Origin of the sequence: Acinetobacter sp. V91_7, from assembly GCF_031799075.1 — a bacterium.
GTDB lineage: Bacteria > Pseudomonadota > Gammaproteobacteria > Pseudomonadales > Moraxellaceae > Acinetobacter > Acinetobacter calcoaceticus.
In genome coordinates this window covers 57,672-115,342 of record NZ_JAVQNT010000032.1, presented here as the reverse complement: position 1 = coordinate 115,342, position 57,671 = coordinate 57,672, and the positions used below count along the sequence as shown (strand labels likewise).

The 57,671-nt window shown below is 39.0% G+C and carries 53 protein-coding genes (2 of these 53 cut by a window edge); 23 read left to right on the top strand and 30 right to left on the bottom strand.

From position 1 onward, the window contains the following. From RMB03_RS09230 to RMB03_RS09195, 8 genes are all read right to left on the bottom strand, one after another. Positions 1-258, bottom strand: partial view of a methionine ABC transporter ATP-binding protein gene (locus RMB03_RS09230; RefSeq protein WP_311075533.1) — the 5' portion only. 768 nt of this gene lie to the left of the window's left edge; the window shows 258 of its 1,026 coding nt (coding positions 1-258); it begins with the start codon at positions 256-258; its stop codon lies off the left edge, out of view. 75 nt (positions 259-333) lie between these two features. Then, positions 334-1,206, bottom strand: coding sequence for a MetQ/NlpA family ABC transporter substrate-binding protein (locus RMB03_RS09225; protein ID WP_231764932.1), 873 nt, complete (start codon positions 1,204-1,206; stop codon positions 334-336). Positions 1,207-1,696: 490 nt separating this feature from the next. Next, positions 1,697-2,980: a phosphoribosylamine--glycine ligase gene (gene purD, locus RMB03_RS09220; protein ID WP_080027411.1), complete on the bottom strand. Its 1,284-nt coding sequence runs from the start codon at positions 2,978-2,980 to the stop codon at positions 1,697-1,699. A 125-nt stretch (positions 2,981-3,105) separates the two neighbouring features. Next, entirely contained in the window at positions 3,106-4,680 is a 1,575-nt protein-coding gene (gene purH, locus RMB03_RS09215; protein WP_035361157.1) for a bifunctional phosphoribosylaminoimidazolecarboxamide formyltransferase/IMP cyclohydrolase, read from the bottom strand. An 85-nt stretch (positions 4,681-4,765) separates the two neighbouring features. After that, the gene (gene fis, locus RMB03_RS09210) at positions 4,766-5,035 is read right to left on the bottom strand and encodes a DNA-binding transcriptional regulator Fis (protein ID WP_001086304.1); all 270 of its coding nucleotides are present in this window, start codon (positions 5,033-5,035) and stop codon (positions 4,766-4,768) included. Between the two features lie 375 nt (positions 5,036-5,410). Next, a complete protein-coding gene (locus tag RMB03_RS09205; RefSeq protein WP_311075527.1) occupies positions 5,411-6,256 on the bottom strand; it encodes a zinc-ribbon and DUF3426 domain-containing protein in 846 nt (281 codons plus the stop codon). A 13-nt stretch (positions 6,257-6,269) separates the two neighbouring features. Next, a complete protein-coding gene (gene prmA, locus RMB03_RS09200) occupies positions 6,270-7,175 on the bottom strand; it encodes a 50S ribosomal protein L11 methyltransferase (protein ID WP_005039579.1) in 906 nt (301 codons plus the stop codon). 154 nt (positions 7,176-7,329) lie between these two features. Then, positions 7,330-7,560, bottom strand: a complete 231-nt coding sequence (locus RMB03_RS09195; protein WP_003652499.1) for a hypothetical protein — start codon at positions 7,558-7,560, stop codon at positions 7,330-7,332. A gap of 232 nt (positions 7,561-7,792) precedes the next feature. Here RMB03_RS09195 and mnmG point away from each other — a divergent pair, with 232 nt between their 5' ends. Then, positions 7,793-9,673 (top strand): tRNA uridine-5-carboxymethylaminomethyl(34) synthesis enzyme MnmG, encoded by a 1,881-nt coding sequence (gene mnmG / locus RMB03_RS09190; RefSeq protein ID WP_311075523.1) that lies wholly within the window; start codon positions 7,793-7,795, stop codon positions 9,671-9,673. A 376-nt stretch (positions 9,674-10,049) separates the two neighbouring features. On the opposite strand, the gene RMB03_RS09185 is transcribed toward mnmG, so the two are convergent. Further along, positions 10,050-11,057 (bottom strand): YafY family protein, encoded by a 1,008-nt coding sequence (locus tag RMB03_RS09185; RefSeq protein ID WP_056481013.1) that lies wholly within the window; start codon positions 11,055-11,057, stop codon positions 10,050-10,052. 227 nt (positions 11,058-11,284) lie between these two features. On the opposite strand from RMB03_RS09185, the gene RMB03_RS09180 reads away from it, so the two are divergent. Genes RMB03_RS09180 through RMB03_RS09165 form a run of 4 tightly spaced genes read left to right on the top strand, consistent with a single transcriptional unit; the run spans position 11,285 to position 14,987 of the window. Next, positions 11,285-12,835 (top strand): circularly permuted type 2 ATP-grasp protein, encoded by a 1,551-nt coding sequence (locus RMB03_RS09180; protein WP_017392065.1) that lies wholly within the window; start codon positions 11,285-11,287, stop codon positions 12,833-12,835. A 22-nt stretch (positions 12,836-12,857) separates the two neighbouring features. Next, positions 12,858-13,454, top strand: a complete 597-nt coding sequence (locus RMB03_RS09175) for an alpha-E domain-containing protein (RefSeq protein ID WP_005039582.1) — start codon at positions 12,858-12,860, stop codon at positions 13,452-13,454. Between the two features lie 2 nt (positions 13,455-13,456). After that, a complete protein-coding gene (locus tag RMB03_RS09170) occupies positions 13,457-14,236 on the top strand; it encodes a transglutaminase family protein (protein WP_017392067.1) in 780 nt (259 codons plus the stop codon). Between the two features lie 16 nt (positions 14,237-14,252). After that, positions 14,253-14,987 carry a proteasome-type protease gene (locus tag RMB03_RS09165; RefSeq protein ID WP_005039584.1) on the top strand — a complete coding sequence of 245 codons (735 nt, stop codon included), beginning with the start codon at positions 14,253-14,255 and terminating at the stop codon, positions 14,985-14,987. A 60-nt stretch (positions 14,988-15,047) separates the two neighbouring features. On the opposite strand, the gene alr is transcribed toward RMB03_RS09165, so the two are convergent. The 12 genes from alr to ppsA all read right to left on the bottom strand — a co-directional run bounded on the left by alr (position 15,048) and on the right by ppsA (position 27,471). Beyond that, on the bottom strand, positions 15,048-16,118 hold the full coding sequence (gene alr / locus RMB03_RS09160; RefSeq protein ID WP_311075517.1) for an alanine racemase: 1,071 nt from the start codon (positions 16,116-16,118) through the stop codon (positions 15,048-15,050). A gap of 32 nt (positions 16,119-16,150) precedes the next feature. After that, positions 16,151-17,596: a replicative DNA helicase gene (gene dnaB / locus RMB03_RS09155; protein WP_005039587.1), complete on the bottom strand. Its 1,446-nt coding sequence runs from the start codon at positions 17,594-17,596 to the stop codon at positions 16,151-16,153. Between the two features lie 198 nt (positions 17,597-17,794). Next, on the bottom strand, positions 17,795-18,241 hold the full coding sequence (gene rplI, locus RMB03_RS09150; RefSeq protein ID WP_004700828.1) for a 50S ribosomal protein L9: 447 nt from the start codon (positions 18,239-18,241) through the stop codon (positions 17,795-17,797). An 8-nt stretch (positions 18,242-18,249) separates the two neighbouring features. Next, entirely contained in the window at positions 18,250-18,477 is a 228-nt protein-coding gene (gene rpsR, locus RMB03_RS09145; protein ID WP_004791454.1) for a 30S ribosomal protein S18, read from the bottom strand. 11 nt (positions 18,478-18,488) lie between these two features. Further along, on the bottom strand, positions 18,489-18,872 hold the full coding sequence (gene rpsF, locus RMB03_RS09140; RefSeq protein ID WP_003652481.1) for a 30S ribosomal protein S6: 384 nt from the start codon (positions 18,870-18,872) through the stop codon (positions 18,489-18,491). Positions 18,873-19,056: 184 nt separating this feature from the next. Further along, positions 19,057-19,935 (bottom strand): heme o synthase, encoded by an 879-nt coding sequence (gene cyoE / locus RMB03_RS09135; RefSeq protein WP_311075511.1) that lies wholly within the window; start codon positions 19,933-19,935, stop codon positions 19,057-19,059. Between the two features lie 10 nt (positions 19,936-19,945). Continuing rightward, positions 19,946-20,275, bottom strand: a complete 330-nt coding sequence (locus RMB03_RS09130; protein WP_005039594.1) for a cytochrome o ubiquinol oxidase subunit IV — start codon at positions 20,273-20,275, stop codon at positions 19,946-19,948. After that, entirely contained in the window at positions 20,275-20,895 is a 621-nt protein-coding gene (cyoC, locus tag RMB03_RS09125; RefSeq protein ID WP_004643324.1) for a cytochrome o ubiquinol oxidase subunit III, read from the bottom strand. Before cyoC ends, RMB03_RS09130 begins: the two co-directional genes overlap by 1 nt. A gap of 4 nt (positions 20,896-20,899) precedes the next feature. Further along, entirely contained in the window at positions 20,900-22,891 is a 1,992-nt protein-coding gene (gene cyoB, locus RMB03_RS09120) for a cytochrome o ubiquinol oxidase subunit I (protein ID WP_003652474.1), read from the bottom strand. A 3-nt stretch (positions 22,892-22,894) separates the two neighbouring features. Next, positions 22,895-23,947 carry a ubiquinol oxidase subunit II gene (gene cyoA, locus RMB03_RS09115; protein ID WP_005039597.1) on the bottom strand — a complete coding sequence of 351 codons (1,053 nt, stop codon included), beginning with the start codon at positions 23,945-23,947 and terminating at the stop codon, positions 22,895-22,897. A gap of 316 nt (positions 23,948-24,263) precedes the next feature. Beyond that, positions 24,264-25,019 (bottom strand): RDD family protein, encoded by a 756-nt coding sequence (locus RMB03_RS09110; RefSeq protein WP_017392069.1) that lies wholly within the window; start codon positions 25,017-25,019, stop codon positions 24,264-24,266. A gap of 64 nt (positions 25,020-25,083) precedes the next feature. After that, complete coding sequence (gene ppsA / locus RMB03_RS09105) at positions 25,084-27,471, bottom strand: phosphoenolpyruvate synthase (protein WP_171066174.1); 2,388 nt, start codon at positions 27,469-27,471, stop codon at positions 25,084-25,086. Between the two features lie 147 nt (positions 27,472-27,618). Between ppsA and RMB03_RS09100 the strand changes: the two genes are divergently transcribed. From RMB03_RS09100 to pgaD, 5 genes are all read left to right on the top strand, one after another. Next, the gene (locus tag RMB03_RS09100) at positions 27,619-28,455 is read left to right on the top strand and encodes a pyruvate, water dikinase regulatory protein (protein ID WP_003652470.1); all 837 of its coding nucleotides are present in this window, start codon (positions 27,619-27,621) and stop codon (positions 28,453-28,455) included. A 383-nt stretch (positions 28,456-28,838) separates the two neighbouring features. Continuing rightward, positions 28,839-31,280 carry a poly-beta-1,6 N-acetyl-D-glucosamine export porin PgaA gene (pgaA, locus tag RMB03_RS09095; protein ID WP_311075504.1) on the top strand — a complete coding sequence of 814 codons (2,442 nt, stop codon included), beginning with the start codon at positions 28,839-28,841 and terminating at the stop codon, positions 31,278-31,280. Beyond that, entirely contained in the window at positions 31,280-33,106 is a 1,827-nt protein-coding gene (gene pgaB / locus RMB03_RS09090; protein ID WP_311075502.1) for a poly-beta-1,6-N-acetyl-D-glucosamine N-deacetylase PgaB, read from the top strand. The genes pgaA and pgaB overlap by 1 nt, the downstream gene beginning before the upstream one ends. Beyond that, positions 33,106-34,353 carry a poly-beta-1,6-N-acetyl-D-glucosamine synthase gene (pgaC, locus tag RMB03_RS09085; protein ID WP_311075500.1) on the top strand — a complete coding sequence of 416 codons (1,248 nt, stop codon included), beginning with the start codon at positions 33,106-33,108 and terminating at the stop codon, positions 34,351-34,353. Before pgaB ends, pgaC begins: the two co-directional genes overlap by 1 nt. After that, positions 34,350-34,808 (top strand): poly-beta-1,6-N-acetyl-D-glucosamine biosynthesis protein PgaD, encoded by a 459-nt coding sequence (pgaD, locus tag RMB03_RS09080; RefSeq protein ID WP_311075499.1) that lies wholly within the window; start codon positions 34,350-34,352, stop codon positions 34,806-34,808. Before pgaC ends, pgaD begins: the two co-directional genes overlap by 4 nt. Positions 34,809-34,846: 38 nt before the next feature. Here pgaD and RMB03_RS09075 read toward each other — a convergent pair whose 3' ends face one another. From RMB03_RS09075 to RMB03_RS09055, 5 genes are all read right to left on the bottom strand, one after another. Continuing rightward, positions 34,847-35,410 carry a flavoprotein gene (locus RMB03_RS09075; RefSeq protein WP_311075498.1) on the bottom strand — a complete coding sequence of 188 codons (564 nt, stop codon included), beginning with the start codon at positions 35,408-35,410 and terminating at the stop codon, positions 34,847-34,849. A gap of 148 nt (positions 35,411-35,558) precedes the next feature. Continuing rightward, on the bottom strand, positions 35,559-36,563 hold the full coding sequence (locus tag RMB03_RS09070) for an LLM class flavin-dependent oxidoreductase (protein ID WP_311075496.1): 1,005 nt from the start codon (positions 36,561-36,563) through the stop codon (positions 35,559-35,561). Between the two features lie 133 nt (positions 36,564-36,696). Continuing rightward, positions 36,697-37,206 carry a hypothetical protein gene (locus RMB03_RS09065; RefSeq protein ID WP_005039624.1) on the bottom strand — a complete coding sequence of 170 codons (510 nt, stop codon included), beginning with the start codon at positions 37,204-37,206 and terminating at the stop codon, positions 36,697-36,699. A 236-nt stretch (positions 37,207-37,442) separates the two neighbouring features. Continuing rightward, a complete protein-coding gene (locus RMB03_RS09060) occupies positions 37,443-37,862 on the bottom strand; it encodes a glycine zipper domain-containing protein (protein ID WP_005039626.1) in 420 nt (139 codons plus the stop codon). Between the two features lie 196 nt (positions 37,863-38,058). Continuing rightward, entirely contained in the window at positions 38,059-38,961 is a 903-nt protein-coding gene (locus RMB03_RS09055) for a LysR family transcriptional regulator (RefSeq protein WP_311075491.1), read from the bottom strand. Positions 38,962-39,080: 119 nt separating this feature from the next. Between RMB03_RS09055 and RMB03_RS09050 the strand changes: the two genes are divergently transcribed. The 3 genes from RMB03_RS09050 (at position 39,081) to prmC (ending at position 42,114) form a co-directional block, all read left to right on the top strand. Continuing rightward, entirely contained in the window at positions 39,081-39,920 is an 840-nt protein-coding gene (locus RMB03_RS09050) for a type 1 glutamine amidotransferase domain-containing protein (protein ID WP_311075573.1), read from the top strand. 290 nt (positions 39,921-40,210) lie between these two features. After that, a complete protein-coding gene (gene prfA, locus RMB03_RS09045; protein ID WP_003652455.1) occupies positions 40,211-41,299 on the top strand; it encodes a peptide chain release factor 1 in 1,089 nt (362 codons plus the stop codon). Continuing rightward, the gene (gene prmC / locus RMB03_RS09040; RefSeq protein ID WP_311075489.1) at positions 41,299-42,114 is read left to right on the top strand and encodes a peptide chain release factor N(5)-glutamine methyltransferase; all 816 of its coding nucleotides are present in this window, start codon (positions 41,299-41,301) and stop codon (positions 42,112-42,114) included. Before prfA ends, prmC begins: the two co-directional genes overlap by 1 nt. A 2-nt stretch (positions 42,115-42,116) precedes the next feature. On the opposite strand, the gene RMB03_RS09035 is transcribed toward prmC, so the two are convergent. From RMB03_RS09035 to RMB03_RS09025, 3 genes are all read right to left on the bottom strand, one after another. Then, entirely contained in the window at positions 42,117-42,956 is an 840-nt protein-coding gene (locus tag RMB03_RS09035) for an ABC transporter permease (RefSeq protein WP_311075486.1), read from the bottom strand. Between the two features lie 3 nt (positions 42,957-42,959). Continuing rightward, on the bottom strand, positions 42,960-43,934 hold the full coding sequence (locus RMB03_RS09030) for an aliphatic sulfonate ABC transporter substrate-binding protein (protein WP_311075484.1): 975 nt from the start codon (positions 43,932-43,934) through the stop codon (positions 42,960-42,962). A 238-nt stretch (positions 43,935-44,172) separates the two neighbouring features. Next, complete coding sequence (locus RMB03_RS09025; protein ID WP_311075482.1) at positions 44,173-45,201, bottom strand: AraC family transcriptional regulator; 1,029 nt, start codon at positions 45,199-45,201, stop codon at positions 44,173-44,175. A gap of 169 nt (positions 45,202-45,370) precedes the next feature. Here RMB03_RS09025 and RMB03_RS09020 point away from each other — a divergent pair, with 169 nt between their 5' ends. Next, the gene (locus RMB03_RS09020; protein ID WP_311075480.1) at positions 45,371-46,141 is read left to right on the top strand and encodes a 3-hydroxyacyl-CoA dehydrogenase; all 771 of its coding nucleotides are present in this window, start codon (positions 45,371-45,373) and stop codon (positions 46,139-46,141) included. Positions 46,142-46,160: 19 nt separating this feature from the next. Then, positions 46,161-47,297, top strand: a complete 1,137-nt coding sequence (locus RMB03_RS09015; RefSeq protein ID WP_056480982.1) for an acyl-CoA dehydrogenase family protein — start codon at positions 46,161-46,163, stop codon at positions 47,295-47,297. 130 nt (positions 47,298-47,427) lie between these two features. On the opposite strand, the gene RMB03_RS09010 is transcribed toward RMB03_RS09015, so the two are convergent. Beyond that, complete coding sequence (locus tag RMB03_RS09010) at positions 47,428-48,006, bottom strand: flavin reductase family protein (RefSeq protein ID WP_311075479.1); 579 nt, start codon at positions 48,004-48,006, stop codon at positions 47,428-47,430. Between the two features lie 171 nt (positions 48,007-48,177). Here RMB03_RS09010 and RMB03_RS09005 point away from each other — a divergent pair, with 171 nt between their 5' ends. The 8 genes from RMB03_RS09005 to RMB03_RS08970 all read left to right on the top strand — a co-directional run. Then, positions 48,178-48,954 carry a HesA/MoeB/ThiF family protein gene (locus RMB03_RS09005; protein WP_311075477.1) on the top strand — a complete coding sequence of 259 codons (777 nt, stop codon included), beginning with the start codon at positions 48,178-48,180 and terminating at the stop codon, positions 48,952-48,954. Between the two features lie 58 nt (positions 48,955-49,012). Next, positions 49,013-50,311 (top strand): AarF/UbiB family protein, encoded by a 1,299-nt coding sequence (locus RMB03_RS09000; RefSeq protein WP_311075475.1) that lies wholly within the window; start codon positions 49,013-49,015, stop codon positions 50,309-50,311. A gap of 15 nt (positions 50,312-50,326) precedes the next feature. Next, entirely contained in the window at positions 50,327-50,707 is a 381-nt protein-coding gene (gene folB, locus RMB03_RS08995) for a dihydroneopterin aldolase (RefSeq protein ID WP_004643300.1), read from the top strand. Then, complete coding sequence (locus tag RMB03_RS08990) at positions 50,664-51,101, top strand: 2-amino-4-hydroxy-6-hydroxymethyldihydropteridine diphosphokinase (RefSeq protein ID WP_311075473.1); 438 nt, start codon at positions 50,664-50,666, stop codon at positions 51,099-51,101. The genes folB and RMB03_RS08990 overlap by 44 nt, the downstream gene beginning before the upstream one ends. Before the next feature lie 258 nt (positions 51,102-51,359). Then, complete coding sequence (kdpA, locus tag RMB03_RS08985) at positions 51,360-53,069, top strand: potassium-transporting ATPase subunit KdpA (RefSeq protein ID WP_311075471.1); 1,710 nt, start codon at positions 51,360-51,362, stop codon at positions 53,067-53,069. 8 nt (positions 53,070-53,077) lie between these two features. Further along, the gene (gene kdpB / locus RMB03_RS08980) at positions 53,078-55,117 is read left to right on the top strand and encodes a potassium-transporting ATPase subunit KdpB (RefSeq protein ID WP_311075469.1); all 2,040 of its coding nucleotides are present in this window, start codon (positions 53,078-53,080) and stop codon (positions 55,115-55,117) included. Between the two features lie 13 nt (positions 55,118-55,130). After that, on the top strand, positions 55,131-55,724 hold the full coding sequence (gene kdpC, locus RMB03_RS08975; protein WP_311075467.1) for a potassium-transporting ATPase subunit KdpC: 594 nt from the start codon (positions 55,131-55,133) through the stop codon (positions 55,722-55,724). A gap of 50 nt (positions 55,725-55,774) precedes the next feature. Further along, a protein-coding gene (locus RMB03_RS08970) for a sensor histidine kinase KdpD (protein ID WP_311075465.1) crosses the window boundary here: on the top strand, positions 55,775-57,671 show its 5' portion. Its footprint extends 758 nt past the window's final position; 1,897 of the gene's 2,655 nt are visible here — the first part of the coding sequence; it begins with the start codon at positions 55,775-55,777; its stop codon lies beyond the right edge, outside the window.

The window sequence follows — 57,671 nt, the reverse complement described above, 5'->3', positions numbered from 1 at the left end:
CATTCCAATGTTTGCACGTTCCTGACGTAATGAGCGTGCATCCAAAGCAGTGAAATCTTTCTGATTAATAATGATTTGACCTTCAGTTGGTCGCTCAAGAAGGTTGATCAGGCGGATTAAGGTACTTTTACCTGCACCACTATAGCCAATGATGCCAAAAATACTGCCCTCTGGAATCTCTAAATTGATTTGGTCGAGTGCGCGTATGGTTTGACTTTTGAGCTGATAGTGCTTTGAAATGTTTTTAAATTGAATCATATCGTCAGAAGCTATGCTGGAAAGAAAAAACAGGCAAAGAGAATTTGCCTGTTTCACGTTTCCGCTATTATATTACTATTTAGCTTCTGAGAGATAGCTGATTGGTTGATCTACGTCAACTTTTGTTCCACCAAAACGCTCTGTTACATACTTTTTAGCTGCTGCACTGTGATATAGCTGCCCAACTTTTTGCAAAACAGCATCATTTTTACGTGAATCAGCAGTTGCAAGAACGTTGACATTAAGTCGTGTGCTTTGATCAACAGGCTCATAGAAAATAGAATCTTTGAGTACGTTCAAACCACCTTCCATTGCTAAGGTGTTACCTAATACAACGGCATCAACTTCGTCTTTAATACGTAATGCAGTTGCCATTTGGATTGGTTTAATATCGATCTTTTTACTATTTTCGATGATATCGTTTGGACTGCCTTGAGCCGGGTTAAAATCAGCTTTAAGTTTGATTAAGCCAGCTGTTTGTAATAAAAGTAAAGCACGAGCTTCGTTGGCAGCATCATTTGGGATTGCAATAATTGCGCCCTCTGCGAACTCATCAATTTTTTTGTGTTTACTTGAATAGATACCCATTGGCTCAAGATATGTGGTAGAAACCGGTGCAATTTTATCTTGGTTTGATTTATTAAATGCAACAAGATAAGAATAAGATTGGAAAGCATTCAGATCTACTTCTTTGTTTGCAATGGCTGCATTCATAGAAACATAGTCTGTGAAGTTTTTCACTTCTAACTTTAAGCCAGCAGCTTGGGTTTCAGGCAAAGTTGCGATATAACGCCAAATATCAGCATCTGAACCTGTAGAGGCAATTACTACCGTTTGTAATTGGGAGCTATCATTGTTTTGGTTTGTTTGTGGAGCACTTTCTTGTTTACCACATGCTGCCAATAATACTACTGACATACTTAAAAAAAGACTGATCAGCTTTTTCATTTAAAAAAGTCCTGATTGAGGAGATATAGAAAAATAAGTATTGATCTATATCTATATGAAATGGGAGGAGTTGGAATTACAACTGGTTTAAACTCTGGTATCTTTTGGTGGGGTTTCATAATTTGCTTGCATATTTTGGTGGTAAGAGTGGGTAATTGTTTTATAAACAAAAACTGTTTCCCCAAACAGTTAATCCCCAAACAGTAACCAAACGAGTGTTCATAAATTTAGAACATTAAAAACTCTCTACAGCTATAATCTGTAGAGCAAGTCGCTATGAAAATTATTAAAACAGCAGTGTTTATTGACAGTTCCAACGTTATGCTAATCATATCAATAAAAGTGTGCTTGATATAGAGGGCCTCTTTTCTATTTGTTGATATCTTTAGAAATATAATAAAGATTTATACGATTTGCTTATATTGTGGCACATAATAGAAAAGCCTCTATATATAGAGGCTTTTCATTAGAGTTTAAACTTGTGGAATTTTTAAGCTTTTTCACGTGCAATTGCGCGGTAGCCAATGTCGCTACGATATTGCATACCCGTAAAGTTAACTTGTCCGCACACTTCTAGCGCGTTAATTTGTGCTTCCAAAACGCTGTCGCCTAATGCTGTTACACAAAGAACTCGACCACCAGAAGTCACGATGTGACCATCTTCACGAGTTGCAGTGCCTGCATGGAAAATTTTCGTATCTTCAGGTGATTGTCCGATACCTGAAATTACATCGCCATTGCGTACACTATCAGGATAGCCTTCTGCTGCGAGTACAATACCGATTGACTTGCGTTCATCCCATTCAGCTTCTTTTGGTAAGTTACCAGCAATACCGGCTTCTACCAATTCAACAAGAGATGACTTTAAACGCATCATGATCGGTTGGGTTTCAGGGTCACCAAAACGACAGTTAAATTCGATCACACGTGGTTGACCTTGCTCATCAATCATTAGGCCAGCATATAAGAAACCAGTGTAAACATGTCCGTCAGCAGCCATACCTTCTACGGTTGGGTGCATGATTTCAGACATAACGCGTTCAAAAATGTCAGAAGTTACAACTGGAGCAGGAGAGTATGCACCCATACCGCCAGTGTTAGGACCTTGATCGCCTTCAAAAATACGCTTGTGATCTTGTGAAGTTGCCATTGGTAAAATATTTTTACCATCAATCATACAAATGAAAGAAGCTTCTTCACCTGCAAGGAACTGTTCAATTACAACACGTGAACCAGCATCACCAAATTTGTTGCCTGCAAGCATGTCATCAATTGCTGCAAAAGCTTCTTCGTTGGTCATTGCAACGATTACACCTTTACCAGCAGCAAGGCCATCAGCTTTAATTACAATTGGTGCACCATTTTTTTCAACATAAGCTTTAGCTGCATCTACTTCAGTGAAAACGTCATAGAAAGCAGTCGGAATGTTGTGACGCTTTAAAAAGTGTTTGGCAAATGCTTTTGAGCCTTCAAGCTGTGCTGCATATTGAGTAGGTCCCCAAATTTTTAAACCTGCTTCACGTGCAGCATCTACCACACCATTAACTAATGGTGCTTCTGGACCAACAATAATAAGATCAACATTATTTTCTTTAGCAAAAGCAATAATTGCTGGGTTGTCTAAAATATCAAGTTGAACATTAAGACATTTGTCTTCTGTTGCAGTTCCAGCATTACCTGGTGCAACAAAAACCTGAGCAACATTGGTATCTTGCGCGATTTTCCATGCTAAAGCATGTTCACGACCACCACTACCTAAAACTAAAATATTCATTTTTAATTTGTTCCTTAACTTTAATCCTTTTTCATCCCCCTCTATCCCTCAAGGTGGAGAGTTAGCTCCATTATTGTGGAAAACCCTCCTGAATGAAAGGAGGGTTAGGGAGGACTAAATTTAAATTAGTGGCGGAAGTGGCGCATACCAGTGAAGACCATTGCAATACCAGCTTCATCAGCTGCCGCAATAACTTCCTCATCACGCATAGAGCCACCTGGTTGAATAATGCATTTAATGCCAGCTTTAGCCGCATTATCAATACCGTCACGGAACGGGAAGAATGCATCAGATGCCATTACAGCGCCTTCAACAACCAAACCAGCATGTTCAGCTTTAATGGCAGCAATACGAGCTGAGTTAACACGGCTCATTTGACCTGCACCTACACCAATAGTTTGGCGGTTTTTCGCATAAACAATTGCATTTGATTTTACATATTTCGCAACTTTCCAAGCAAAGATGAGGTCATCAATTTCTTGTTCAGTTGGTGCGCATTTGGTTACTACTTTAAGATCATCTTTAGTAATCATACCTAAGTCTTGATCTTGAACTAATAAACCGCCATTAACGCGTTTGTAGTCAAGTTGTGGTGCACGTGCGTCAATCGCAGGTAATTCGCCACAAACTAAAACACGTACATTTTTCTTAGCGCCAGTAACTTCAAGCACGCCATCAGCAATACTTGGAGCAATGATTACTTCAACGAATTGACGCTCTACAATTGCTTGAGCAGTTGCAACATCTAACTCACGGTTAAATGCAATAATGCCGCCGAAAGCAGATTCTGGGTCAGTCGCATAAGCTAAATCGTAAGCAGCTTTAATGCCGTCTAAAGAAACAGCAACACCACAAGGATTAGCATGTTTTACAATCACACAAGCAGGTTTTGCAAATGATTTCACACATTCAAGTGCAGCATCTGTATCTGCAATGTTGTTATAAGACAATTCTTTGCCTTGTAACTGTTTTGCCGTAGAAACTGACGCTTCTTTTGCATTTGCTTCAACGTAAAATGCAGCAGATTGATGTGGGTTTTCACCGTAACGTAAATCTTGTGCTTTGTTCAATTGAGTATTGAACGTACGAGGGAATAAATCAGCTTCGCCTTCGGTCTTACCAACGCGAGCGCCTAGGTAAGAAGCGATCATGCCGTCATATTGAGCTGTATGTTCAAATGCTTTAACAGCTAAATCGAAGCGTGTTTCATAAGAAAGTGAACCAGCAGCTTTTAATTCAGTAATAACTGTATCGTAATCTGAAGCATTTACAACAATACCGACAGAAGCGTGGTTTTTAGCAGCAGCACGAACCATTGTTGGACCGCCGATGTCGATATTTTCGATAGCATCAGCAAGTGAACAGTTAGGTTTTGCAACTGTTGCAGCGAATGGATAAAGGTTCACGACAACAAGATCAATCGGATCAATGTTGTGTTCTTCCATTACTGCTTCATCTAAACCGCGACGAGCGAGAATACCGCCATGAATTTTTGGATGTAATGTCTTAACACGACCATCCATCATTTCAGGGAAGCCAGTATGTTCAGATACTTCAACAACAGCGATATTATTATCTTTAAGCAACTTGTATGTGCCGCCTGTAGATAATAGTTCTACCCCTAAAGCTGCAAGGTTTTGAGCAAATTCGACAATTCCTGTCTTGTCAGATACAGAAATCAAAGCACGTTTAATAGTCATGATGTTTAATTCAACAATTTCAAGTCTACGGATTAAAACCAATAAGCATAAAAAAATGCCCACGACGTCGTGAGCATTTTATCATTTATTCACTCATCAAACCGTGAGCTTTTAACTTTTTGCGTAAAGTGCCACGGTTGAGTCCAAGAATCTCTGCAGCACGGGTCTGATTACCACGTGTATATTCAAGAACTACAGATAAAAGAGGTTTCTCCATTTCTGCTAGCACCATGTCATATACCTGAGATGGCTGCTCACCTTGCAATTGTGCAAAATAATGACGAACTGCGCGATCCACGTGGATGCGAAGAGCAACATCAGATTGTGCAGTAAAAATAGGAGATTTGCTATTCATGCGAGTTAATCCGAAAATCAAATACTAGCTTGGATAAAGTAGTATATAAATGTGGTCTAAAAATACGGAGTCCTGTTTTAGATCCTAAAACAGTGACTCTAAAACATAAGAACAATTAGCTTGCCATATTTCTTCGTATTGAATAAAAAATAAGCGTAACAATAGTTAAATATTTGTTACAGCTCCCTCAAAAACAAAAAAAGTTAGGCTATGTGCTTAATGTAGAAAAGCACACATGCTTAACAGTATTTTTTTGGATTGAGAGCGAGGAGTATATGAGTCAAAGCTTTCGTGGCGCGTATCATACCATTGTCTAGGAAAAAGTGAGCAAATTAACTGCATTTTTTTTTATTTTTTTTTCACTTTTTTTACATTTTAGGGGTGGACAATTTCTAATCGATAATTTAGTAGGCTTTTTTTGCTTCTGTTTAGCTCAAATTGGAATCGGAAAGGGGTATTCGAGGGAATGCGCTGAATACCTCGTAAGTTTTCAACAAGATACTGTTGAGGAGTCAATATAATTTCTTCTGTTTTGTTTGACTCTGTTGCGAAACTCAACTTTAAGTTAGGAAGTTCAATACTTTTATCATTCTGATTAAGCAATATGCCTGAAAATTGCGTATGACTTGTGTCAACTTTGCGGAGTTTTAACTTTTCTATATAAATAAGTTGATATTGTTCAGCTGACTTATTGCAGTGCAGTATTTCACATACATAATTAAATGCATGGCTGACGGTTGGGCTTGCATGCATGAGCTTAGGGTTAAACCAGAGAATTTGAAAAGTGAAGACTAAAATTAAAATAAGGTTGGCAGAACTCCAGAGCGTGTAGTACAGCCAACTATGCTTTTTATTATTGTCTTGTTCTTGTGAAGATGCTTGTTCAGCTAAATTAAGATTTGGTAGAGCGTTAATAGGTTCGTTGTGAAAATAATTTAAGTTGTTGAGATAGGTTAAAAGATCAATATTCGAATTCTCAACTTTTTGATCAAAGATATCTAACACGTGAGAATGTGTCATATATCTATTTTGCATTGAGCCGTTGACTAATGTAGATGAGTTAATCGTAACAGGCTGTTCAATATTAATTAGATGGGTGAGTGCATTAAAGCTCGAATCACATTTAGGGCAACAAACCATACCCTGAGCAACAGTCAATTGAGTAAGAGACACTTTATAGACGGTTAAGCACTTAGGGCAGCGGGTTTGTTTTTCATTCATGAGTTAAAAAATCTCAATTTATTGTTTTACGTTTTCCTGAAATGCGACACCAATTTTCTTCGCGTTTTTCGACATCTAATATATCAAAAAATTCAGAATAAACACGTGAAACATCAGCAACTTGCTCTTCAATTACACCTGCAAGTGCGAATTCACCGTCAGATTTAAGTAAATTTGCAAACTCAGGCGCAAGTGCCATTAATGGACCCGCTAAAATATTTGCAACTAAAACATCTGCCTGTTGAGGTTTAAACTCTTGATCGAATTCTTCAGGAAGGCCTACATATAGTCGATCTAATACGCCATTAAGTTCAGCATTTTGTTTTGTTGCTAAAACAGCCTGAGGGTCAATATCAGTGGCATATACTTTTTTAGCGCCTAATAATAAAGCTGCTACACCTAAAATGCCTGAACCACAACCATAATCAATGACGATCTTATCTTTAACGTCAGTTTTACCTAGCCATTGTAAGCATAAGAAAGTACTTGCGTGGTTACCTGTACCAAACGCAAGACCTGGGTCTAGCTTAATATTCGTTGCATCAGCTTCTGGTGGCTCTAGCCATTCAGGTACGATCCAGAACTTTTCCCCAATTTGAATTGGCTCGTAATAGTCCATCCAAGCGCGTTCCCACACTTGATCTTCAAGTTCTTCATGACGGATAGGAGCGTCTGGAAGTTGAGCTTTTAAGAAAGCTTCTAAAGTGTCGACATCAATAGGGTCTTGTTCGTCTTGTTGATAAATGCCTGTCACAATCACTTTATTCCATAAAGGTGTTTCACCTGGTAATGGTTCAAGTAAAGCCTGATCTTCAGCATCATCCAGAGTTACGCTTACCGCACCTAGAGACATTAAAAGTGTTTCTGTGAACTCAACTTGTGCTTGATCAACGGTAATGTGTATTTGTAACCACTTCACGAAAAGGACCTAAAAATTTTATTTAAAGGCGTATTGTAGCTGACTAGACAGTTTTAAAAAAGAAAGCGGCCCATCTTTAATGGACCGACTTTAAAAATACTGAGGAGGCTAGCGGCAAATAAATTGCTTCTTCTATACCTCATGTCGAAACAGATTAAGGAGCAGGGGCTTTAAATTGTAACTTACCATTTTCATTTGGCTGGCAAGTACCATTAAAGATTACGCCGTTATGGTTGTAAGCTACCCATTCACCTTGCTGTTTTTTTACACAGACTCGAATTTGTTTTTGCATTTCGGCTTTGCTCATATCAGCAGCATGTGTAAAAGTTACGCCTGAAAAACAAATTAGAGATGCAGTTAAGATTTTTAACATAGTCGTTTTCATTTTGTATTCCTTCTTGTCGCGTTAATTTTAAAGTCATAGAAGTGCTGTACATTTTTTATTCTAAGATGAATTTGTTTTAATAACATTCACTTTGTATTGAGTTCATGAAACAAAATGTCAAATCATGTGGCGTACCGTAAATTATGTGAAGATGATTTTGTAATTATGTACATCAATAAGCAGATAATTTTGCTATAATGTTCCGTCTTTTTTTTTCTGGTGTTTTGTACTCATGCACTACCCTAAAGTTTATGATGTTATCGTTATCGGTGGCGGTCACGCAGGTACGGAAGCGGCCCTTGCTGCTGCGCGTATGGGACGACAGACTTTGCTTTTGACCCATAACATTGAGACTTTGGGTCAAATGAGTTGTAACCCAGCAATTGGTGGTATTGGTAAGTCACATTTAGTACGTGAAATTGATGCGCTTGGCGGAGCAATGGCTTTAGCTGCCGATAAAGGTGGTATTCAGTTCCGTATTTTAAATTCACGTAAAGGTGCGGCAGTACGTGCAACACGTGCTCAAGCTGACCGCGTTCGCTATAAAGCTGCCATCCGCGATACTTTGGAAAATCAAACAAATCTTGATATTTTCCAGCAAGCGGCTGATGACCTGATTGTTGAAGGTGATACGGTTAAAGGTGTTGTTACCCAAATGGGTATTCGCTTTGACGCTAAAACTGTTGTGTTGACTACGGGTACATTCTTGGGTGGGGTAATCCACGTTGGTTTAGAAAAATCAAGCGGTGGGCGTGCAGGTGATCCTCCTTCAATTGCACTTGCTCAGCGTCTACGTGAATTAAAATTACCTGTGGGTCGTTTAAAAACGGGTACACCACCACGTATTGATGCACGTTCGGTTGATTTTTCAGTCATGATTCCACAGCCGGGTGATTTCCCATCTCCGGTTATGTCATTCATGGGTGATGCTTCTATGCACCCTGAACAAGTAAATTGTTATATCACGCATACCAATGAAAAAACCCATGACATTATTCGTGGTGGTTTAGATCGTTCACCAATGTATACCGGTGTTATTGAAGGTGTAGGGCCACGTTACTGCCCATCAATCGAAGATAAAATTCACCGTTTCGCAGATAAAGATTCTCATCAGGTATTCTTGGAACCAGAAGGTTTAGATACACACGAGCTTTATCCAAATGGTATTTCGACTTCGCTTCCATTTGATGTTCAGTTCGAGCTGGTTCGTTCTATTCGTGGTATGGAAAATGCCCATATTTTGCGTCCAGGCTATGCGATTGAATACGATTATTTCAATCCGCAAGCTTTGAAATTCACTCTCGAAACTAAAGCTATTAACGGGTTGTATTTTGCTGGCCAAATTAACGGTACAACAGGTTACGAAGAAGCAGGTGCTCAAGGTTTACTTGCTGGCTTAAACGCTGCGCGCCGTGCTTGGGAACAAGAAGAGTGGACACCTAAGCGTGACCAAGCTTACATGGGGGTATTGGTTGATGACCTCATTACTTTAGGTACTAAAGAACCATACCGTATGTTTACCTCACGTGCCGAATATCGTTTGATGTTGCGTGAAGACAATGCGGATCAACGTTTAACGACTGTTGGTCGTGAACTTGGTTTGGTTGATGATGTTCGTTGGGCTGCTTATTGTGAAAAAATGGAAGCGGTTGAGCGTGAAACTTCTCGTTTACAACATTTGTGGGCGGCACCAAATAACCCTATGGGTAAAAAATTCGTTGAGATGACGGGTGCTGATTTAAGTAAAGAATGTAGTGCGATTGATTTGCTTAAACGCCCTAATATTAACTTTGGTCAAATTGCCGAACTTACGGGTTCTGAAGTTTCTGAGCAAGTTGGTGAGCAAATCGAGATTGCTGTGAAATATGAAGGTTATATTAACCGTCAGCATGAAGATGTGGCTCAGTTAAAGCGTCTTGAAGAAACCAAAATTCCTACCGATTTTAATTATGATATTGTGTCTGGTTTATCACGTGAAATTACCCAGAAATTAAAAACGGTTCTTCCGGAAACATTAGCTCAAGCAAGTCGTATTCCTGGTGTTACACCAGCAGCTGTTCAGCTTGTAATGATCACAATTCGTAAAAATAATATGATTAAGAAAACAGCTTAATCTGTTAAATGCAAAAAAGCCCAGCTAAGACTGGGCTTTTTTATTTTCTGTTCAAAAATATATAAAAACTTCCTAAGGAAGAAAATAGATTTCGCTTCCTTTTTTTCTTATTTCACATATTTCAAGCAGCCAGTTATATTAAATTCACGTTCAAACAAGAGGGCTTTAACCATGACAATGAAATCAATTCGCTACAATAGAGATGAAATGGCATGCCAATGCTCATGTTCAAAATAGCGAAAAAGAAAGAGCAGATCAGTTTTGTAGGGGGAGAACACATTGATCTGAAAACAAGTATAAATATAAGAGCCAATATAAAATTAAGAAAATTATAATTCAAAATCTAAAGAGAACCTTATGGTTCTCTTTTTTATGTCTATTTGCTCTCAGATTCAATTTCCCGCACAGCGTTGTGTACCTGCACTGGTTCGATATGCAGTAATTTCTTACCAAAACTACGTAACCACCACACCAGTTGAGATGTAAAAGGTACGGTTGCTGTAACTTCTACGATATTTTCTTCAAGTGGGATTATGGTTTGGTCTTTACTTAACTGACTTTCATAGAAAGTTCTAGCAGTTTGCTCTGTCATGGTTAATGTGAGTTGAATTGATTCAGTTGGCTGTTTGTAGTCCACTCTAAAACCTAAGGCACCTGAATCGATATAATGATCAATATCAAAATTGACAGGATGCAGTGCTCGACTATCTAAGACTTTTGCTGATTTAAAACGGTGCAAGGCAAACGTTTGAACTTCAGTTTTATCATGTCGTGTGCAAATTAAATAAATTACCGCACCTTTTTGTACCAAAGCCAAAGGATTTAAAATATAGGTTTTGTCCTCGCCCTGATTGACTCGTGCTCGATAAATACATTCTATTTGTTTGTCTTGGAGTAGACCTTCATAAATTGCTTGTTGGGCATTTCGGTCCACTACAGGAGGAATAAGGGGTTGGCTTGCTGGTACGATGCGTACTCGGTTAATCCATTGCCTAACATTATTTTGTGTAGAGAGACTGCGTTTAGCCAAATCAAACCAAGGCCCCATCTCATCAAGCAGACTTGGTGGAAGTAAGTGTTTAAGATGTTCCTCAACCATCATAAATGTTACTGCCTGAGAGCTAGTCATGTGAGGTAAACTCTGAATAGGCGCATCGGATTGCCACCGCCAGCCTTGAGGTACAGCCTTATTACTTTCTATTGGAAAGCGCTGAGCAATTTGGTTTAAATCACGCTGAATAGTCCTTAAACTGATATCAATACCTTCACGTTCAAGCATTTCTTGTAATTCCCGTGTCCCGATCCATTTACCGGTAGGGAGGCGAGATAAAATCTGCCATTGGCGATATAAACTATTTGAAGTTTCTTTTTCTATTACAGACATAAGCGTAATACATCTATATCCAACTGCTTTGGTGTCAACACAATAAAAAATCTTTACACATTTAGCAAGTTTGTCAGATTCGGTTTATAGGTCCTTTTACAATCAATGTTAAGATTTAGAAGAAGAAAGTTATAACAAAGCACCGTAAAAATATTAAAGATATATAAATGGCACTGAAATTGCTTATTTAAAAATGAAATATAGATAAATGATAAGACGAGGTGGTTATGTCAGAACAAGAGCATGAATTACATATAGATAATGATTTTTTTATACAAGAGCAGACAACTACGGCACTCATTAACCCAACCTCTTTTTTAGAACATATTTCCGTACAAACCAACCTATTTGAGCAGCTAAAATCACAGTTTTTTAATGAGATGCTTGATGATGTAACATCAAATGGTGCGGCTTCTAAAAAAATTGAGCAATGGTTGAGTATCCGTACTCTAGATGAATTAAAAGAATTGAATGCTCAAGCGAAGCAACATTTTCTTTATCACGGCATTACTTTTAACGTATATGGTGATAAAGAAGGTGCAGAGCGAACAATTCCTTTTGATTTAATTCCAAGGGTGATTGAAAAAAAACAATGGGAGAAAATAGCTTCGGGCTGTGCGCAGCGTGTTAAAGCATTAAATTACTTTTTAGATGATATTTATCACGGACAACATATTTTAAAAGAACAGCTCATTCCCGAAGAACAAATTATGGGGAATGATGCTTTTCAGCCACATATGCTTAAACATTCTCTGAAAGGTAAAATTTATTCACAAATTAGCGGAATTGATATTATCCGTGATGGCGAGGGAGAATTTTTTGTACTTGAGGATAATTTAAGAACACCTTCTGGTGTCTCTTATATGATCGAAAGCAGAAATATTAGTCAGCAATTGATGCCGGAGCTATGTGCAACCAATAATTTACAGGGAATTGAGCATTATCCAAAACTTTTAAAAGAAATATTGCAGGAAAATTCACCTGCGGACAGGCCTTTTATTGTGGTGTTAACACCTGGTCGCTTTAACAGTGCTTATTATGAGCATGCTTTTTTAGCCCGAGAAATGGATGTGCCATTGGTTACAAATCGGGATTTATTTGTAGAAAGTGACCAAGTTTTTGTTAAAACCATTCGTGGACGTCAAAAAGTAGATGTAATTTATCGCCGTCTAGATGATGATTTTCTAGATCCTTTGGCATTTCGACCAGATAGTGCTCTTGGAGTAGCAGGTCTGATGTCTGCCTATTTGCAAAAAAATGTTGTAATTGCGAATGCACCTGGGACAGGGGTGGCTGATGATAAATCTATTTATCCTTATGTTGATCAAATGATCCAATATTATTTGGGTGAAACGCCAGTTCTAAAAAATGTACCTACTTACCAGTGCCGTAAAGAAGAACATTTAGATTATGTTCTTTCTAATCTTGAGCAATTGGTAGTTAAAGAAGCACAGGGTTCTGGGGGCTATGGCATGTTAATTGGTCCTAAGGCAAGCTCTTGTGAGATTGATGACTTTAGAAAAAAATTGATTGCTACACCCCACATGTATATTGCGCAGCCTACATTGGCTTTATCCGTTGCTCCTACGCTAACAACTGGCGGAGTGGCTGAACGACATATCGATTTACGTCCATTTGTATTAAGTTCACCTTATCGGACAGAGATAGTGCCAGGGGGCTTAACACGTGTAGCTATGCAGGCCGGATCCTTAGTCGTAAATTCTTCACAAGGCGGTGGCATAAAAGATACATGGGTGGTTGAAACATTACATTCCTAATTGTGGGTTAAAGAGGAACTTTATGGTTTTACTCAATTCGAGTGCGCATCAAATATATTGGTTAGGCCGTTATTTAATGCGAGTTAAATTTGCGGTCTATCATTTACCTTTTACAGAAGATGAGAAAGCTACACAATTTGCAGCAGCATTTGGTCTGGATATAGAAAATGCTGAATTACTAAATCACTATATGTTAGACAAGAAGCAAACATTTTCATTACTGAACCAGTTCGTTGTTGCTAAAGATAATATTCAGGAGTTAAGAGGCGTATTGTCATCAAATGCTTATGCAGAATTAAACAATGCTCTCAAGATGATTCAAGCTCAACCTGACGCTGTAAGAAAGGTTGTTGGACAATGTACTCAGATAATTGAGGCAGAGCATGACGATGTTTGTTTGTTTTTTGATCTTGGTCAAAAAGTAGAACAATTTGATATAGAACTGCGTTTTGGTCAGGAGTTAACGTCTCTTATTTCTGAACTTGATGTTTTAGTACGAAGACTTGGCAATTTAGATTGGAAAAAAGTAGATCAGCATTGGCAAGTTCTCAGGCAACAACCCACTTGGGATGCTTATTATACTTTTACGCAGCAGTTGGAATATATGTTTGAGGTCTGATTATGAAATTGATGGTTAATCATCAAACGCATTATAGCTATACTGAAACTGCTCGAAATAGCGTTCAGTATATTAAAATGATGCCTCAAACATCACCCCATCAACATGTTATGAATTGGGCGATTAGTGTACCAGGTGAAAAAACGATAAAAAGGGATATATTTAATAATGTATGGATGACGGCCAGTCAGCGTTATGAATATCAGCATCTTACATTTATGGCACAAGGTATCATTGAACTTCAAAATAGGGAGCTTGGTTGCGTAGATTTATCTACACCGATAAATTTGTTTTTGCAAATTACAGGAGCTACACGATGTGATCCAGAAATGTTGGACTTTGCCAAAAAAATTGTAACTGTTAAAGACCGACAGCATATTGCATTATTAAGTGAACACATTTTACAACAAATACTCTATCAACCTGATAGTACATCGGTTCAGACGACTGCGACAGAAGCATTTCATGCTGGACAAGGTGTATGTCAGGATCATGCACATGTTTTAATTGCGATGTGTCGTGCGCTACAATTACCAGCACGTTATGTCTCTGGTTATCTATTTAATCAAAATTATCCCCACCTTGCCAGTCACGCTTGGGCGGAAGTATTTTTAGAAAATCAGTGGTATTGTTTTGATGTAAGCAATCAGTTGTTTACACCCAAACATCATATCTATCTTGCAGTTGGTCGTGATTATCTCGATGTTGCACCTATTCGTGGTGTAAGAGAGCAAGGTGGAGTGGAAAACATGATGTCTGTGGTTCAAGTGTTGGCATGTTGAATGTAAAGAGAATGAAATGACCTATTGTTGTGCGCTTAGATTGGAACAAGGTTTAGTGTTTATTAGTGACACGAGAACTAATGCAGGAGTTGATCATATTTCTGTGTTCCGAAAATTGCATACTTTCGGCGTTACTGGAGAGCGTTTCATGGCTTTACAAACAGCAGGTAATTTAGCAACGACACAAGCTGTTATAGGTCATTTGCAAAATGCTCTCACTTTGCAGCAAGAACCTAACTTATATAGTGTCAATACGATGTTTGAGGCGGCTGAACTGATTGGTAAAACCTTAAAAAGTGTTTTAGAGGATATTAGTTCAGACACTCAAGAACAAATGAATTATGCGTGTAGTATTTTAATAGGTGGGCAAATTAAAGGCGGTGAAATGCAGCTTTATAATGTCTATCCGCAAGGTAATTTTATTTGTGCAACTACGGATACACCCTATTTTCAAATAGGAGAAAGCAAATACGGAAAACCTATTTTGGATCGTGCTTTATATTATGCGATGCCGCTAGATGATGCATTACGTTGTAGTTTGATTTCTTTTGATTCAACCTTGCGCTCAAATGTTTCTGTTGGCTTGCCGCTTGATGCATTGGTTTACAATAAAGATAGTTTCATTATTCCGGTGGGTAAGCGAATTACCGAAGATGATCCGTATTTTTCACAAATTAGTAAACAATGGTCCGATACTTTACGCCGTGGTTTGCAAGAATTGCCAAAACCGACTGATGATTACTGGCGATAAAATTTTTAAAAGCTGATAAAAAAATCCAAGCATGCTTGGATTTTTTTTATATTTTATTATTTAACTGCTTTTACGAATAGGGCGATTACTTAAGCGACAGAGTAATTCATATCCTATTGTTCCGTTTGCATCGGCGACATCATCAACCAGGCGGTGTGCTCCCCAAAGTTCGACTTGAGAACCTAATTTAACTTGAATAGCTGTAACGTCAATTGCAAGCATATCCATGCTGACTCTGCCGACTATAGGACATAATTGCCCATTAATCGCTACATAATTTTGTTTAATATAAGCTCTCGGATATCCGTCACCATAGCCAATAGAAACTATTGCAATATCCATTTTTTGTTGCGCACAGAAGGTTGAACCATAACCTACATGTGCTCCAGCTTGAATGTGATTCAATGCAATCACTTCTGCTGTAAAGGACATGACTGGTTTTAGCTCAAGATCATGTACTGTTTTATCTGCAAAAGGCGAAGCGCCGTAAAGCATAATGCCCGGGCGAACATAGTCAAAATGTAATTCTGGCCATTTATAAATAGCAGCAGAATTACAGCAAGATGCTAAAACAGGATCACAAGCTTGCTTAACCTGTAAAAATTGTTGTTTTTGTTGCTCATTGAGTGGATGGTCCACATCTGCATTTGCGAAATGCATCGCTAGTACACAGGTAAAGCCTTCAGATTTTAAAGTTTTAATGACTTCAATAATTTCAGGAACTTTAAATCCTAAACGGTTCATGCCGCTATTAAGCTTAACCCAGACTTTTAAGCCTTGAGCGATGTATTCTTGCTTATGTTTAATTAACCATTCAAACTGCTGTTGATGGTGAATCACACATTCAAATTTTTGCTTAATTGCAATAGGCATTTCATCTTCAGAAAATGCCCCTTCAATTAAAGTAATAGGTTGTTGAAATCCAAGTTCGCGAATTTCTAAACCTTCTTGTAGGCAGGCGACACCAAAGGCATCTGAGGCATTTAAGGCTGCTAAACAGTCTTTGATTCCATGTCCGTAAGCATTAGCTTTGACCATACTTACAATTTTTGAATTTGCTGCGAGTTGTTTGACACGGTTTAAATTATATTGAAGCGCATGGCGATCAATATAAACTGTTGCTTGGCGCACCCTCATTTACTCCTTTGGGCTAGAGATAGAGTTTATTCTTCATCATCATATTGGCTGTAATACTCAGGAGAGAGATTACTAAATCGAGTATATTGACCTTCGAAAGCAAGGCGAACTGAACCAATTGGACCGTTACGCTGTTTACCAATAATAATCTCTGCGGTACCAGCTTCTTTCGACTCTTTGTTATAAACCTCATCACGGTAAATAAACATAATTAAGTCGGCATCCTGCTCAATCGCACCAGATTCACGTAAGTCTGACATTACTGGGCGTTTATTTGGTCGGTTTTCCAGACTTCGGTTAAGCTGGGAAAGTGCGATAACAGGGCAGTGCATTTCTTTTGCTAAGGCTTTCAAGCTACGTGAAATTTCTGAAATCTCACCCACACGGTTATCACCCATGCCAGGAACTTTCATGAGCTGTAAATAATCGACCATGATACAGCCGATTTTACCATCATGCATTTTGGCAATGCGTCGAGCACGGGCACGAAGTTCCGTTGGAGGTAGGGCAGATGAGTCATCAATATACAAATGCATTTGTTGAAGCTGCAAAATTGTGCCAGTAACTTTGGTCCATTCATCAGCATCTAAGTTCCCCGAACGTAAATGTCCTTGGTGAACTTTACCCATTGCAGAAATAAGACGCATCGCAATTGAGTCTGCTGGCATCTCCATTGAGAATACCAGAGCGGGTAGCTTGTTATATTGTAGAACGCTTTCAACCAAATTCATGGCGAAAGTGGTTTTACCCATAGATGGACGCGCAGCAACAATAATTAAGTCACCAGCTTGCATACCAGATGTTTTATTATCCAGTTCTAAGAAACCTGTGGTTAAACCAGTAATATTGCCATCTAGTTTTGAAAGCTCATCAAGTTTACTAATTACATCGGCGGTAACAGAACTAATAGATTTAGGACCTGCATCTTTTTTATTGTTATTGTGCTGTTCTGCTAAAGAGAAAATACTGGTTTCTGCTAGATCTAGAATTTCACTAACACCTCGACCTTTTGTGTCATAAGCATTTTGTAAAATTTCAGTACTGACTTTGATCATACTACGAAGTGTAGAGAATTCTTTAATTTTGGTGGCATAAGTTTCCAAGTTGTAGAAACTTGATGGTGAATCAGCCATAAGTTGCATTAAATATTCTTCGCCACCAATAGCATCAAGTAAATTTTGTTTTAAAAGCCAATCGCTAACTAAGACCGCATCATAAGGTGAATTTTCTTGTGCGAGTTTTTCGATTGCACGGTAAATATATTTATGGCGAGTCGCATAGAAATCATTTTCTTTTAACATATCACTAACTTGCTCGAAAGATTCGGCAACTGTCATTAGTGCAGCAAGTACAGCTTGCTCAATGGCTAAATTGTGTGGAGGAGTGCGAAACTCTTTAAGTTGACCTGATTCACTCGTCTTATTTTCTGTTGGAGATGAACGGGTTAAAGAACTGGCATTCGCCTGAGACATAATTGGACCTGATGATAAAGAAAGGTGTACGCAAATAGCCTGTGAGGCCGAGAACTATCTTAAAACAAAATTAAATAAACTACCTAATTAAAAAACCAATTAAACTAAAGAACTGATCAGGAATTAATATATCTTATTTTAAAAATAGGGCACATAAAAAAAGAGCATGCAAAAGCATGCTCTTTTTTTGATGAGAAATTACTCAGATACGATAGTAACGAGAACTTCTGCAACAACATCATGATGCAATTGGATTGCGATGTTGAATTCACCAGTGTGACGAAGCGCGCCATTCGGTAAACGAACTTCTGCACGGTCAACTGTAAGACCAGCATTCGTTAAAGCGTCAGCGATGTCACGAGTACCGATAGAACCGAAGAGTTTACCTTCGTCACCAGCTTTAGCAGTGATAACGATGTTAACTTCATTCAATTGTTCAGCACGTGCTTGAGCAGCAGCTAAAATTTCAGCTTCTTGCTTCTCAAGTTCAGCGCGACGAGCTTCGAAAGCAGCAGTGTTAGCTTCAGTAGCTGCAACTGCTTTACCTTGAGGGATAAGGAAGTTACGGCCGTAACCAGCTTTAACTGATACTTTATCGCCTAATTTACCAAGGTTTTTAATGCGTTGTAATAAGATAACGTCCACAGATCACCTCACTTATGGTTGTCAGTGTACGGAATCAAAGACAAATAGCGAGCTTGTTTGATAGCAAGTGCTAATTGACGTTGATAACGAGCTTTAGTACCAGTGATACGGCTAGGAACAATCTTGCCGTTTTCAGTGATGTACTGTTTTAAAGTGTCGATATCTTTGTAGTCGATGTACACAACATTCTCAGCTGTAAAGCGGCAGAACTTGCGACGACGGTAAAAACGTGCCATTGATGTTCTCCTTATTCAGCTTCGTGAGTAACTTGCTGTGCTTCTTCGCGTTGAGCTTTACGCGCACGCTTTTCTTCAGCACTTTTAGCAAGCAATGACTCTTCAGTGATTGCGTGTTCACGACGGATGATAAGGTTACGAATGATCGCGTCGTTATAACGGAATAATTCTTCTAGCTCATCAAGCGTAGTTTGACCACATTCAACATTCATAAGAATGTAGTGTGCTTTGTGAATTTTGTTAATTGGGTAAGCCAATTGACGACGGCCCCAATCTTCTAAACGGTGAATTTGACCTTCAGCTTCTTTGATCTGAGAGATATAGCGTTCAACCATACCTACAACTTGATCGCTTTGATCTGGGTGTACTAAAAGTACGATTTCGTAATGACGCATTGTCAGCTCCTTACGGTTTAAACAGCCCCTAATAAATAAAAAATTAGAAGCAAGGAGTCATAACTTAATAAGTTATGTCGCAAAATTTGCGAAGGCTGAATTATAGGTAAAAATTCGACTAAAAACAAATTTTTTGATGAGAAAAGTAAAATTTCTTTACTAGAAGGAGGAAATCCTCCCTTATTTAAAAGAGAGGAAGATTTGGAGCAGGGGATTGATAGGTAAAGCTAAAGCTCAAACTTAACAGGGTAATTAATATGACCGAGTAAAGGAAAAAACGTTTAGCCCAAAGTTGGTCATTTTCAGCTTTAAATCCAATAATTGATAAATATAACCAATATGCTGTTAATGCATTAAAGGTTACTAGGAAAAATATATTGGTATAGCCAAAACAATATAAACCATTCAATACGGCTGCAAACAACAGAATATAAATGACACACTCTACTTTCGTGCGATAAATAGAACGTGCAACTGGCAGAATGGGGATTCCCGCATTTTTGTAATCGTCAAAACGATAAATAGCAATTGCCCATGAATGTGGCATTTGCCATAGCGCATAAGCCAAAAACAAAAGTAAGGCGGCTACATCAAAATGATGAGTTACTGCTGTATAACCAATAACAGGAGGACTCGCTCCGGAAATACTACCAATTACGGTTTGATGGATTGAGGTACGTTTTGTCCACAAACTATAAAAACCGACATAGACAATAAAACCAATTATTGCAAACAAGAAAGCGTAAGCATTTACACCGAACCACAAAATACTAAAACCGATAAATCCCAGAACAAATGCATACATAAGTGCAACAGTAGGAGAGATGGTTTTTTTGACCAATGCACGGTTTTGCGTGCGCTGCATTTTGATATCGATATCTTGGTCTATAACATTATTTACAACACAACCAGAAGCAACAACTAAAGTTGTTCCAAGTAAGGTGAGTAGTAATAATAAGATGTCTATAGAGCCTTGGGCGGCTAAGAAAAAGCCGCCCAAGGTGGTAATGAAATTACCGAAGAGAATTCCTGGTTTAGTCAGGAATAGATATTTTTTCAACATGACAATCAGTTTAGATCATCATATTGTAGTGAAGGTAATTCATAATCCACACAGAACCGATTAAAAGTACAGCGATACATAAGATTGTGTAGATGAATGCAATCATATTCCAGCGTTGTTCAGATGATGTATTCATGTGTAGGAAGTACACAAGCTGTACAAGAACCTGAGCAACAGCAGTGATTGCAATTACTGTAACTAAGATGCCACGACTGAAACCACCAGCCATCACCATCCCGAACGGGATGATGGTGAGGATAACAGAAAGGATAAATCCAACAGTGTATTGCTTAAAGTTACCGTGTGACGCACCTGCAGCATTATGGTCATGACTACTCATTAGAGAACTCCCAGTAAGTAAACGACGCTGAATACACAGATCCAAACGATGTCAAGGAAGTGCCAGAACAAGCTTAAGCAAGCTAGACGACGTGTATTCGGTAATGTCAAACCTTTAGTTTTGATTTGATACATCAAGACCAACATCCACACTAAACCAGAAGTTACGTGGATACCGTGTGTACCAACCAAAGTAAAGAACGATGATAAGAATGCACTGTGAGTTGGACCATGACCTTCATGTACAAGGTGATGGAACTCATAAAGTTCCATTCCAATGAACGTTGCACCAAAAAGGAATGTAATAAATAACCAAGTGATGACTTGATTTACATTCTTTTTATAAGATGCAAGTACAGCAAAACCGAAAGTTACCGATGAAATCAATAAGGCAAATGTTTCAGTTAACACGTAACCTAATGAGTCATGGAACAGGTCATATGCACTTGGAGTTCCTGGTGGAATATGACTGCTTAATACAGCGAACGCAATGAAGAGTGATCCGAAAAGAATCAAGTCACTCATCAAGTATGTCCAGAAACCAAAGACCGTTAAGTCGGTATCATCATGTTCATGATGACCATCGTGGCCGTGGTTGTCGTGATGAAGTACTTCAGCCATTTCCTTAGTCCTTCTTCAAGTGTTTTTCAAGTAAAGCATAGCGTTCGTTTTCAATACGCTCAACTTCAGCAGCCGGAACATAGTAATCAACATTCTTAGTGAATGAGCTTACGATCAAGCTAACAACAGCTGAAACGAATGAAACAACAACAAGCCACCAAATATGCCAAATGAGTGCAAAGCCAAGGATCGTAATGAACATTGCAATGACAAAACCAGCAGCACGATCAGTCGGCATGTGGATGTCTTCATATTTAGTGTTACGTGCGTATGCTACACCATTTTCTTTGTCAGTCCAGAAACGGTCAATGCCGCTTGCATCTGGTTCATGCGCAAAGTTATAGAACGGAGCAGGGGAAGAAGTCGCCCATTCAAGCGTACGTGCATCCCATGGATCGCCTGTAAGGTCCATGTTGTCTTTGCGTTGTAAGAAACCAACAATGATTTGCATTAAGAAACATGCAATACCAATCGCAACGAGAACAGCACCAAATAATGCAATTGCAAGGTAAGGATCCCATTCTGGGTTGTCATATGTATTCAAACGACGAGTCATACCCATGAAACCAAGGATATAAAGTGGCATGAATGCAAAATAGAAACCGAAGAACCAGAACCAGAACGCAGCTTTACCCCATGCTTCATTGAGCTTCCAACCAAACATTTTTGGCCAGTAGTAAATGATGCCGGCAAACATACCAAACACCACACCACCGATAATTACGTTATGGAAGTGAGCGATCAAGAATAATGAGTTGTGTACAAGGAAGTCCGCAGGTGGAACAGCCATAAGTACACCAGTTAAACCACCGATACCAAATGTTATAAGGAAGCCAAGCGTCCACAACATTGGAGTAGTAAAGGTGATGCGACCTTTATACATGGTGAATAACCAAGAGAAGATTTTCACACCAGTAGGAATCGCAATAACCATGGTCATGATACCGAAGAACGCGTTAACGTTCGCACCAGCACCCATGGTAAAGAAGTGGTGAAGCCATACAACGAACGCAAGAACAGTAATCGCGATAGTTGCATACACCATAGACTTGTAACCGAACAACGCTTTACGAGAGAAGGTTGCAACGATTTCTGAGTATAGACCAAATGCTGGTAATACTAAGATATATACTTCAGGGTGACCCCATGTCCAGATCAAGTTCACATAAAGCATTGGGCTACCGCCAAGCTCATTTGTGAAGAAATGGAAGCCGAAGTAACGGTCTAGAGTTAACATTGCAAGTGTACCTGTTAATACAGGGAACGATGCAATAATTAATACAGCCGTACAAAGTGAAGTCCACGTAAAAATAGGCATATCCATCAATTTCATGCCAGGTGCACGCATTTTGATGATGGTAACGAAGAAGTTAACACCAGATAAAAGCGTACCTAGACCAGAAACCTGAAGTGCCCAGATATAGTAGTCAACACCTACACCAGGAGAATATTGAATGCCAGACAGAGGAGGGTAAGCCATCCAACCAGTCGCAGCAAATTCACCTAATACAAGTGAAAGCATCATCAAACCAGCAGCACCAGCGAATAACCAGAAGCTTAAAGAGTTCAATAATGGGAATGCAACGTCACGAGCACCAATCTGTAAAGGTACAGAGATGTTCATCATACCAACAACGAGACCCATTGCTACGAAGAAGATCATGATTACACCGTGTGCGGTGAAGATCTGGTCGTAATGGTCTGGATGTAGATAACCTTCGCCGCCGCCTTTAGCGAGGAAAAGTTGTAGACGCATCATAATTGCATCGGCGAAACCACGCAAAAGCATGACCACAGATACAAGAATGTACATGATACCAATTTTTTTATGGTCTACCGTAATAAACCACTCATTCCACAAATATCCCCATTTTTTGAAATAGGTGATACCGCCAAGCACAACAATTGCACCAAGTGCCATAAGGACCATGGTGACAAGCACGATTGGCTCTGTCGGGATAGAGTCCCAACCCAGTTTACCAAAAATCATATCCATGTCTTATTCCCCTTGAGCAGCGTGTTCAGCTGCAGCATGAGTGTCAGCTGTTGCATGCGCAGCAGAGTGGTCAACACCATGATAGTTACTCATATAATGGTTGATAATTGTTTCAAACAATTTTGGTTCAACTGAAGAGTAATAAGTCACAGGGTGTGGCTTAGTCGGGAACGGTTTCATAGCTTCAGCTTTAGCAAGCGCTTCTTCGTCACCAGCAGCTTTAGCACGATTTACTAAATGCTCGATTTGGTGCTTAGAACGATCGCCATCACGTAAGGTTGCTAATTCAGCTTGGTCAAGCGTAGTTTTTTGAACTGCTTCTGGATTAATAGTAGAACCATTACCAGCTTTTACAGCTGCTACCCATTCGTTGAATTGTTGCTCTGTAACACTATGCGCCTTGAAACGCATTTGAGAGAAACCATAACCTGAGTAGTTAGAAGAGAAACCACGATATACGCCAGTTTCATTTGCTAACAAATGAAGGTGAGTTTGCATACCTGCCATTGCGTAAATCTGGCCGCCTAACTGTGGAATGAAGAATGAGTTCATTGTAAAGTTAGAGGTGATTTTAAAGCTTAACGGAGTTTTTTCAGGGAAACGTACTTCGTTAACTGTTGCAATGTTTTGTTCAGGATAAATGAAGATCCACTTAAACTGTTCAGCAACAACTTGAATAGTTAAAGGAGCTTTATCTGATTCTAAAGGACGGTATGGGTCATACTTGTGGGAACCCCACCAAGTTAACCAAGCTAAAATACCAATAATAATGACAGGGATACCCCATACTACAACTTCAATTGTAGTTGAGTGTGCCCATGTAGGTTTATAGTCTGCATCTTTATTTGACGCGCGATATTTCCAACCAAACCATAATGCCATGATGATTGAAGGAATCACCACAAGTAACATTAAATAGATCGCAGTCATCATAAGGTCACTTTGACCTTGACCAACTGGACCTTTAGAGTTTAGAAGTACCATATCACCACCACACCCAGTCAAAAGTGCGGCAAGCGTTGATAAAGACAATACAGCTAAAATCGTTTGTCTCATTTTACAACCTCGGTGAAGAGTCCCATTCCCTAATTAAATATGGGATAGCGATTAAAGTGTCGCATGATTGAGAACGCTAATCCTTAAATTTAGACTTCTCAATTATATGACACCGCTACGTTGTAGGGCATTATGCCTCATATCGACAAACTAAGCTATACATAAAGTAGCCTGAAATAATTGTTTTAAAACCCGATTTTTTTTGTAGGGTATCTAATCTCTATAGAGCTTTTATTTAAATATCAACTCTCTATAGAAAAAAGGAGGCGAGGTGCCTCCTTTTTTTTTAGACCTTAAATGAATGAGTCATTCGCTATCATTTGATCACTTTTGTTCTTGCAATTTTGTCATGTAGCGCTTGTCGCTTTTGCCCTAATGCAAAAGCATAGTCAATAATTGTACTAATAGGCATAAACAGCAAGTTGAGTATGATGAAAACAATACTTCTTAATAAGAAGATGCGAGTTAAATTAACTTTACCATTGCTCTCGGCATCTACAATTTTAATTCCAACAATTTTCTTACCTATACTTTGCCCAAACTTTGTTAAAAGAAAGGCTTGAATTGCAAGCATGATTACGACGTAAACAAGCATAGAATGCCAAGCTTCTATAGGGATTAAAGTGAAAAGCTGGTGTTGTAGTTCTGCTGCTTTAGTTGAAGCAACTTCAGTTGATTGCATTTGTTTTTGCAACTCAAATAATTGCTTATACTGAGATTCATTAAAGAAAAAAGAAGGAATTGCAGCTATTGGTAACCAAAGCAATAAATCAATAATTTTTGCCAAAGCTCGAGATGGAATAGAGGCAAGTTCGTGAATTTTAGGCTCTACACGAATTTGACGAATCGTTTCATTAGGTGAGCTGTTTGTGTTTATGACAGGTGCAGAATAACCGATAGGTTGATATACAAGTTTACCTTGGGTTAATTCTCCTAAAGCTTTCCATTCTGTCATGCCTTCATGCCAAGCTAAATCAGTTAACAAAATCTGTTGGCTAGCCAACATTTGATTTACTTGCTCTAAGGTGTAAGGCCCAGCTTGTTGATTATTACGTGCCAAGTAAATTTGCATAAATAAAAATTCTCTGTTCTAAAGATGAAAAAAGACCCACGGATGGGCCTTTTTTTATAACATATTAGATTTGTTTGATTTTTTCTTCAGCAAGGAAGAACCATGTATCTAAAACTGAGTCTGGGTTAAGAGAAACAGACTCAATACCTTGTTCCATTAACCACTTTGCAAGATCGGGATGATCTGAAGGACCTTGACCACAGATACCTACATATTTACCCGCTTTACGGCAGGCATGGATTGCCATTGAAAGAAGTGCTTTAACTGCTGCATCACGCTCATCGAACAGGTGTGAAACAATACCTGAGTCACGGTCAAGACCTAGTGTTAACTGAGTTAAATCATTCGAACCGATAGAGAAACCATCGAAGTGCTCTAGGAATTGTTCAGCTAACAGGGCGTTAGTTGGTAATTCACACATCATGATTACTTTTAAACCGTTCTCACCACGTCTCAAACCATTTTGTGCTAGTAACTCAATAACGCGTTTTGCTTCAGATACAGTACGTACAAAAGGAATCATGATTTGAATATTGGTTAGACCCATTTCATCACGAGCTTTCTTAAGTGCACGGCATTCTAATTCGAAACAGTCACGGAAGTTATCAGATACATAACGGCTTGCACCACGGAAACCGAGCATTGGGTTTTCTTCTTCAGGCTCGTATAACTTACCGCCAATCAAGTTTGCATATTCATTTGATTTGAAGTCAGACATACGAACAATAACTGGCTTGTCACCGAATGCAGCAGCGAGAGTCGCAATACCTTCAACCAATTTCTCAACATAGAAATCTACAGGTGAAGCATAACCAGCAGTACGAGTCAGAACTGCAGCACGAGTTTCACGAGGTAGGCTATCAATGTTGAGTAGCGCTTTAGGATGCACGCCGATCATACGGTTAATAATGAATTCAAGACGAGCAAGACCAATACCTTCATTTGGAATTTGAGCAAAGTCAAACGCGCGGTCTGGGTTACCTACGTTCATCATAATTTTGAACGAAAGCTTAGGCATAGATTCAATTGAGTTACGTTGAACTTCGAAATCTAAAGCGCCTTCGTAGATGAAGCCAGTATCACCTTCAGCACAAGAAACAGTTACTTCTTGACCATCAGTCAATACTTCTGTTGCATTACCACAACCTACAATAGCAGGTACACCAAGTTCACGAGCAATAATTGCCGCGTGACATGTACGACCACCACGGTTAGTAATAATTGCCGCGGCACGTTTCATTACCGGTTCCCAATCAGGGTCGGTCATATCTGATACAAGAACGTCGCCTTCTTGAACTTTGTCCATTTCTTTAATTGAGCTAATGATGCGGACTTTACCAGAACCAATACGTTGACCAATTGAACGACCTTCACAAAGAACAGTACCTCTTTGTTTAAGAAGATAGCGCTCCATTGTGCCTACATTTTGACGGCTTTTTACCGTTTCAGGACGAGCTTGAACAATATAAATTTGACCATCATCGCCATCTTTCGCCCATTCGATATCCATTGGCGCACCGTAGTGCTGCTCAATAATAAGCGCTTGTTTGGCTAGTTCTTGTAACTCATGATCATTTAAAGCAAATTGTTGGCGCTCTTGTTTCTCAACATCAACAACGACAACAGATTTACCAGCAGAACCTTCTTCACCATAAATCATTTTCTGGTGTTTTGAACCAAGGTTGCGGCGTAAAACTGAATGTCTACCTGCATTTAATAGTGGTTTAGATAAGTAAAATTCATCTGGGTTAACTGCACCCTGTACAACCATTTCACCTAAACCATAAGATGCGGTAATAAATACAACTTCACGGAAACCAGACTCGGTATCAAGTGTAAACATTACACCCGCAGCGCCAGTTTCAGAACGAACCATACGCTGAACGCCTGCAGAAAGTGCAACGACGTCATGGTCAAAACCTTGATGTACACGGTAAGAAATTGCACGGTCATTATATAAAGAAGCAAATACTTCTTTAATCGCAATAAGAACGTTATCAATACCGCGAATATTCAAGAAAGTTTCTTGCTGACCTGCGAATGAAGCATCTGGTAAATCTTCAGCAGTTGCAGATGAACGAACGGCAACCGCGATTTCTGGGTTGCCATTAGAAAGTGTTGTAAAAGCGGCGCGAATTTCTTGTTCTAGGCTTGCAGTGAGTGGAGTCTCTACAATCCATTGACGAATTTTAGCACCTGTTTCTGCAAGAGCATTTACGTCATCAACATTGAGTTGAGCAAGTTCTGCTTGAATTCGAGCGTTAAGACCGCTTTGATCTAAGAACTCACGATAGGCATCAGCAGTAGTTGCAAAACCGCCTGGTACCGATACACCAGCATTTGATAAATGACTGATCATTTCACCCAAAGATGAGTTTTTCCCACCTACGAGTTCGACATCGTGTTTCCCTAATTTTTCTAGACCGATTACGCGCGCTTCCAAAGTTTTCACTCCACTTTTGCAGTATTAATGTCTATCTTGGCATGAAATTATAAAAATAAAGTGCTTAGTTGAGAATTATACTAAGCGACAGTCATGTAAGATCAGTTTACTATAAAGATTATATAGTACTAAGACAAATGTTTAAGGAGAATTTTAATGTCAGAAAGTAAACAATTTAAGCGAAGCGTTTTTTTTATTTCTGATGGAACTGCAATTACGGCAGAGACTCTTGGACATTCGTTATTAGCACAATTTCCCAATGTAGATTTTGATATTCATATCATGCCGTATATTGCAACCGAAGAGGCTGCAATGGAGATTGTAGTCGAGATTAATCGATGTCAAACCAAAGATGGTTGTCTGCCTTTAGTATTTGATACTTTAGTTGATCCGCATGTGCGAGAAATCATTAATACTGCTAAAGCAGTTAATCTTGATGTATTTGAAGGTTTAATCAGTAAATTAGAACAAGAACTAGGTACGCCACCCACCACATTAGTTGGACAGACACATGCCGTGACTGATTCTGAGTCTTATAAGGCCCGTATTGATGCTGTTCATTTTGCGCTTGATAATGATGATGGAGCGCGTACTCGCCATTATGATAAAGCTGATTTAATCTTAATTGGAGTTTCTCGTTCGGGGAAAACGCCGACCTCTATTTACTTATCGCTTCAATTCGGTATTCGTGTTGCAAACTATCCATTAACAGAAGAAGATTTGGATGATAACCGTTTACCAGCAGTACTAAGACCACATCGTAATAAATTGTTTGGTTTAATGATTGATGCTGAGCGATTAGTTGCGATTCGTAGTGAGCGTAAAGCTAATAGTCGGTATGCAAGTTTTAGTCAATGCCAAATGGAACTTAGAGCAATTGAAGGAATCTATATTTCAGAAGGCATTAAATATTTAAACGTGACTGAAATGTCGATTGAAGAAATTTCAACGCGTGTTTTGCAGATGACAGGATTAAAACGTCGTATTGGTTAATTTAATCAACTGCTTATTTTAACCATTCAATTTATATTATTTATTTATGATTAAATTGAATGGTTTTACATATAAAACACGAGAAAAATAAAAGTTTTAAATATAAAACAAAAAGTTATTAAAACGTTTTTATTGGTTATCGACCTGTGGAGTTTTATAATCTAATTGTGAAATAAAATAAGAATATTGAAAAGAAATGTATATGTTTGAACAGATTTAAAAATTCTAATTATTTAATTTTACTAAATATTTTAAAAAAACAATCAAAAAAAATCCATAATTCAAAAATGTTGACTAGGTCACACTATTTTGCTGTTGTGTGATTGTTTATTTATTTTTAATTATACTTTCCCACCTCGATATGGGACTATCCGATTATCAAAATGCTAAAAAAATGTGTTTTTTCATTGGTATACATCTTGCCTCTTAATTTATATGCTGCTCAAGTGGATGAATTGAGAGAGCAGGCTATTCACACTTATAAAACTGGACAAACTCACCAAGCAATATTTCAATTGGATCAATTGCTAAAAACTTATCCGCATGATCAAAAATTGCTAGCTGATTATTTAGTTGTAATGTCAAATGAAAAAAAAGATCTAATAACTTTTTCTCAGCATTTAGCAAATATTAATTCGGTTACTTTTCCACAATATGGACAGTTACCTTTAATACGTAATTTTCGTGATTTTAAACACTTTAAAAATGCGATTGATTGGTCGAATAAATTTAATATTCAAAAAACACTTGATGGACAGATTTTGTTAGCAGTTTTATACGCTGAAGCTCAGGATGTTACAAAAGCCAAAGCACAGTTAGCACAAATTAATAGTAAAAATTTGAAAACTGATCAACTTGTGCAAATAGCTTATGCTTATCGTCTTATCAATTTACCTGTAGATGCTTTATCTGCAATTGAACAAGCATATAAGCAGCAGCCTAAGTCTTTTGCAGTTTTACAAGAATACAGTTATGACTTAGCGGCTGTGGGGGCTTATAACAAGGCACAGCAGTTATTGCTTGGCAGCGATAAAAATGCAGAAATAGAAGCGTTGCAACACTGGCTACAAGTCAGTGAGTTTTCTCAACGTGTAAATAATGCAATTGCTCGCTATAAATATTTAAATCGGGAAGGCATGTCAGATAGTGAAGCTTTTGCTGAGCTGGATGCTGTGTTGAAGCAAGGCGAGCAAATGCAGCCTTTGATTCAACCGTCAGACCCTAATTATTTAAGATTCCATTATGACTATATATATGCGTTAGATTTCCGTGGACGTGCTCGTACGGTCCTGGATCAATTTACTAAATTAAATGTACCTTTAGAAAAACTACCTGCCTATATTCGTCATGCAATAGCTGATAGTTATTTAGCTGAAAGACAGCCACAGCAAGCTGAACTTGCCTTTAAAACCTTGCTTACTGAAAAAAACTATCCAGATATGACGGTATATACTGGACTGTACTATTCATATATTGAACAAGAAAAATATAAACAAGCCGAACAATTTTTGAGTGAGGTTGATCGACTTGTTCCGATGTATAAATATAGTCAGGCAAAAGGGGTAGACAAAACAAGTCATCCCGACCGTGATGACTATATTACTTTACAGGGCATGCACTTAGCTTATGCAAATCATCTTGATCAAGCAGAAAAGCATTTTCAAAAACAAGTAGATCTTGCGCCTGCCAATGAGGGTTTAATTAATAATCTGGCTCGTGTTGAGCGCTGGAGAGATAAACCTCTACAGTCCAAGCAAACTATTTCTCGTTTAAATGGTTTAACACCTGTTGCCAAAGATACTCGAATTAACCAGATGCAAAATGCTCAAGCTTTAGGAGATATTCCAGAATGGCGTAAAAATACTGAAAGTCTTTTGGAATATTACCCTGAAGATGGTGGAGTAATTAAAAGTCGAAAAGAGTTAGATGACCGCAATAGACCGACAATTTCTCACTCAACAACTTGGGGACAAAGTAAGGCAGATAGTAGTAGCGATTCTGTAAGTGGTCAGAATGGTTTAAAAGACCGCGAAATGGAAACTCGTCTTAATAGTCCATGGATCAAAGATAATTATCGTTTATTCGCTTGGCATCAAGATCGTTACGGAGAATATCGTTTTGGTGATGTACATGACCAACGCTATGGTGTTGGGGCTGAGTGGCAAGCAAATCGTAAGGCATTGTCTGCAATTTTGTCGCAAAGTACAGATGGTGGACAAGCAGGTGTTCGTCTCGATTGGTCGCAATGGTTAAACGACCACTGGCAGTATCAATTGCAATATGACAGTCAGGCTAATATTCCATTACAGGCAATTGATGCTGGTGAAGATGGACAAGCTTACCGTGCTGCTTTGACATGGCAAAAAGATGAGTCACGTCAGATTGGGGCGAGTTATGGCCTAACTGATATTAGTGATGGTAATAAACAACAAGAATTTTCGACTTTTTGGCGCGAACGATTATTTGATGCGCCGCACCATATTACCTACGGGACCGTTCGTGGATTTTATGGCAGCAATAGCCAAGATCAGACTGCCTACTTTAGCCCAAGCAATCACTACAGTGCTGAGTTAAATTTAAGTCATGACTGGGTAACTTGGCGAGAATATGAGCGTTCATTTAAGCAGCATTTTGAAGCTGGAGTGGGCCTCTATAAACAAGCAGATTACTCGGCTAGACCAACATACTCTCTGCAATATCAACATCAATGGCAGCTCTCGCGGACTTGGCAGCTCAATTATGGAGTTGGTTGGCAATACCATCCATACGATGGTCATGATGAACAGCATACCTACGGTATTTTCGGATTTGAAGGGCGTTTTTAATGAATAATATGATGTCAAAAATGTTGAGCTGTGTGTTTGCTTCAACATTATTACCCGTACAATTTTCTCATGCCCGCATTGAAACTGAACTACCAAAAAATCATACGGTTTCTTTAACTTTTCATGATGTGCGAGATGATGTGTTAAAGGAAGGTGACCGTGATGTTTATGCGATTCAGACCAATAATCTGGCACAGTTTTTAGATTGGCTGAGTCAATCTGACTGGAAGCCGATTCGTTTAAAAGACATTGAGGAAGCTCGTAAGCAAGGTAAAGAATTGCCTCATAATTCTATTCTACTTACTTTTGATGATGGGGCTTTGAGTAGTTATAGCCGAGTATTTCCATTACTTAAGCAATATCAGATTCCGGCAGTTTTTGCTCTTCCGACAAGTTGGATAAATGGCAATACACAGGCAGGTTATGAAGCATATGGGCAGGGTAACTTGGTGAACTGGGCTCAAGTTCGTGAAATGCAAGCATCTGGTTTAGCTGAGTTTGCAAGCCATAGTGACGATTTACATCATGGCATATTGGCCAATCCTCAAGGCAATGAGCAACCTGCTGCGACTTCGTATGCATATTTAAAATCGCAATCACGTTATGAAACGGATGCAGAATATCAACAACGTATTTTGCAAGATTTGAAGAAATCCTACGCAGCTTTGAAAAAAGAAGTCGGCGTTAATCCTAAAGCAATTATCTGGCCTTATGGCGCCGTGAATGAGCAACTGGAAAAACTAGCGCAGCAGGCAGGCTTTGAGTTTTCTTTCAGTTTGGGTCGTGATGGTATGAATCGGGTGAGTGATTCAACTTTTAAACGAAGCTTGGTTATAAATAACCCTACAGCTGAACAGCTCACTGAAGGCATGTTAAATATTTTAAATTTTGAAGAGTCAGATTTATTTAAACAGCCTCGTCACTTTGTGAGTATGGATTTAAAGCAGTTAGCAGCGCCACAAAACACCCAAACAGATGAAAAATTAGGGCAGTTGTTATCAAAACTGTATAGCTTAAAAAATAATGCCTTAATCTTAAAACCTTTGGAAGATAAAGATGGAGATGGGCAATATGATGTTGCTTATTTCCCTACAGATAAAATGTCTGTTCAACAAGATATTTTAAACCGTAGTTTATGGCAGGCTCAAACTCGTGCGGGTCAAGCGGTAATATTAGAGTTACCTGCTTATCCTCAAAAAGATAAGCCATTTTTAGCAGTAGATTTGGCAAAAGATATTGCACGCTTAAATAGTAATTTAAGTGGTATTCAGCTTAATGCGGGCACATCTTTAAATTGCGAAATGCAAACCGTAACCGCTCAAGAGAATAGTTGTATTGAACAATCAAAACATCTTGCTCAACTCAGCCAACTTACCAAAAAAGCTGTAAAGCCTTATTTAAATATGAGTAACCAAGGGCAGTTTATTTTATTGCTTACTCCTGATTTAGATCATGCAGAAAATCTACCAGCACTTTTAAAAACACTTTTATCGCAACATGATTTGGTCAATTTGAAGTTCGACATGATTGGTAAGAAAAAGCAATTTAATCAGGTGTTAGCACTATTAAATACGCTTAATGAAAAAGATAAGCAAAGAATTATGCTGACTTTAGTGTTGCCAGAAAATGCTTCAAAGACCAATTGGGAAGAAGTACAGCAAGGGCTCTTTTCGATTCAGCGAACAGGGATCCAGAAGTTCGGGATTGATGGCTATAGTTTTGAAAAATCAAAAGATGTACATCAGTATTTATATAATCCACTTAGTTTGAATTATAGCCCTGTCATGTATCAGCCTTTTGCTGGATTAGTAGAGGGGAAAAAGTAATGAGAGTATTACTCGATATTCTATTTGCTTTTGCCTTTTTATATCCTTTACTCATGGCTTGGACATGGATGGTAGGAGGGCTTTGGTTCTTTTTTAAAAGGGAATACCGCGAACAAACGCTTCCCGAACCAACCAGCGAAGGGTGCAGTATCATTATTCCGTGTTTTAACGAAGAAGCTCAGGTGCGACAAACCATTCGTTATGCACTGCAAACTAAATATCCTAATTTTGAAGTGATTGCAGTCAATGATGGAAGTAGTGATAGAACAGCTGAAATCCTTGATGAATTGTCAGCGCAAGATTCACGACTTCGTGTGGTGCACTTAGCAGAAAATCAGGGTAAGGCTGTAGCTTTAAGATCGGGAGTACTGGTCAGTAAATACGAATATCTTGTTTGTATTGATGGGGATGCATTGTTACATCCGCATGCTGTACTTTGGTTAATGCAACCATTTATTAACTTCCCGCGAATTGGTGCTGTAACGGGGAATCCACGAATTTTAAACCGATCAAGTATTTTAGGAAAATTACAGGTTGGCGAATTTTCTTCGATTATTGGTTTAATTAAACGTGCACAGCGTACATATGGTCGTATTTTTACAGTGTCTGGTGTGATTGCCGCATTCCGTAAAACAGCACTTGTTCGAGTCGGGTTTTGGTCAGACGATAAAATTACTGAAGATATTGATATTTCATGGAAGCTACAGCTGGACCATTGGGATATTCAGTATATTCCACAAGCGCTTTGCTATATCTATATGCCCGAGACATTTAAGGGTTTATGGAAACAGCGCCTTCGCTGGGCACAAGGCGGAGTAGAGGTTCTTATAGAATATATTCCACAAATGTTCAAATTGCGCGTACGTCGTATGTGGCCAGTGATGCTTGAGGCGCTAGTCAGTATTATCTGGTCTTATGTGATGATTATGATATTTACTCTGTTTTTTGTGGGATTGTTTGTTGAGTTACCTCTGCAATGGCAGATCAAAACGCTTATGCCACAGTGGTACGGTGTAATATTAGGCGGAACATGTCTGATACAGTTTTTGGTTAGCTTGTGGATTGATCAGCGCTATGACCGTGGACGCTTCTTTAGAAACTATTTTTGGGTAATCTGGTACCCGTTATTTTTCTGGCTGCTTACTTTATTTACTAGTGTTGTGGCGGTACCAAAGACTTTATTTAACACTAAAAAACGTGCCCGTTGGGTGAGCCCAGACCGCGGCTTCCGTGGAGATAACCCATGAAACCTGAGGAAAACAAGGATATAGAGACTTTAGATATCCCCGAATATATTGATCAACCTGAATATGTGAAAAATAAAACAGCAAACTATACATTGCAAACTATTGGGTGGATTTGTTTGATGTGGTTGCTTTTCCCATTGGTTTCACTGTTTTTATGGGTTTTTGAAGGGCACCTAATTTATGATTATGTCTGGGTCGATCATTTATCAGAAGTTAAGACCTTACTTCATTTAGCATTATTAATCGGGATTAGTGCGCTCATTTTAATTTTGTGGGCGAGTTATAACTGGATTAGGTTCAGTGGTGAAGACCGTCGGACTAAAGCACCGAATAGTTCTGTTGAGCTGCTAGCTGCCCAATTTTCGGTCAGTCCCGAGAGTTTGAGTGAATTACAAAAGAAACAACGCATTATTTTGCATTACGATGATCATGGCAATTTGCAAAAATATGAGTAAATGAGAAAAAGCATGGCCTAAAGCCATGCTTTTTATTTTTATGTAGTTATTCTGATAATGATGTCGACGGGTTGCTCTACACCATCCATGCTGTGAATTGATGTATTGGTTACCTTAACAATAGGCCAAGTTTGTAATTTACAGTTAGATTTTTGGAGTGCAGCATAATAACTATCAGATTTAAAAAATACTTTCTTAGTCGTTGCCATATTGGGGGTTAAAAGGCGCTTAAGCCATGTTTCATTTACTTGAGTTTCAAGAAAACGTAATGCCAGAAGACTTTTTACACGATTGTTAAATAATCTCCGGTTTTTAATAATGAGTGGATGCGTAATTAACTTATGTGTGCCCATTTGACTATGGGGCAAAATAAAGTGAGGTGTAATTTGAAATACAGTCACAAATTTTGCTTGTTGGCAGATTTTTTCAAGATGGGTCACAGTATCTTGATTTGTACCAATAATCGCGACAGATGAATGTGAAAAATCAAACTCTTTAATTGAGGTTGACAGAATAACTTGACCAGCAAAGTCTTCAAAATCTTGAGCCGTATTTTGAAAAATTACTGATTTTGAAGCGTTATTTTTAATATTAATACTCATTTTCCAAAAGTCCTTTTGGTTTTTCAATCATGATGTTTTTATCGTTTTAATATAAATAACCAAGCAGGAAGTTGGGGTAAAGTCTTTTCAGATAGATGGTCATCCCATACTCGAAATCAATTCAAGTATGGGAAAATCAAGTCGAGTTTTAATGTTCTGTTTTTACATTCATGAGTTGCGTAAAACTGTCTAGACGCTTCGCTGTATCGTATATATCACATGTAAAAATAAACTCATCAACATCGTATGTCGTTAAAAGTTTTTGTAAACCAGTGCGAACAGTCTCAACCGAGCCAATCTGTGCCATTGCATAGAAGTTTTCAACGGAAAGCTCTTCTGCTGTATTCCAGAGTCCCTGCATTGATTCAACTGGTGGTTTCAGCTTTAAGCTTTCGCCACGAATTAAGCCTAATACACGTTGGTATGCACTTGTTGCTAAAAACTGTGCTTCTTCATCAGTCTCTGCTACAACAACAGGTACACCCATAGAAACGTAAGGTTTATCTAAATAAGCAGAAGGCTCAAAGTTCTCACGATAGAGTTGGATGGCTTGGCCTAGCATACGTGGTGCAAAATGAGATGCAAATGAGTAGGGAAGTCCAAGTTTTGCCGCCAGTTGCGCACTAAAAAGGCTAGACCCAAGTAACCAAACAGGCACATGTGTATTTTGCCCTGGCGTTGCAATAATTTTTTGTCCTGCTTGCGGTACATCAAAATATTTTAGAATTTCGACAACGTCTTTTGGAAATTGATCTTCTGTTTCTTGATGCCCACGACGTAAAGCTCGCATGGTGAGTTGATCTGTACCAGGAGCACGGCCTAAACCCAGTTCAATACGATTTGGATATAAAGTAGCAAGTGTTCCAAATTGTTCTGCGACAACTAAAGGAGCATGGTTAGGAAGCATAATTCCGCCTGAACCTAAGCGAATATGCTGTGTATGTGCTGCAATAAAACCGAGTAAGACAGCCGTAGCAGAGCTCGCAATTCCATCCATGTTGTGATGTTCTGCAAGCCAGAAACGTTCATAACCTAGTTTCTCTGCATGTTGTGCTAATTCTAATGCGTGACGTAATGAAAATTCGATGGTTTTATCATTACGAATAGGAGCAAGTTCCAAAATTGAAAACTTGGTATCTTGAAGTGATCGCATGCGATATTCTCGAATAAGGGTATATCGAAATACTACGATATATAGGGATTAATGTATATCGTTTTTTTTCGATATTGGGTTTTATCTCTCAATAAAAAAGCACCCGAAGGTGCTCTTTTGATTCATATATGAATTAGCGGTTTTTGTACCAGCCGCGATGTAAACCATTGTCATGACGGCGATGACCACCTTTATAGTAACGACGGTCGCCATCGTCATATCTACGATCATCTCGATCATAACGACTACCACGATCATAGCGATCATTGTAGTCACGATCTTCAGAAACTTTACGACCTAGCGCTGAACCACCCGCAGCACCTACCGCAGCACCGATGTAACCACCGTTGGTACCACCCATATTTTTACCGACTGTATAACCAGCACCACCACCTAAAGCACCGCCAATTGCAGCTTCTGTACGATTACGACGATCACTCGCTGCGGCTGCACCACCAGCACCACCTAAAGCAGCACCAATTGTAGCGCCTGTTGTACCACCCATGCTTTTACCAATTGCTGTACCAACCACACTGCCTAACGCAGAGGTTGCAGCAACACGAGTACCATTATCTGCATGTGCAACCGTCACCATAGACGATGTTGCAATTAATGCACTAGCTAACCAAATATTCATTTTCATCTTGCAGCTCCATGTCCTTTTTACTGAAAGGACAGTATTTTTATCTTGAGATAAATGTAATCAAAAATTTCGTGATAATTATGGAGAACCCCAAAGGCGATACGATAGTTTTGTGTCTGTTTGTATTGTTTGTATTAATCTATGGATAAATCATGAGCAAAAGAGAAAAGATGAATATTTGTTGGTCCTAATAAAAAAGCACCCGAAGGTGCTTAGTGACGTTTCATCAAATTTGATTAGTGATGACGACGGTGTTTTTTCTTCCAATGTTTAGAAGATCTGTCAGCATCGCGGTCTTTAGAAATCTTATTACCTAGAGCAGAACCACCCGCAGCACCTAAAGCAGCGCCAACGTAACCACCATTTGTACCGCCCATGCTTCTACCAACGGTATAACCAGCACCACCACCTAAACCACCGCCAATTGCAGATTCTGTACGGTGACGACGGTCACTTGCAACTGCTGCACCACCAGCACCACCTAAAGCAGCACCAATTGTTGCGCCAGATGTACCACCCATGCTTTTACCAATTGCTGTACCAGCTACACTACCTAAAGCAGAAGCGGCTGCTACATGTGTTGTGTTGTCAGCGTGAGCTACAGTAACCATAGAAGTTGCTAAAACAGCGCTACATAACCAAGCATTTAATTTCATTTTCTACTCCGTGTCCTTAGCAGCAGGACGCTATATCTTTTGTTACGGCAAATGTAACAAAACACGTTTCTCAAAATATGGAGAACCATCAATTCATTATTGTAGTTTAGTGTCTGGTTTGTATGTTTTCTATTAAAATAGAATATTTAATACCCATATAAATAAATATGAGTCTCATTTAATTTTAATGAGTTTATTACTGGCGATCTGAACAGAGAAAATTGATCAAAGCTCTTGTGGCAGAAGACATATGTTTATGTTGTGCGTACAGTAAAGAGAAGGGACGAGTGTGGCCTGCATAAGTCTCGAGTAAAGGTTGTAATTTTCCTTGTCGAATTTTTTCATTAACAATAAAGCTATAACTCTGACATATCCCTATTCCACTTTCAGCAAGAGAAACTACGCCTAAAATATCTTCTTTTACTAAAATCCGATTTGTTGGTGTCCACTGAATTTCTTGATCTACATCTTTAAAGAACCATGGAGTGACCTTACCACTGCTAGGTAATTCAAAGGCGATACATTGGTGATGATTTAATTCTTCTAAGCTTTGAGGAATACCCATACGTTTTAAATAATTAGGTGAAGCAACAAGTTGAAGAGGGGCAAGTTCCAGCGGTCTGGCTACAAGAGAGCTATTAGGAAGATGGCCTTGGCGAATAGCTAAATCAAAACCTTCAGCAATTAAATCAACATTGCGATTAGAGATGCTGATTTCAATTTGAATGTCTGGATATTGCAAAAGAAATTTTTCTAATAAGGGTGGTAAACGATAGTGTCCATAAGTTGTAGGAACGCTTAATTTGATTTTTCCAGAAATTTGAAGTTGTTCGCCTTGAATTAGACGCTCTGCATGGTCAATTAACTGAAAAGCATGCTGCATTTTCTCATAATAAAGTTGACCTGCTTCAGTCAGGCTCAGATGACGAGTAGTTCTTCTAAAAAACTGGATACCCAACTTTTTCTCTAGCCGTGTAATTGTTCTACTAATGACTGAAGGCGTTGTGGACAAATGAATTGCAGTTGCACTAATAGAAAGCTTTTCAGCCACAATTAAAAATACTTCAACATCGGCAAGATGGTCAAATTGACGAGACATTTTGTCCTCAAACGCAAAAAAGATTTGTAAATGTGGTTGTTTTTCTACCTTGCTGGCAAAAATAGAATATATCCATCCTAGTTATAAATCCAGCACAAGGCTGGAATGAAGGTTGAATGATGAAATCTCTAAATAAAATAATGCTTGCAGTAGTTACCGCTTCAGCAGCATTAAGTGCAAATGCTGCTCATGTATTAGTTGTATTGTCTGATGAAGGGCAGTTAGAGCTGAAAAATGGTCATATTTTTAAAACAGGCTTTTATTTAAATGAGTTGATGCAGCCTACAAAAATGCTTTTAGATGCTGGGCACACAGTAACTTTCGCTACACCCAAAGGGAAAGCCCCAACCTTAGATGAGTCATCAAATAGTGCGATGTACTTTAATCAAGACGAAAAAGCATTAAAGCAATATGCGGGTTTATTGCATGATCTAAAGTTAACATCACCTCAAGATTCTCCAGTTTTAAGCCTGTCTCGTATTGAGCAAATTGGTATTGATCAGTTTGATGCTATTTATATTCCAGGTGGCCATGCACCTATGCAAGATCTATTAAAAGATAAACAGCTTGGGAAAGTTTTGACGGCTTTTCATAAAGCTAAAAAACCTACAGCTCTGGTTTGCCATGGCCCTATTGCATTGATGTCAACATTACCGAATGCTGCTGAAGTCGTTCAGCAACTTGAGCAAGGCAAAACCGTAAAAACTGGAGAGTGGATTTATAAGAACTATCGGATGACTGTGATTAGTAACCAAGAAGAAGAACAAGCGAAGGCTTTGTTAAAAGGTGGTGAAATGAAGTTCTATCCACAAACGGCATTACAGTCAATTGGTGGTAAATATCAAAGTAATACGAATGCTTGGACCCCAAATTTAGTGGTGGATCGTGAACTTATTACGGGACAAAATCCGGCCTCGGCTGTTCTGGTGGGTAAAACATTATTAGAAAAATTAAAATAAATAGACATGGTAAAGAGGTTTTATGAATAAAGCCTCTATTGCCAGATTGGGTGAAAAAGGTGGCGTATTATTTTCTATAAAAAAGCTAAATTATAGGCGAGTAAATAAATCTCATCTGAAATCATTATATTTATAAGTTGCCACTTACTGTGAAAGTTGATGAATTGGCTGATTATATATGTCATTTGAGCGGCATAATCTGTAAACTATGCGCTATTTTTACGATTTTGCTTATCTTCTATTTACATAGCGTTGGATAAGCTTTTTGGACTTTTGAGATATTTCCTCTTATGAAAGCGTCACTCCGTTTACGACTTGATCAACTCTGTGATCGACATGAAGAACTTACCGCGTTGCTTGCAGATGTAGAAGTCATCTCCGATAACAAACGTTTCCGTAAATTGTCTCGTGAACATAGTGATTTATCTGAAATTACCGAAGTGTGGGGCAAATACCGTCAAGCAGAAGAAGATATTGAAACTGCTGAATTGATGAAGTCTGACCCTGACTTTAAAGATATGGCAGAAGAAGAAATTCAAGCGAATAAAGCGTTGCTTGGAGAATTAGAAAGCCAGCTCAATATTTTGATGATTCCAAAAGATCCAAATGATTCTAATGCAGCTTATTTAGAAATTCGCGCCGGAACGGGTGGTGATGAGGCTGCAATTTTCTCTGGTGACTTATTCCGCATGTACAGTAAATATGCCGAGACACAAAATTGGCGTATAGAAGTACTTTCTGAAAATGAAGGTGAGCATGGTGGCTTTAAAGAAGTCATTTGCCGTGTGGACGGTGATGGAGTATATGGTCGCCTAAAATTTGAAAGTGGTGCGCATCGTGTGCAACGTGTACCTGCAACTGAATCACAAGGTCGTGTGCATACATCGGCTTGTACAGTTGCGATCTTGCCTGAGATTGATGTCGATACAAATGTCGAAATTAACCCAGCAGATTTGCGTATTGATACTTACCGTGCATCTGGTGCAGGTGGTCAGCACATTAACAAAACGGATTCTGCGGTACGTATTACCCACATTCCAACAGGTACAGTTGTTGAATGCCAAGAAGAACGTTCACAGCATAAAAACAAAGCTAAAGCGATGGCATTGCTCGTGTCACGTTTAGAAAATGCGAAACGTGCGGCGGCGGATGCAGCGACGTCTGAAATGCGTCGTGACTTAGTAGGGTCTGGTGACCGTTCTGAACGTATTCGTACTTATAACTACCCACAAGGTCGTATGACTGATCACCGTATTAACCTCACTTTATATAAGTTAGATGCCATTATGGAAGGTGATTTAACTGAATTACTTGATAGCTTGCATCGTGAATATCAAGCAGATCAGCTTGCAATGCTTGCACAGGAAAATGGCGGCTAATGAATATTGCTCAAGCGCTTGCAATTCGTGGTGAGCCTGACAGTTATGAACGACAGGAAAATGCTTGGTTACTTGAGCATTTTCTAAAAATCAATTCGCTTGAATTAAAGTTTAAACTTGAGCAAGAGTTAACAGTTCAACAAGAGCAAGACTACTTGGCTGGGCTTGAGCGTATTCAAAATGGTGAACCTTTAGCTTATGTAACAGGTTCACAGCCATTTTGGACGCTCGATTTAAAAGTAACATCTGATACTTTAGTGCCACGACCTGATACTGAGGTTTTGGTTGAAACCGTTTTAAATCTAAATTTGCCAAAGAATGCGAATATTGTTGATTTGGGAACAGGCACAGGTGCGATTGCACTTGCATTAGCGAGTGAACGCCCAGATTGGCAAGTAACGGCAACTGATATTTATGCACCTACTTTAGAAGTTGCAAAAGAGAATGCGCAAACCCATGGATTACAACAAGTGAAATTTGCTTGTGGTGCTTGGTTTGATGCTTTAGACAAACAGCAATTTGATTTAATTGTTTCTAATCCGCCGTACATTGACCCTGAAGATGAACATATGCAGGCACTGGCAACAGAACCACGCCGTGCATTGGTAGCAGACCATAAAGGTTTGGCTGATATTGAAATTATTATTACTCAAGGAAAAAACTGGTTAAAACCACAAGGCTGGATTGTTCTTGAACATGGTTATGATCAGGGACAGGCTGTTCGAAATATATTTGCTGAGCATGGTTTTAGTGAAATTAAAACCATTCAAGATTACGGCCAAAATGATCGAGTCACTTTGGCATGCTGGATTTAAAGTTATTTTTGTAGCGTATCTCGCCAACGTAATAACCAGTTTTCTATAAGTTTCATTAAGCTATCGGTTACTTTACCTAATAGGGCTAATAAAATAATTGCAATGATAACAATATCTGGTCGAGACGTTTCTCGTCCATCGCTGAGTAAATAACCAATTCCTTGAGTAGCTGCAATCAGTTCAGCTGCAATCATAAACATCCACGATAAGCTTAAGCTGTTACGTAAACCAGTTAAAATTCCTGGAGATGCTGCCGGTAAAATGATAGATACAATCCGCTGAAAAGCATTGAGCCGATAAACTTTTCCAACCTCAATAAGCTTTCTATCTACATTATGGATTGCTGCAACTGTATTGGTGTAAGTTGGAAAAAAAGCGCCAATTGCAATTAGGGTAATTTTAGAGCCTTCGTCAATTCCTAACCAAAGTAATAGCAGGGGGATCCATGCAAGACTTGGAATTGATTTAATTGCTGAAAAGGTCGGTTCTAAATAAGCTTCTGCTTCTTTACTTAATCCAACCCAAATTGCAAAAATTAAACCTAAACCACTTCCTATAATAAAACCCAATAGAACACGCCACGTACTAATATAAATATGGGCAAATAGGTCACTATGAGCTAAATCTAAAAAAGATTGCCATAAACTAGAAGGTGCAGGGAGTAAATAAGCATCGACGTAGCCATTTCTGACTAAAAACTCACAAGCCGCTAAAAAGATGAGTGGAATGAGTAGCGCTTTAAACCAACGTGTAAATTTGTTGTTTAAATGCTTTTTCTGCGATTTTAAAGCCTGCTGAGCTAAGAAATGATTTAGCTCAGCTTTGTTAAATGAATCACTCATATATTATTTCACGACTTTTTGAGCAAAACGTGGGTCTAACAACTGGTCAACCACTTGATTGACGTTGGTGCCTTTTCTAACCAAGTCTTCTTCTGTCAAAATTTTCCCCGAACGTTTCAGTGCTTGTGCTTGAGTTGCCGATGGAATGCTTTGATCAAAGTTGGTTCGGCTCAATTGTAGTTTAGCCACAGGTAGGGGAAGTTTTGATTCTTGAGCTAAAAGTGCTGCCACTTTATCAGGATTAGCTTTTGCCCATTTTCGGGCTTGTTCATAGGCTTTAATCACTGCTTCAACCGCTTCAGGACTTTGCTTTGCAAAATCTTCTTTAACACTCAGTACGCTATAGCTGTTAAATCCAACATTACGATAAAGTAATTTGGCGCCTGACTGAATTTGAGCCGCAGCCATTAACGGATCAAGCCCAGCCCAAGCATCTACTTGACCACGTTCTAATGCAGTTTTTCCATCTGGGTGTTGTAAATGAACCAGTTGTACATCGCGTTTACTTAGGCCTACTGTGTCTAGTGCCTGTAAGGTAAATAAGAACGGATCTGTACCTTTGGTTGCTGCAATTTTCTTACCTTTTAAGTCTTTTAGATTTTTGATTGGTGAGTCTTTTGCTACCACAAGGGCGGTCCATTCTGGCTGGCTTTGTACATAAACAGTTTTAATTGGGCTGCCATTCGCTCGACTTAATACAGCTGCTAATCCTGCGGTAGACGCAAAATCGATGCTATTACTGTTGAGATATTCTAATGAACGATTGCTGCCTTGACTAAAAACCCATTTAATTTGAGTATTTGGGAGTGCTTTCTCAAGAAGTTTTTGATCTTTGACGACTAAACTAGTTGGTGCGTAGTAAGCATAATCAAGTTTAAGTGTGGTCGGAACTGCTGCAAAAGCAGATGAAGCAAATACAAACCCCAATGTTGATGCCAACAAAGTCTTTGATAAAGAAAATTTTGATTTTAAAGACATGATAAAAATAGAACCGAAATGAAATAAGAGATTATCCTTTCACGCGTTTGATGGCTTACAAACTTAGTTATTTTGATTTATAAATCAGATTGAAAGATAAAAGTTTAGATAAAATTATAACTCACTGTTTTTATAGTGATTGTTGAATTTTAAGTAATGTGTTTATCTGAAATATTGAATTTAAAAGATATAAATATCATAAGCTTAAGCATTATTTTTTAAGCTTGTGATATTTATATTATTGCTTGTGTGAAGTTAAATTATTTCGATAAGCGCCTGGGCTGACGCCAGTCCATTTTTTAAAGGCACGGTGAAACGCGCTTGGATCTTGGAAGCTTAAGTCTTCACTAATATCTTGAATTGAATCGTTGGTTTTACTTAAACGTTCAACAGCAATATCACAGCGAATTTCATTTTTAATTTGCTGGTAGCTGACGCCTTCATGTTTCAGTCGGCGTTGAACTGTAGCTTCAGAAATATTGAGCTGTTGTGCAACATCTTTAAGTTCGGGCCATTGTGCAGGATGAAGTTTCAATAAGTGACGACGAATAAGAAGGCTCAGTGCATTTTCATTTTTAAAGCGAACTAAAAGATTTTGCGGAGTTTGCTCTAAGAAATCATAAAGTGCCTTTTTATCTTTTTTAATTTTAATATCTAAATAGTGAGCATCGAATTCAACGCGATTTATCTCAGCATTAAATTTTATGTCTTCACCAAAACGTACGAAATAGTCCTGAATATCTTGGGGTTTAGGGCAGCGTAGCGATATATTATTTAAGCCAATTCGCTGATCTACCAACCAGCACATGAGTCCATGCACCAACATTAAAAAGGTCGCGTAGGTAAACATACGTTTGGGTTGTTCACGATCACGAATGACCAAATAGGCTTTTTGCTGGTCCCGAATTAATTCACCTTGTAGATCATCCAAAATAAAGTTAAAAAACTTCAAAATATCGTAAAGCGCCTTTTCTAAAGTTTCCGCCGTACTGACAAGTTTAGTAAGTAATTTATAGCTACCTCGACGCATAGGGTGGCTATCCATACCAAAAAATTCATCGTTCATGGCATTGGCAAGTTCTATCCATAGTTGCGCATATGTTGTAACAGGCACACGTGCCTTGGGAGACATCAGTAATTCGGCAGGAATTCCAACTTTATTTAGAATTATTTGAGTATTTAGCCCTTTGGCATAAGCAGCACCCAGTGCTTCATGTACCAGTGCAATTGAAATTGTTCCTTTACTTAAAGAAGATTGGACAACCATGTCAAAGACTCATATTTTCTTCATATATTTCAAGTGAAATATTTCATATTTAAAATTTGGATTGATCAAAAGCTGCAAACATTTTGAGGCTTTTTGAAATTGTATCGGAAAACAACAACTTTTACTCTCACTACTAAGTTTAAAGAACATTTCTATAGGACGTTACATAATGAAAATTCAAGGGAAACATTTCGTGATTACAGGTGGTGGCTCTGGTTTAGGTGCTGCAACAGCTGAATATTTGGTAAAGCAAGGTGCCTCTGTCACATTGGTAGACATGAATGTAGAAGCAGGCGAGCAGCAAGCGAAACAATTAGGGCCAAAAGCTGACTTTGTAAAACTTGATGTAACCGATGAAGCTGCTGCTGAACAGTTCTTTAAGGATGTTTTGGTCAAACATGGCAGTTTGCATGGTTTGGTTAACTGTGCGGGTATTGGCCCTTCGGCTAAAGTGGTTGGCCGTGAAGGTGTACATGATTTGGCGTTATTTTCAAAGACTCTGCAAATTAATGTGACAGGTACATTTAACATGCTGCGCTTTGCAGCAGATGCGATGAGCAAAAACACAGTTGAGGCAGGGGACGAGGACCGAGGTGTAATTGTAAACACAGCCTCAGTTGCAGCATTTGATGGTCAAATTGGTCAGGCAGCTTATTCAGCATCAAAAGGTGCTATTGTTGCCATGACATTGCCGATTGCTCGTGAGCTTGCACGCCATGCCATTCGAATTATGACGATTGCACCGGGAATTATGGAAACTCCGATGCTTAAAGGTATGCCACAAAATGTTCAGGATGCTTTGGGACAAATGGTGCCGTATCCGTCTCGTTTAGGAAAGCCAGAAGAGTTTGCTCGTTTAGTTGGGCATATTGCTGAAAACTCATATTTAAATGGTGAAGTCATCCGTTTGGATGGTGCAATTCGTATGGCAGCAAAATAATAAAAATAAGGACGTTGAAATGATTTTAAGTGCTGAACAAAGTATGGTTCAGGAGATGATGCGTGATTATGCGCAAAATCAGTTAAAACCTACAGCTGCTCATCGGGATAAAACCCATGAGTTTCCTGCTCAGGAATTAAAAGATTTAGGTGCTTTGGGGGCAATGGGTATGACCGTTCCAGATGAATGGGGTGGTGCAGGAATGGATTATGTATCTTTGGTGCTCGCAATTGAGGAAATTGCAGCAGGTGATGGTGCCATTTCGACAATTGTAAGTGTTCAAAACTCATTGGTTTGCGGTATTACACTGGCATATGGTTCAGAACAGCAAAAACAAACCTATTTGCCAAAATTTGCATCGGGTGAATGGTTAGGGTGCTTTTGTTTAACTGAGCCACATGTTGGTTCTGATGCGAGTGCGATTTTATGTAAAGCCGAGCGAGATGGGGACCAGTGGGTACTTAATGGCGTAAAACAATTTATCACCAGCGGTAAAAATGCCCAAGTGGCTTTGGTGTTTGCGGTCACAGATAAACAAGCGGGCAAAAAAGGGATCTCGTGTTTTCTTGTACCAACCAATACACAAGGTTACTTGGTAACTCGTATTGAAGACAAAATGGGCCAACATGCTTCAGACACAGCAACCATTACCCTCGAAAATTGCTGTATTCCTTTAGAGAATTTGGTAGGTCAAGAAGGCGAAGGTTATAAAATTGCTTTATCAAATTTAGCTGCTGGTCGTATTGGGATTGCTGCTCAATCTGTTGGTATGGCACGAGCTGCTTTTGATGCTGCTGTACAATATGCAAATGAGCGGAAAGCCTTTGGCGTAGAGTTAGTTCAACATCAGGCGGTAAGTTTCCGTTTAGCTGATATGGCAACCCAGATTGAAGCGGCACATCAGTTAGTTCTACATGCTGCAACTTTGAAAGATGAGGGATTACCTTGTTTAAAAGAAGCATCAATGGCAAAGCTGTTTGCATCGACCATGGCTGAGCGAGTTTGTTCTGATGCGATCCAGATTCATGGTGGATATGGCTATGTGAGTGATTTTCCGGTAGAGCGAATTTATCGTGATGTTCGTGTAAGCCAGATTTATGAGGGCGCTTCGGATATTCAACGTTTAGTGATTGCTCGTGAAGTCACCCAAGTTTAAGCATTAGATTTTTAAATAATGAAATTCATTGCAAAAAACCGCAATTGTTATGCAGTTTTTTGCAATCGTAATTTTCTGGTTTTAATTCGATTCAATACATTTCGAAAAGATAAAAACTATATTTTTATGTTTAAAGATCAGCTTTAACTTGCTCACCAATTAAATAAAATGTTCCGCCAGCAATATAGTGCAAGCTTCGAAGCTCTTTTGGTGCATCTTGAAAGTGCCAATGCCCGTCTTTAAATACTCGAGTGTCGGCCCAAGCACCGACAACAGAACCAATAAATAAATCATGCGCTGACTGATTATGCGGTTCAGGAATAAGTTTACAAACGAGCCATGCGATGCAACCAGATACTAATGGGCTGGTAAGACCTTCTTGATAAAAGAGCTCAACACCACAATGTTCAAGTTTTTGCGGATCGTCTAATTTGCTAATTGTACCAAGTTGATGGGTCATGTCGAGCTGCGCATAGCAGGGAACTTGTAGGGTGAAATAACCACTTTGTTCAACAAGCTGACGAGTTTTAGTACTTTTGTCGAGAACAACGGTTACTTTGGCAGGAGTGAGTTCTAATGCACATGCCCAAGCGGCTGCCATTACATTTCGGTCATCTCCATGCTGAGCAGAGACAAGTACAGTTGGGCCATGATTTAACAAACGATAAGCTTTTTCTAACTCTACAGGTGCAATATATGATTGGGACATATTTAGCCTAAGTAATAAAGAAAATAGATATTTCTATTGTTGCAGAAAGCTTGAGAGAAGTAATGCGGTGGATAAAAGTTTAAAGAATAAAATGCTGTTTTTATTTTATACCTTTCCTAATGCCTGACTTAGTCATAAAATCATTTGGCTTCTAAGTGAAAGGATTAAAGCGTGACCGAGCTTCAAGATATCGATTTTGTAGAGTTAAGTGATGAAGAAATGCATCTCTATAGCCGTCAGATTTTACTTGATGGATGGGATATAGAAGCTCAGGAAAAACTCAAACTTGCCAATGTGCTTATTGTCGGTGCTGGTGGAATCGGTTGTAGTAGTGCAGAACTATTAGCGCGAGCAGGGGTTGGGAAAATTACACTCATTGATGCCGATACGATTGAGATAAGTAATTTACAACGTCAAATTGCATTTGGTCATGAAGATATTGGCAGCTATAAAGCTGAAGTTCTTGCAAAGCGGTTACAGAAAATTAACCCTTATATCTGCGTTGAGTACTACAACGAACGTTTAGATGAACATAACATTGATAGACTTGTTGAACACCAAGATGTGGTATTGGATGGGTGTGATAACTTTACAACACGTTATTTGGTAAATGCCGCTTGTAAGAAGTATCAGGTTGCATTAATTAGTGCTTCTGCAATTGGTTTTCAGGCACAAATGTTTATGGTTGAAGGTGATTCAGCTTGTTATGAATGTTTATTTCCTAAAGAACGGCATAGCAATGAAGGGCTACGCTGTGCTGAATCTGGGGTGCTTGCCACTACTCCTGTAATGATAGCGTCATTACAAGCACATCACACTTTGCTCTATTTAGGACTCAATCTGACTCCTTTAAAACAGAAACTATTATTGTGGGATGGTTTAAACATGACACAACGCATTGTTAATTTTGATAAAGATATAAATTGCCCAGTTTGTCAGGCAAGTTAATCAGTAAATGAAATAAAATTTGCTACACTCAACCTGAATGATTTGGTTTTGAAGAAATATGAAAAAAAATATTTTGTTTGATGGGCTACGTTCTGTCGCCCGTATTGGTGAAACAGCAGTGGTTGCCGCCAAAGCTGGGATTAAATACGCAACTGAAAAACCAAGTAATGCCAAACTCATGCGGGAAACCTTTGAATCTCTTGGCTCGACTTACATCAAACTTGGTCAGTTTATTGCGAGCACTCCATCGCTTTTCCCTCGTGAATATGTAGAAGAATTTCAAGGTTGTTTAGACCAGACACCAACACTGCCATTTAGTTATATTCAAGGTGTACTTGACTCTGAGTTTGAAGGGCGCGATTTAAGTCAGATTTTTAGCTATATTGATGAAAAACCATTAGCTTCTGCTTCAATTGCTCAGGTTCATGCAGCTAAATTGACCACAGGCGAAGATGTTGTTATTAAAGTACAAAAGCCTGGTGTAGAAACCATTTTATATACTGACTTAAGTGTGGTGCATTGGGCTGCCAAATTGCTTGAGCGTGCAGTACCTAAAATCAAATTCGCTGCTCTTTCTGAAATTGTCGATGAAATCAAAAGTCGTATGGTGCGTGAAGTTGATTTTATTGAAGAAGCACAAAATCTAGATGACTTTATTGAATATTTGAATATTTCTCAAAACCATGCTGTGACTGCACCTAAGGTTTATCACCAATTTTCAACACGTCGTGTTTTGACTATGCAACGTCTATATGGTGTGTCTTTGACAGATTTTAGTGTGGTGAAACAATACGCAAAAGATCCATCACAAGTGCTGATTACTGCCATGAATACATGGTTTGGTAGTCTCATGCTATGTAAGAGTTTCCATGCGGACTTACATGCTGGAAACCTGATGTTGCTCGAAGATGGTCGAATTGGTTTTATTGATTTTGGTATTGTGGGGCAGTTAAAGCCAGAAGTCTGGACAGCATGTATTGCGTTTATGGATGCGTTGCAAAAGACTGATTATCAAGCGATGGCCGAAAACATGCTGAAAATGGGCATGACACATAACAAAGTTGATGTGGAAGTATTGGCACAAGATTTGGAGCGTTTATTTAATGGCGTATTAATGGCTGATCCACAGCAAATTCTGTCTACCAATCCTGCCGATTTAAACGACATTATGATGGATATGGTGGGTGTTGGTGAGCGCCACGGTATTAAATTCCCTCGAGATTTTGCTTTATTATTTAAGCAAATGCTTTATTTCGATCGTTTTATGCGCGTACTCGCACCATATGCTGATATTTATGCAGACCAGCGTTTGAAAATGGTTCAAAATATGGAACCTGCTTCGTTGTTAAAGCACTAAGGTCAGTTTAAATTTATGGATGCCATTATTATTGAAGGGTTAAAAGTTGAAACAGTCATTGGTTGTTTCAACTGGGAAAGACAAATCATTCAACCTTTAATGTTGGATTTAACCATCCATAATGATTTGAGCCGAGCTGCGCAGTCTGACAAACTTGAAGATACACTCAATTATGCACAGATTTGTGAGTTATCGGCTCAAACTATTCAACAAGCCAAGCCTGAATTAATCGAACATGCAGCACATCTCGTTTTGGAATGTTTGTTCGAAACTTTCCCAACGATTGAAAAAATTACCATTACCATCCGTAAGCCCGCCATCATTGCAGAAGCTAATGCTGTAGGAATTCGTCTTGAACGCACCAGAAATAATTTTTGCGCTCGCTCTAGCGAGTAATTTAGACGCAGAACAACACTTTACTTTTGCTTATACGCAATTGGCAACATTGGGGAAAGTGCAGTTTTCATCGGTTTATCAAATTCCATGCCGAGATGGCATTGGAGATGATTACTGGAATTCAGCATGTCTATTAAAAAGTTCTTTAAATCCTTCAGAAATCGAAGCTTTCTTAAAAAAACTTGAATCAGACACAGGGCGTATTCGTCCATCACATCATATTTCTTTAGATGTAGATTTGATTGCATGGGGAAGTGATCTAGACCATATGCAATTTAATTCTAAAAAATTACCTTTGGCACTAGATGTAAAAATTCCTTTATATGAATTATGGAATTGTGAAACCCTAAAGTCTGAAGCAGTACTTTATCCGGTAGTCAATTTTAAAGTTTAACGTCTTTTACTCTATATTTTACGCAAATTTTACGCGGGCTTTGAGTTCCTCAATAGAGAATTTACGAGCATTTTACCGATACTGAAATTCACTAAATTAGTGTTATTTCAGGACAATAAAGATGCTTATAAATTCTCAAATGCGCATCTTGCATCAGTCTGGCATTGTCTTATGCGGACTTAAAAAAAATGATATTTCTTTATTTCTCCTTATTTCTAGTTTGGCAAGTCAGGCCATGGGATTTAGAGGAGAATAGCCATGCTAGAACTTATACTTGTTTTATTTATTGCTATTTTTCTAGCATGGTGTCTCAGTAAATATCTATCCAAAGTGATGGCAAATCAGCCGATGGTTGGTGATGGATTATTTCGTTGGATTGAAAATCCTGTTTACCGCTTGTTAGGTGTATCTCCACAACAACAAATGAACTGGAAACAATATTCACTAGCATTTGTTGTTAGCTGTATTTTTCTTGCGGTGGCTATTCTTGCTATTTTTATGACGCAAGCATGGCTACCATTAAATCCTAACCATGCACCAAATATGAGTTGGGATTTAGCGTTACACACTGTTATTTCATTTTTAACAAACACCAACCAACAGCATTATTCTGGTCAGGCTCAGTTATCTTATTTGTCGCAAATGACAGGTATTGTGGGCCTGCAAGTCATTACACCCATGATGGGGCTGGCTTTGGTTGTCGCAACTTTAAGAGCGTTCTTTTATCAGAACCCAAGCCATATTGCAGCCGATGTTGCCGAGCAGCCAGATCAAATTTTAATTGGTAACTATTGGGCAGATGTAATTCGTCCTACAGTACGCTTTTTGCTTCCACTCTGTTTTGTCTGGTCATTATTGCTCAATAGCCAAGGTGTACCAGCGACTTTCCAAGGCGGGCCAGAAGTACAGCTTATTGATAAAGCCAACACTGTAGAAACTCAAAAAATTCCTTTGGGACCAGTCGCACCAATGGTGGCTATTAAGCAATTGGGTAGTAACGGTGGTGGATGGTACGGTCCAAATAGTTCTGTACCTTTAGAAAATCCAACACCACTTTCTAATTTGCTAGAAATGATTGCGATTTTACTCATTCCAATCACAGTAATTTTTATGGTTGGGCATTTTACTCAGCGTAAAAAGTTTGCTTACTTTGTGTTTGGTAGCATGCTTTTTATGTCGATTATTTCAGGTGCAGCAGCCGTCTGGTCTGAAAGTATGTCATCTACAGCATCTCAACTTGCCGTAATGGAAGGTAAAGAGCAACGATTTGGGCCAGCAGCATCAGCGGTTTGGGCAGCTGTCACAACTCAAGTAAATAATGGTTCGGTCAATATGATGCATGATTCTTCTGCGCCGCTTACTGGTCTGGTCGAACTCATTAACATGTTGATTAATGCCATTTGGGGCGGCGTAGGCTGTGGTCTGCAGCAGTTCATGATTTATCTATTACTTGCAGTATTTATTGCAGGCTTAATGACAGGCCGTACCCCTGAGTTGTTCGGGCGCAAGATTGAAGCCGCAGAAATTAAGTTACTCGCGATTATTATCTTGATTCAACCTCTCGTTATTCTTGCCTTTACTGCATTAACCCTCAGCATTCCGGGTCTATCAGGCATCAGCAATTCAGGACCGCATGGTATTAGCCAAGTGTTTTATGAATATGTCTCTGCATTTGCCAACAATGGTTCAGGTTTTGAAGGCCTTGGAGATAACACCGTATGGTGGAACGTCACTTGTAGCATCGCTCTTCTTTTAGGACGTTTCCCTACATTAATTTTACCATTAATGATTGCGACACGTTTAGCTGCAAAAAGGAAAGCACCTGAAACAGCAGGAAGCCTCCAAGTTGAAACTCCAACTTTTGCCTTAACGCTGATCACGATTGTGGTGTTGCTTACCTTATTACAATTTATGCCAGTTCTTGTCCTTGGGCCAATTGCCGATCAACTTTTGTTGGTTAAAGGCTAAGGAGGCGAGTGAAAATGAATACACAAACTCATGTAAATAGCCATAAAAAAACCATAGCAGTACCAAATTTTGAAGTTTGGAAAAATGCATTTGTGAAATTGCTACCACAACATGCAATTAAAAACCCTGTGATGGCAATTGTATGGCTTGGGACAGTGGTTACTGGAATTAGTACCATTTGGGGTTACACCACACTGTTATTTGGTTTGGCAGTAACAGCTATCCTGTTCATTACTATTTTATTTGCCAACTATGCCGAAGCTGTTGCTGAAGCAAGAGGTCGTGGTCAGGCATCTTCATTACGTGCAGCAAGAGAAAACTTAACTGCTCGAAGACTCAATTCTTTGACCGACCGTCAAGCGACGCAAGTTGCAGCAACTGAGCTTCATTTAAATGATTTTATTGAAGTACATGCAGGTGAGCTTGTTCCAGCCGACGGTGAGATTGTAGAAGGCTTTGCCACTATTAATGAATCGGCTGTTACAGGTGAATCAGCACCCGTATTACGTGAAGCTGGAACAGACCGTTCAGGTGTTATTGGTGGAACCAAAGTACTTACAGATCGTATTGTTGTGCAAGTGACTGCTGAATCTGGTCAAAGTTTCTTAGACCGTATGATTGCTTTGGTTGAAGGCTCAAATCGTCAAAAAACACCGAATGAGATTGCACTTGGCTTTTTGTTAATGGTGATGACACTTACGTTTTTAATTGTCGTGATTAGCTTGCCGTTTATTGCCAATTATTTGCATGTTGAACTTGATCCAGTGGTGCTTGTGGCGCTATTGGTCTGCTTAATTCCAACAACTATTGGGGGCTTATTGCCTGCGATTGGGATTGCGGGTATGAACCGTGCACTCAAAGCCAATGTCTTGGCAAAATCGGGTAAAGCCGTAGAAGTTGCTGGTGATATCGATGTGCTTTTACTCGATAAAACAGGAACCATTACTTATGGTGACCGTCAAGCAACCTCATTTTATCCTTTAACTTCGGTAACTGAGTCTGAGTTACGAGTGGCTGCTTGGGTAAGTTCACTAGCTGACCCAACACCAGAAGGGAAATCGATTGTTAAGTTAGCAAAAGAACAAGGCTTAAAACAGCAAGAACCTGAGCAAGCCGAATTTATCTCTTTTAGTGCTTCGACTCGCATTTCTGGCGTGAATTTACCGAATGTTGACCAAATTCGTAAAGGCGCTTTAGATGCAATCTTGAAGTTTGTAGATGAAGATTATTCTCAAGATTTAGAGTTAAAAGCGCGTGTTGAACAAGTTGCCAAAAAAGGTGCAACCCCATTGGTTGTCGCAAATCAACATCATGTATTGGGCGTGATTGAACTCTCAGATGTGATTAAACATGGTATTAAAGAACGTTTTGCTCGTTTAAGAGAAATGGGCATCAAAACTGTAATGGTGACGGGTGATAACCCATTAACTGCTGCTGCAATTGCTGCTGAAGCAGGCGTAGATGACTATATTGCCGAAGCAAAACCAGAAGACAAATTGGCTTGTATTCGCACTGAACAACAACAAGGTCGTTTAGTTGCGATGGTCGGTGATGGAACCAACGATGCACCTGCATTAGCTCAGGCAGATATTGGCTTAGCCATGAATTCTGGTACGCAAGCTGCGAAAGAAGCCGGCAACATGGTTGATTTAGACTCAGACCCGACCAAACTACTGGCTGTGGTTGAAATTGGTAAACAGCAGTTGATTACTCGTGGAGCTTTAACAACGTTTTCTTTAGCAAATGATGTGTCGAAATACTTTGCAATTTTGCCTGCATTATTCGCTGCAGCGATTCCGCAAATGCAGGTTTTAAATGTGATGCATCTGGCGAGTCCAAGCAGTGCGATTTTATCGGCATTAATCTTTAACGCGATTATTATTCCGTTATTAATTCCAATTGCTCTCCGAGGCGTGAAATTTAAACCTTCAACTGCAACTCAATTATTACGTCGAAATATGTTGATTTATGGTGTGGGTGGTGTGGTCCTACCATTTATTGCCATTAAAGCGATCGATGTGGTGATTGTTCAATTATTTGGTTTGTAATCTGGAGTTTGAAATGAAAACTTATGTACAAAATTCAGAAGCAAATTTGGGTCAGACCTTAAGAGCATCTTTAGGATTATTAATTTTTACTCTAGTAGGGTGCGGTGCTGTTTACAGTGCTATCGCTACTGGCGCTGGGCAGGTTTTATTCAATAATCAGGCCAATGGTAGTTTGGTCGAAATAGATCACAAAGTTGTTGGGTCAACTTTAGTGGCTCAGCCATTTGTCGGGAATGAATATTTTCATCCACGCCCTTCGGCAGCAAATTATGACCCAATGGCAATGGCGGGTACAAACTTGGCTCGTACTAATCCTGAGTTACAAAAGCAAATCGACGCTCAGATACTCGAGGTGAAAAAGCAAGATCATACAGGCAATACATCTATTCCAAGTGATTTGGTGACTAAATCTGGCAGCGGTATCGATCCGCATATTAGTCCCGAAGCCGCTCAGTTACAGGTGGCTCGAGTGGCTCAAGCGCGCCATTTAGATCTTAAAGTTGTAGAAGAGCTATTGCAAAAGCATATTGAACCGATGCAGTTTGGTGTATTAGGACAAGCTCGTGTTAATGTATTAGAGCTCAATATTGCTTTAGATCAATTATAATCTACACATTAACTTAAAAATAAAGTTGTTAGTTTACCGGATGATATCAAGTGCAAAGCAATCGCGAAAATCAGGCTGAGGCCTTATTAAATCATGTCAACAGATATCAAGCCGGTCGACTAACGGTCTTTTTAGGTGCGGCACCTGGTGTTGGAAAAACCTATGCCATGCTTGCTCGTGCCAAAGAGTTGTTTCAACAAGGTACAGACGTTGTTGTTGGCATTGTTGAAACCCATGGGAGAACAGAAACTCTAAAAATTTTGGAAGGGTTGCCTCAGATTGCTAGAAAGGAAATGCAGTATCAGGGGCATAGTTTAGAAGAAATGGACTTGGATGCTATTTTACTTAGGCATCCCGAAATCGTTTTAGTTGATGAGTTGGCTCATCGAAACATACCAAATAGTCGTCATGAACGCCGTTGGCAAGATGTCAATGAATTACTAGATGCAGGTATTGACGTATTCACCACCATGAATATTCAGCATTTAGAAAGCCTAAATGATGTGGTGTACCAGATTACGAGCATTAGGGTAAGTGAAACTGTACCAGATAGAGTGTTTGATCGTATTCGAGACATTCGTTTAATTGATTTGCCAGTCAGTGAACTCATTGAAAGGCTCCATCAAGGAAAAGTCTATGTGCCCGATCAAGCAAATCTGGCATTACAAGGCTTTTTTAGCATTTCAAATTTAACTGCACTACGTGAACTAGCAATGCAATGCGTTGCAGAACATGTTGATTCAGATTTAAAAGAGAGTTATGCCTCTAAAGGTTTGAAATCTATCTCGTTGCAAAATGAATTAATGATTGCGATAGATGGGCAAGGTTCTTCTGAATATTTAGTACGGGCAGGTTGCCGTTTAGCAGAACGTTATGGGGCTGCGTGGACGGTAGTGAATGTTGCTAAAAGTTTGGACTTTGGGCAGAGTTCAGGAAATTCATATAAAAAAGAATATATTGAGATTGATCGTGCATTTGAACTGGCTCGGCAACTCGGTGGTCGCACAGAAGTAATATATGGCCATCAGGTTGCATCTGTTTTAATGGATGCTGCTGTGGATAGGGGAATCTCAAATCTGGTCATTGGCAAAAGTATTTCGCCGTGGTGGTTAAAGTTATTTAAGAAAAATTTAGCTCAACAATTATTGAATCAAGAAAACTCAATTGCTTTAACCATTTTGCACCCAGAACAGGGCACCAAAAAGACAACTCAGCTTGAAAAGCCATCATTTTTATCACTAAAAGAAAGTATTTTTGTTTTAGCGGTTACCTGTGCGAGTATTTTTATAGCGCACTTTGCTGAAGTTTTATTAGGGATTGAAGACTTTTCTGTCATTTTCATTATTTCAGTTTTAATTGTGGCCACTAAAACCAGAATGCTCGCTGCGGTAGTGGCAGCTCTTATTTGTTTCTTGGCTTATAATTTTTTCTTTATTGCACCGCGTTTTACTTTTCAGATTTCAGCACATCAAGGTGTGGTTACCGTTGTTGCTTTTTTTGCGGCCGCTTTAATCGCTGGGCGCTTGGCTTCTCAATTACGTCAACAGGTTTTGTCTTTAAAAGCTGCGAATGCCTACACCACGGTGATGCAAGACTTGGCACGTAAGCTCTCTAGTGCAGTAAACCTTGAAGAAGTCATGCAAACAGGACGTATGACCTTAGAAACACAACTTCAAACTAAAGTATGGATTTCTATTCAAGATAGAGTGATTTCATCTGACATAGAGCTAAACGACAAAGAAAAAGTGGCAGCAGATTGGTGTTTGAAGCATCAACAACCATGTGGGCGTTTTACCGATACGCTTAGTCAGTCAAACTGGTGGTTTTTACCTCTTTTAGAACAAAAAAATAGCCTAGGTATTGTGGGAATTTACTTTACAGATGAAGTTGTTTCTTTAAATTTTGAGCAAAAGAAGCTGACTGAAAGTGTAATTGAATATATTGCGC

Bases quoted from the DNA above. Each gene is read 5' to 3' on its own strand.
- RMB03_RS09225 (WP_231764932.1), bottom strand. From the start codon at position 1,206: ATGAAAAAGCTGATCAGTCTTTTTTTAAGTATGTCAGTAGTATTATTG.
- purD (WP_080027411.1), bottom strand. From the start codon at position 2,980: ATGAATATTTTAGTTTTAGGTAGTGGTGGTCGTGAACATGCTTTAGCA.
- purH (WP_035361157.1), bottom strand. From the start codon at position 4,680: ATGACTATTAAACGTGCTTTGATTTCTGTATCTGACAAGACAGGAATT.
- fis (WP_001086304.1), bottom strand. From the start codon at position 5,035: ATGAATAGCAAATCTCCTATTTTTACTGCACAATCTGATGTTGCTCTT.
- RMB03_RS09205 (WP_311075527.1), bottom strand. From the start codon at position 6,256: ATGAATGAAAAACAAACCCGCTGCCCTAAGTGCTTAACCGTCTATAAA.
- RMB03_RS09195 (WP_003652499.1), bottom strand. From the start codon at position 7,560: ATGAAAACGACTATGTTAAAAATCTTAACTGCATCTCTAATTTGTTTT.
- mnmG (WP_311075523.1), top strand. From the start codon at position 7,793: ATGCACTACCCTAAAGTTTATGATGTTATCGTTATCGGTGGCGGTCAC.
- RMB03_RS09185 (WP_056481013.1), bottom strand. From the start codon at position 11,057: ATGTCTGTAATAGAAAAAGAAACTTCAAATAGTTTATATCGCCAATGG.
- RMB03_RS09180 (WP_017392065.1), top strand. From the start codon at position 11,285: ATGTCAGAACAAGAGCATGAATTACATATAGATAATGATTTTTTTATA.
- RMB03_RS09175 (WP_005039582.1), top strand. From the start codon at position 12,858: ATGGTTTTACTCAATTCGAGTGCGCATCAAATATATTGGTTAGGCCGT.
- RMB03_RS09170 (WP_017392067.1), top strand. From the start codon at position 13,457: ATGAAATTGATGGTTAATCATCAAACGCATTATAGCTATACTGAAACT.
- RMB03_RS09165 (WP_005039584.1), top strand. From the start codon at position 14,253: ATGACCTATTGTTGTGCGCTTAGATTGGAACAAGGTTTAGTGTTTATT.
- dnaB (WP_005039587.1), bottom strand. From the start codon at position 17,596: ATGTCTCAGGCGAATGCCAGTTCTTTAACCCGTTCATCTCCAACAGAA.
- rpsR (WP_004791454.1), bottom strand. From the start codon at position 18,477: ATGGCACGTTTTTACCGTCGTCGCAAGTTCTGCCGCTTTACAGCTGAG.
- rpsF (WP_003652481.1), bottom strand. From the start codon at position 18,872: ATGCGTCATTACGAAATCGTACTTTTAGTACACCCAGATCAAAGCGAT.
- cyoE (WP_311075511.1), bottom strand. From the start codon at position 19,935: ATGTTGAAAAAATATCTATTCCTGACTAAACCAGGAATTCTCTTCGGT.
- RMB03_RS09130 (WP_005039594.1), bottom strand. From the start codon at position 20,275: ATGAGTAGTCATGACCATAATGCTGCAGGTGCGTCACACGGTAACTTT.
- cyoC (WP_004643324.1), bottom strand. From the start codon at position 20,895: ATGGCTGAAGTACTTCATCACGACAACCACGGCCACGATGGTCATCAT.
- cyoB (WP_003652474.1), bottom strand. From the start codon at position 22,891: ATGGATATGATTTTTGGTAAACTGGGTTGGGACTCTATCCCGACAGAG.
- cyoA (WP_005039597.1), bottom strand. From the start codon at position 23,947: ATGAGACAAACGATTTTAGCTGTATTGTCTTTATCAACGCTTGCCGCA.
- RMB03_RS09110 (WP_017392069.1), bottom strand. From the start codon at position 25,019: ATGCAAATTTACTTGGCACGTAATAATCAACAAGCTGGGCCTTACACC.
- RMB03_RS09100 (WP_003652470.1), top strand. From the start codon at position 27,619: ATGTCAGAAAGTAAACAATTTAAGCGAAGCGTTTTTTTTATTTCTGAT.
- pgaA (WP_311075504.1), top strand. From the start codon at position 28,839: ATGCTAAAAAAATGTGTTTTTTCATTGGTATACATCTTGCCTCTTAAT.
- pgaB (WP_311075502.1), top strand. From the start codon at position 31,280: ATGAATAATATGATGTCAAAAATGTTGAGCTGTGTGTTTGCTTCAACA.
- pgaC (WP_311075500.1), top strand. From the start codon at position 33,106: ATGAGAGTATTACTCGATATTCTATTTGCTTTTGCCTTTTTATATCCT.
- pgaD (WP_311075499.1), top strand. From the start codon at position 34,350: ATGAAACCTGAGGAAAACAAGGATATAGAGACTTTAGATATCCCCGAA.
- RMB03_RS09075 (WP_311075498.1), bottom strand. From the start codon at position 35,410: ATGAGTATTAATATTAAAAATAACGCTTCAAAATCAGTAATTTTTCAA.
- RMB03_RS09070 (WP_311075496.1), bottom strand. From the start codon at position 36,563: ATGCGATCACTTCAAGATACCAAGTTTTCAATTTTGGAACTTGCTCCT.
- RMB03_RS09065 (WP_005039624.1), bottom strand. From the start codon at position 37,206: ATGAAAATGAATATTTGGTTAGCTAGTGCATTAATTGCAACATCGTCT.
- RMB03_RS09060 (WP_005039626.1), bottom strand. From the start codon at position 37,862: ATGAAATTAAATGCTTGGTTATGTAGCGCTGTTTTAGCAACTTCTATG.
- RMB03_RS09055 (WP_311075491.1), bottom strand. From the start codon at position 38,961: ATGTCTCGTCAATTTGACCATCTTGCCGATGTTGAAGTATTTTTAATT.
- RMB03_RS09050 (WP_311075573.1), top strand. From the start codon at position 39,081: ATGAAATCTCTAAATAAAATAATGCTTGCAGTAGTTACCGCTTCAGCA.
- prfA (WP_003652455.1), top strand. From the start codon at position 40,211: ATGAAAGCGTCACTCCGTTTACGACTTGATCAACTCTGTGATCGACAT.
- prmC (WP_311075489.1), top strand. From the start codon at position 41,299: ATGAATATTGCTCAAGCGCTTGCAATTCGTGGTGAGCCTGACAGTTAT.
- RMB03_RS09035 (WP_311075486.1), bottom strand. From the start codon at position 42,956: ATGAGTGATTCATTTAACAAAGCTGAGCTAAATCATTTCTTAGCTCAG.
- RMB03_RS09030 (WP_311075484.1), bottom strand. From the start codon at position 43,934: ATGTCTTTAAAATCAAAATTTTCTTTATCAAAGACTTTGTTGGCATCA.
- RMB03_RS09025 (WP_311075482.1), bottom strand. From the start codon at position 45,201: ATGGTTGTCCAATCTTCTTTAAGTAAAGGAACAATTTCAATTGCACTG.
- RMB03_RS09020 (WP_311075480.1), top strand. From the start codon at position 45,371: ATGAAAATTCAAGGGAAACATTTCGTGATTACAGGTGGTGGCTCTGGT.
- RMB03_RS09015 (WP_056480982.1), top strand. From the start codon at position 46,161: ATGATTTTAAGTGCTGAACAAAGTATGGTTCAGGAGATGATGCGTGAT.
- RMB03_RS09010 (WP_311075479.1), bottom strand. From the start codon at position 48,006: ATGTCCCAATCATATATTGCACCTGTAGAGTTAGAAAAAGCTTATCGT.
- RMB03_RS09000 (WP_311075475.1), top strand. From the start codon at position 49,013: ATGAAAAAAAATATTTTGTTTGATGGGCTACGTTCTGTCGCCCGTATT.
- folB (WP_004643300.1), top strand. From the start codon at position 50,327: ATGGATGCCATTATTATTGAAGGGTTAAAAGTTGAAACAGTCATTGGT.
- kdpA (WP_311075471.1), top strand. From the start codon at position 51,360: ATGCTAGAACTTATACTTGTTTTATTTATTGCTATTTTTCTAGCATGG.
- kdpC (WP_311075467.1), top strand. From the start codon at position 55,131: ATGAAAACTTATGTACAAAATTCAGAAGCAAATTTGGGTCAGACCTTA.